This is a genomic window from Nonomuraea sp. NPDC047529 (genome assembly GCF_040642995.1).
Lineage (GTDB): Bacteria > Actinomycetota > Actinomycetes > Streptosporangiales > Streptosporangiaceae > Nonomuraea.
In genome coordinates, this window is record NZ_JBEYTJ010000005.1 from 164,904 (window position 1) to 220,147 (window position 55,244).

The following is a 55,244-nucleotide window of genomic DNA, read 5'->3' on the forward strand; positions in this document are numbered from 1 at the left end:
GCACCACGGGCTGATGGGCGCCGCGCGGACGGACAGTGGCCAGCGCGTCGAGCTCGGCGCAGGGCCAGACGGCTCGGGCGGCGCGCAGCAGTTGCCGTCCGAGCGTGCGCGCGACCTGCCGCAGGGCCGGAGAGGGCGTGCGGGCGTCGGCGGCCTCCTCCAGCAGCAGCGGGTCCAGCCCGGCGGCGGCCGCGGCCGCGAGCCCCGCCGCGGTCAGCCCGCTGGTGTGCAGCCGCCCCCGGCAGAACGCCTCCAGGCCGGCCGCGTCACGCACACGCCCGGCCGCGACGGCCGCCTCGGCGCCGCCGGAATGTGCGTGCCCGCCGGCCGGGAACCGGCCGTCGGCCAGGACGAGCAGCGTGGCACGGCTCATCGACGTGACTCACCTTCCTTCAGTGAGATGACGGGTCAGAACAGGAAGTAGAGCTGCGCCATCGGCAGTTCGGTGGGGGGCTCGTGGTAGTCGATGCGCCGGCCGTCGATCCGCACCTCATAGCCGTTGGGATCGACGTCGATGACGGGGGTGGCGTCGTTTCGGAGCATGTCCCGCTTGAAGACCCTGCGGGTGTTGCGGATGGGCGTGAACGACTTGTCCACCTCGACCCGGCCGGGCAGTCCGGCCGCGATCGCCTGTTCGCTGACGAAGTTGACGGAGTTGGCGCCGGGGGCCCGGCCCGTCGCGCCCCACATCGGGCGGGGCAGGATCGGCTGGGGGGTGGTGATGGCGCCGTTGGCGTCGCCGACCTGCGCGTACGCGATCTGGCCGCCCTTGATCACCCGGTGCGGCCTGACGCCGAAGAACTTCGGCTCCCACAGCACCAGGTCGGCCAGCTTGCCCACTTCGACCGAGCCGACCTCGTGGTCGATGCCGTGCGCGACGGCCGGGTTGATGGTGTATTTGGCGACGTAGCGGCGGGCGCGGAGGTTGTCGGTCTCGTCGGCGCCGCCGCGGTCGCCGTCCAGGGGGCCGCGGCGCTGTTTCATCACGTGCGCGGTCTGCCAGGTCCTTGTGATCATCTCTCCGACGCGTCCCATCGCCTGGGTGTCGGACGACATGATCGAAATGGCGCCCAGGTCGTGCAGGAGGTCTTCGGCGGCCATCGTGGCGGGCCGGATGCGCGACTCGGCGAAGGCCCGGTCCTCGGGCACCTGCGGGTTGAGGTGGTGGGCGATCAGCACCATGTCCAGGTGCTCCGGGACCGTGTTGCGGGTGTAGGGGCGGGTGGGGTTGGTGGAGGCGGGCAGCACGTTGGGCAGGCTCGCCATCCTGATCATGTCGGGGGCGTGGCCGCCGCCGGCGCCCTCGATGTGGAAGACGTGGAGAGGTTCGTCGCCGATGGCCGCGATGGTGTCCTCGACGGTGCCGGCCTCGTTCAGGGTGTCGGCGTGCAGGGCCAGCTGTACGCCGGTCGCCCGGCACACCTCCAGGCAGCGGCGCAGGACCGCCGGGGTGGCACCCCAGTCTTCGTGGATCTTGAAGCCGAGGATGCCGGCGTTGACCTGGTTGTGGAGGGATTCGGTGGACATCGTGCTGCCCTTGCCGAGCAGCCCGATGTTGACCGGGAAGGCGTCCAGGGCCTTGAACAGCCGGTCGAGGTGCCAGGCGCCGGGCGTGACGGTGGTGGCGGTCGTGCCGTCGGCGGGTCCGGTCCCGCCGCCGATCAGGGTGGTGACGCCGGAGGCGAGCGCCTCGCGGATCTGCTCGGGGCAGATGAAGTGCACGTGGGTGTCGACGCCGCCCGCGGTGAGGATCTTGCCGTTTCCCGAGATGATCTCGGTCTCGGGGCCGATCAGGAAGTCGGTCGCGACGGGATGGCCGTCGTGCAGCCGGTTCATGGTCTCGTCGTTGTAGGCCTTGCCGAGCGCGGCGATGCGGCCGTCGCGAAGGGCGACGTCGGCCTTGACCACGCCCCAGTGGTCCAGGATGAGAGCGCCGGTGATGACGGTGTCGGGCGGTCTCGGGGCGCCAGGGGTCGCGCCGTCGCGTGGCGCGAGTGACTGCCCCATCGACTCCCGGACCACCTTGCCGCCGCCGAAGACGATCTCGTTGCCGCTGCGGCCGGGGCCGCCGGCCCAGTCCTCGGTGATCTCGATCCACAGGTTGGTGTCGGCCAGGCGGACACAGTCCCCCGTCGTCGGGCCGAACCGGTCGGCGTACTGTTCGCGCGTGAGGGGTTCGGCCATCAGAGGTCGCCTCCGACCTTGCCGTTCAGGCCCGCGACGTGGCGCCGGCCCTCGATGGGCACCAGTTCCACGTCCTGGGGCATGTTGGGGGCGAAGCGCACAGAGCCGCCTGCGGGGATGTTCAGCCGTTTGCCGTAGGCGGCGTCACGGTCGGGGTGGATGTCGAGGCGGGAGTTGGCCTCGTAGAAGTGGTAGTGGGAGCCGACCTGGATGTGACGGTCGTCGGTGTTGGTGACCCGTACGGTCGTGGTCGGGCGGCCGTCGTTGAAGCTCACCCGCCCCTGGGAGGAGTAGTCGATCGCGCCGGGAGGACCCTGCCTCCCCGGCCCGGCCACGCAGGACGGCGGGGGTTCCGGGTCGGGCGGGCACGGCGCGGGCTCCGGGACGGGCGGACACGGCGGCTCCGGCTCAGGCCGGCCTTCGCACGACGGCGGCTCCGGGCACGGCAGGGTGGTCGCCAGCGGGATCGGCTCGCGGAGGGTGACCATTTTGGTGCCGTCGGGGAAGGTGGCCTCGATCTGGAGGTCGGCGATCATCTCCGCGACGCCTGGCATGACCTCGTGCGGCATGAGCACCGGCGGTTGCTGCTTCGCCATGAGGTCCGCCACGGTCCTGCCGGCGCGCGCCTCTTCCAGAACCCAGGAGGTCAGGATGGCGACCGCCTCCGGGTAGTTGAGCTTCACTCGCCCTCTGCGCTTGTGGGCCACGTCCGCGGCCACGTGGATCATCAGCCGTTCTTGTTCATGCAGGGTCAGGTGCACCCTGTCACCTCGGTTTCGCTTCTGGCCCCAGGGCCTCGCCCTCGGGGCCGACGGTGCGGATCTACCGGTATGACCGATGTCGGGGTCAGGTCGCCGCCCGGTTGCCTGCTCACCGGGCGGCGCTCAGTGGCTCAGCAGCCTCGCCCGCAACCGCACCCGCCGCCGCCGTGGGGCGGGCAGGGGGCCGGTGGGCGGGCGCAGACGACGACTTCGTCGGTGACGGGGCCGTCGGTCTCGTTGGCGGTGGCGGTGGCGGTGTTGGTCAGCGGGCCGGGCTTGGTGACCTTGGCCAGCAGGGTGAGGGTCTGGGTGGTGCCGACGTCCATCGCGCCGACGTCCCACAGGCCGGTGGCCGGGTCGTAGCCGCCGGCGCTGGGAGTGGCGGAGATGAAGGCCAGCCCTTCGGGGAGCTGGTCGACGACCGTGACGCCGGTGGCGTCGTTGGGCCCCTTGTTGGTGACGGCCACGTGGTAGGTGACCGCCTCGCCGACGGCGGCCTCGGTACGGTCGGCGGCCTTGACGACGGCGAGCTCGACGACCCGCTTCACCGGCGTGGTGGTGGCGTTGGAGGTGGAGGTGAGGTGCTCGGGCGCGTTGCCCAGGGTGTTGTCGTAGGAGGCGCCGGCCTGGTTCTCGATCTGGCGGCCGGCCCCGGCGCGTTCGACGCGGACACGGAACTCCACCGTGGTTCCGTCGGGCGCGTCCGCGGTCGAGGGCAGGCGGCCGCCCTGCTGGGCGGTGGCCCCCTGGCCCAGGTGGAAGACGACGCGGCCGGCGTCGGCGTACGCCTGGTCGTCGCCGGCCGCGTCGCTCTTGCCGCCACTGTCGGGGCCGTCGATGACGCGCAGGGAGCCGGGGACGTAGCTGGTGCCGGCCGGGATGTCGTCGGTCAGGACGAGGTTGTCGGCCGGGGCGCCGCCTTCGTTCCTGGCGTTCACCCGGTAGGTGATGACGTCGCCGACCTCGACCTCGCCCTCGGGGATGGCGGCCTTGGTGAGCACGACGCAGGGTGCGGTGCCGAAGACGATGCCGTCCAGGAAGTTGCCGATCGCCGGGTTGCCACCGGCGGCGGAGATGGACTTGAAGGCGAACCGGGTGGTGGTCTGGCCGGGCGGGACGACGTATTCGCCGGTGTAGTGGCCCCAGGCGGTGTTGCCGTCGGTCATCCGGGCCTGTTCCACCGGGGCGTTCGGGGGGCCGATCTGCAGTGCCATGGTGTCGGCGCCCTGGCGGCCGCGGTGGGAGAGTCTCCAGTACAGCTTGGTGCCGGGTGTGGTGGGGAGGTCCTGGTACAGGGTGGAGACCATGTTGGCGTTGAGCTCGGCGAACTGCCGGCCGTCGTCGGAGGGCACGCTCAGGAAGCCGGTGTGCCAGAGTTCGATCTGGCCGTCGGAGGCGGTGGTGCGCCAGCCGGGCACCGCGCGGGGGTCGTTGTGGGAGGCGTCGGGCCGTATCTCGTAGTTGGTGACGACGGGGGCTTCGAAGCTGCCGTTGATCAGGGCGATGCGTGGCCCGCATCCGCCTGGTGAGGGGTTCTGGGGTACGGCCACGAGGTGTCCTTCCGTCGAGGTGGTGGGAAAGCGGCCGGCGTCGCCGGCGTTCGTGGGCGCCGGCCGGGTCCCGCGCGGCGAGCTGCCACGGGTGCGGGGGCGCAGGGCGGACCACAGGCGGGCGGCCCGGGATGGTTTGTCGGCGTGCACGGGTGAATGGCCTCGTGTGGTGGGCGGGCGGAGTCGGTGCGGTCGTCGGGTCGTGTGCGTGGTGTGCGCGGCGGGATCGATCCGGTTGGACGCAGTCGTTGCCTTCCGATGCCACATGCCGTGAGTAGCCGACTACCTACTGAAAGTAGTCGAAGCCGGTCAGGGCGCTGAACTAACCGCACAGTGAGAGCCGCATGGCCGGAGGGCGCTGCTCTTCTGTGGAACGCCGGCCGGCGACTGGTCGCCCGTCCGGCCGGACCCGCCTGTCGGCCGGTCGGAGCGGCGGCTTACCGTGGAGGTAGGTGTCGGATCGGCGCTAGGGGGACGCATGAAGCGACGCTCTGTGCAGACCGCGATGGCCACCGGGGCATTCCTGGCCGTCGTGACCGCGAGTACGGGGGCCACCGCGGCGGCCATGGGATCACCGCCGACACCCTCCCCAAGCCCGCAGCCGACGTGCATGGGCATGGGGGAAATGCACCCCGTCACCAGCGAGTACGACTACCTGTCGCAGATGGTGCCGCACCACCAGGACGCCATCACCGCGGCCCGGCAGCTCCAGCGGTCCGACCGGCCCGAGATGCGGCAGCTCGGGCAGTCGATCGTCGCGACGCAGACCGCCGAGGTCGCCCGGATGAAGGGCTGGCTGGAACAGTGGTACCCGCAGAGCCCGTCGCCGAGCCCGAGCTCGACCACGATGCCCGACCTGTCAGGGCTTTCCGGGGATCAGCTCGACAAGGCGTTCCTGCAGCACATGATCCCGCACCACATGATGGCGATCATGATGTCGCAGCAGCTGCTCAACCACGGCGAGGCTCAGCACGCCGAGGTCGCCGCCTTCGCCCGCAAGGTGCGCGACGACCAGTGGGCGGAGGTCCGCACGATGCGGCAGTACCTGACCCAGTGGTACGGGGAACAGAGCATGCCCTGCATGCCGCACATGCCGGGCATGACACCCGGGCCCCACACGGGAACACCCGGCCGGCCGACGCCCACGGAGCCCTCTCCGGCAGGCACGTGACGCAAGGCCCTCTGCCCACAGGAAGACCACCTGCGGCGGAGCACCGGATTTTCTGCGGAGGCCGCCTCCGCGACCGGCTCGACCATGCCCTGACGGAACCCACCTGGTCGGCACGCGCGGGGTGGTAGTCTCCTCGCCCGAGTTGCCGGAGCCCTTGCGCGTGCGACTCGGCGGTCAGGGGGAGGCTCCCCAGCACGGCATGTCCGGTTGACGACGGGTCGTGGCCCTCACGCACGCTGACCAGCGTCGTCGCAGCGTACTTGTTGACATTCGCCGCATAGGCGACAGAATACACATATGAACAGTTCTTCAGGCGAGAATGTGTTGGTGGTGGACGGCTGCACCGTCAAGGTGGTCGACGCCGACCGCGTCGCGGCCGTGCACGAGCGCATGCCCGCCGCCGAGGACCTGACCGACACCGCAGACGTCTTCGGCCTGCTGTCCGACCCCAACCGCCTGAAGCTGCTGGTCGCCCTGCTGGACGGCGAGCTGTGCGTGTGCGACCTGGCGGCGGTGACCGGGCAGAGCGAGTCGGCGGTCTCCCACGCGTTGCGCCTGCTGCGCGCCCACCGCATCGTGGCCGCCCGCCGCTCGGGCCGGATGGCCTACTACCGCCTTGAGGACCCCCACGTACGGATGCTGCTGGACCTGGCGCTGGCCCACACCGAGCACACCGAGGCCATCCACCCCGAACGGGAGGGCGGGCACTGATGGGCACGGGTCACGGGCACGGGCACGCCGGCGCCCGCCACCGCTGGCGGCTGGCGGTCTCCTTCGTCCTGATCGGCGGGTTCTTCCTGGTCGAGCTGGCCTACGGCCTGATCTCCGGGTCGCTGGCCCTGATGTCGGACGCCGGGCACATGGCCGCCGACGTCGTCACCCTCGGCGCGGCCCTGGTCGCCACCAGGATCGCCGGCCGCCCCGACACCACCGGCCGGCGCAGCTACGGCTCCTACCGGGCCGAGGTGTTCGCCTCCCTGCTGGCCGTCGTGCTGATGCTGGGCGTCGCCGTCTACGTGGTCGCCGAGGCGATCGGCAGGATCGGCGGCCCGGCCGAGGTCTCCTCCGGGCCGATGCTCGTGGTGGGCGCGCTCGGTCTGGTGGTCAACCTGATCGCCCTTTTCCTGCTGCGGTCGGGCGCGAGCGAGAGCCTCAACGTCAAGGGCGCCTACCTGGAGGTGGTGGCCGACACCGCCGGCTCGGTCAGCGTCATCGCGGCGGGCTGGCTGATCACGGCGACCGGCCAGGTGTTCTGGGACACGGTCATCGCACTGGCCATCGGCGTGTTCGTCGCCGTACGCGCGATCTCGCTCGGACGGCAGGTCTTCGCGGTGCTCGGCCAGCACGTGCCCGAGGGCATAGACGCCGCCACCGTGGCGGCCGACCTGGCGGCCATCGAGGGCGTGCGCGACGTGCACGACCTGCATCTGTGGACGCTCACCTCCGGCATGAACGTCGCCACCGCCCACCTCGTCACGGGCGACCAGAGCGACAACCACTCCGTCCTCGATCAGGCCCGCGACCTGCTGCGCACCCGTCATGGCGTCGCACACGCGACCCTTCAAGTGGAGCCGGACGGCCACATCGGCTGCGACGAGGTCGGCTGGTAGCCGGGGTCTCCTTCGACGGCCGCCGGCAGAGCCAGGTCAGGCGGGGTTCGAGCACCCACTTGAAGAGGTCGCGGGTCTGCGGCAGGCACAGCACGATGGTCAGGGCGAAGCTGCTCGACAGGATGGCCAGAGCTCTGAGCGGCCCGAAAAGCCAGGGGTAGGACAGCCAGCAGCGGCGGCGTTGCGCTCGAAGGCCAGGGCCTGAGCCTTGTCGTCCTTGATGTTCACACCGAGGAAGCGCAGGTTCGTCGACATGCTTCAGCCGGCAGCCGGAGGCGACGTCTCGGCCGCGCCGCGGGCGGCGAGCATGCCGCGCATCAGCTCGATCTCCGCCTGCTGGGCGGCCAGGATCGAGCTCGCCATCCGCTTCACCTGCGGCTGGCCGCTCCCCTGCGCCGCCTGGGCCATCTGCACGCCGCCCTGGTGATGCGGGATCATCAGGCGCAGGAAGAGGGTCTCCGCCTCCTTGCCGCTCGCCTGTTCCAGCTGCTTGAGCTGCTCCCGCGTGGCCATGCCGGGCATCTGGGCGGGCATCTGGGCGGTCCGCTGTCCCATGCCGGGCATGTTCTGGTGGCCCTGCCGCATCCAGGCCATGCGGGGCTCCAGCGATGCCTGCGGCAGGCCCCACATGTCCAGCCAGGCGTACATCTGCCCGATCTGCTGCTGCTGGGTGGTCGCGATGTCGTAGGCGAGCGTCCTGACCTGGCGGTCTGTGGTCCGGTCGCGGATGATCAGTGCCATCTGCACCGCCTGGGCGTGATGGGCCTGCATGTCCCGGGCGAAGCCGGCCTCCAGCGACGCGTCCCCGGGCGGGCCCGCGTACCAGAGGCGGAACCCGAGCCCGGACAGCGCGAGCGTCAGCACGACGGTCACCGCCACCAGGACCCCGCGCCGCCGCAGGAGGGGCGGGAACCTCATACCGACGGCTCCCCGACCCCGCCGCTGCAGGACGCGCCCGGCTCGGGCGTCCCGGGGCCGTTGATGTTGGCGCGCAGGAACGCCGTCAGCCGCGGGTCGTCGGCGCTGTCGAGCTTGAGCTGCTTGCCCCAGGAGCTGAGCACGACCGGCGCCGACAGGCCCGTGTACGGCGACAGCACGACGAAGTCACGTCCCTGGGCCTGCTTGAGCAGGATGTCCAGTTGCTCCTTGGACAGCCCCGGCCGGAAGGCGACCCAGACGGCTCCGTGCTCCTGGCTGTGGACGACGTTCTCGTTGCGCAGCGGCTTGGTGTAGATGCCGCAGTTCTGCCACTCCGGCGCGTGGTCGCCGCCGACCGGCGGGGCCTGCGGATAGCTGACGGCCTTGTCGGTGTGGTTCCGGGCGCTCACGTTGATCGTCTGGACCGCGTCCAGCGACCGGCCGGCCCGGTCGGCCTGGACGAAGGCCGTGGCCGCCACGGCCAGCCCGCCGGCGACGACCACCGAGACACTGATCATGACGACCCGGCGCCGGCGCTCCGCGCGCCGCTGCTCGGCCTGCAGCGCGGAAAGCCGCCCCTTAAGCGTGCCTTCGGCGTTCTTGCCCATCCGCCTACCTCCGACGACGTTCTTCTACCATACGTAGAACTTCTACAGTACGTAGAATATGAATGCCGTAAGCCGACGTCCCCGTGCGGTGATCGTGGCAATGAGCTTCTCGGCCTTGCGCCGCTCCTCGCACAGCCAGGTGTCCTGCTTCTACGGAACGTAGAAACTAATGGGAGTGTACGGCGTCGCCGCCCGCCGGGCATCCGGTCAGACCGTGACGCACACCAAGGGGGCGATCAGCACGGCCAGGGGCCCGCCCAGTTGCAGGACGGCCGCCGCGTAGGCCACCACCGGGACCCAGCCCGGTTCGCCGCGCCCATGGAGCAGGCGCTGCAACCGCTCCACCACACCGGCGTCGGCCAGCGCGAACGTGGCGGCCGTGCCCGGCTCCTGCCCGACGGCCGCCATACGCACCAGGGCCCGCGCCAGCGGCAGCTCGCCGTGCGCGCGACAGGCGTGATCGTCGGCGATCATCTCCAGCAGCACGGTCACCGCCCGCTGCCCGGTCCGCACGGCGGGCAGCCACGAGAACGCGTGCGACAACGCCACGAAAGGCAGCAGGGCGAGGTCATGGCGGCCGCGGGCGTGCGCCTGCTCGTGCCGCAGGACGGCCTCCAGCTCCACCGGCGTCAGCGCGTCCAAGGCCCCCTGGCTCAGCACGATCCGCCGGCGCCTGCCAGGTACGCAGTAGGCCACGCGCCCGGCCACCGGCAGCACATAGGCGTCGTAGGCCGGCAGATGCTCGGCCACGACGTCGACCAGCAGGCGCTGCCGCCGCTGCTGCCGGATCGTCCCGGCCAGGACGCGCGCCGTGTGGACGGACAGCCAGCCCAGCAGCCCCGCCGACCAGGCCAGGGCCAGGACGTGCACGGGCCCGAGGCCGTCGAGCCCGTGCCCGCCGAGGATCTGGCGGGCCAGCGTGTGCATCCCGTGCGGGAACACGGCCGCCAGCGGCGCGACCGCGGCCACCAGCCCGAGGGCGACCGCGCCGAGCCCCGCCCCGACCCCGAGTGCCTGCCACAGCGCGAGCGCCGCACGGGGGCAGCGCACGGCCCAGGCCGCCCGGGCAAGGGCGCGGGCGGCGCGATCGCCCAGCGTCACCGGGAGCAACGCCACCCCGGCGGCGGCGAGCCAGCCGATCACCGAGCCGTTCCGATCTCCTCGTCCAGCGCCTCGCGCAGCGCCGCGGCCACCTCGGGCGTCACCGTGCCGACGAACCGCTGCACCGCCGCCACCACGTCGCCGGCCTCCTCCAGCGCCGCGCGCATGGCCTCGGCGACGAAGGCGTCCTTGCCCGCGGTCGCCTTGTAGAGATGGGCCCGCCCGACGCGCTCGCGGGCCACCATGCCCTTGTTCGCCAGGCGCATCAGCACGGTCAGCACCGTCGTGACGGCGGGACCGGAGGGCAGACCGGCCGCGAGGTCGTGGGCGAACATGCCCTCAGGATGCCGCCACAGGGCTTCCATGATCGAGCGTTCAAGGTTGCCGAGCTGCATCCTGACCCTCCTTGCGGGCTCCAACCGGAAAGAGGCTACCGTGACCCCCGCCACACGGGGCGTCGGCAGGACGGTGACGTGCAGGCAGGGCGCGCCGCGGCTCATCCGAAGGGCCGCGCGTAGAGGGAGAAGGACTTGTCCCCTGTGGGGCCTTGGGTCAGGCCCATGCACAGCAGCGGCCCGGCGCCGGACGACGCGAGGACGGCGAGCCCTTCGGGTTCGCGGGGGACGAGGTTCCTGGCCGTGCGGTCCAGGATCTGCTGCTCCACCTTCCCGCTGGGCAGGTGGATGCGGTAGAGGCGGATGTTCCCCGGCGAGGAGACGGGGTTGGCGGGGCCGTAGGCGCTGCCGAGCAGCTGGTAGGCGTGGTCGGCGCGCAGGGCCATGCCCTGGAACGGCAGCCCGAGGGCGGCGCCGGGCTGCGGGAGGTCGGCGAGCGGGCGGAGGTCGCCGGAGGCCAGGCGGCGCAGGTCCAGGAGCCGGAGGCGCGGCTCGCCGGCGAGCTTGTAGCGCAGCAGCAACCGGCCGGAGTCGGGATCGAGGGTGGGGGCGTTGCTGGTCGAGCCGGGCAGCGGCCGGCAGGTGGTCAGGAACCGGCTGCCGGGGGTCAGCACGGCGCCGTCGACGAAGGAGAAGCGGCAGATGCCGCGGCCGTAGCCGGAGGCCGGGCTGGCGTCCCATTCGGTCCACACCACAGTGTCGGGGCCCGCGGTCCGTTGAACGCCCAGGGCGCCGCCGTGGCCGAAACCCAGCAGGTACATCGCGCCGGTGAGGGTGCCGTCCAGGGACAGGCGGTTGAGGCACAGGTCGCCGCGCCGGGCGCGTTCGGCGTGGGTGCGGGGGCGGCGTTCTCCGTCCAGGCGGACGCCGCCCTGCATGAGCTGGAGGGCGTACAGGTGACCGTTGCGTTCGTCGAAGGCGAAGGACTGCAGGACGGTGCCGTGCAGCAGCCGCCCGTCCCGCAGCAGGATCCGGCCGGTCGAGGCGAGGCTACGCGAGTCGGCCGCCGACGGGAGCGCCAGGGCGGCGGGCGTCCTGGCCGGTGCGAGATTCATCGCGGCGACCAGCGTGGCGATCGCCCCCGAACGCAGCGCCTCGCGACGGGACGGCCGAGGAGTCATCGGATCGCCCCGCCCACGGGTACGGGCGGACGCCGGCAGGTTCCGCGAGGGACCCCATCGCCGGTGGCGAGCCGCGCGCGACAGATCACGCGCCCTGGTCGCCGTCGTGGCAGGTGGCGGCCCAGTTCGCGGCCGGCTCGTCGGCAGCGGCGCGGACGGGGGCGGCGGTGGGCGCGGAGGCGGTGGCCGCGACCGTGGCGGCGTCGGGCCGCGGGGCGTGATGGGTGGGGCCGTGCGGGTCGGGACAGTGCGGCGTCAGGCGTCGCAGGCCGCCGTCCTCGTCGAAGGCGTGGCCGCCGGGCATGGCGTGGTCGACCTGAAGCGTGGTGTGCTCGATGTCGTGGCGTTCGCGCAGCAGCCGTTCGACGGCCAGGCGGGCGGCGTGGCAGTCGGCCCCGGGAACGACCAGCACGTGTGCCGACAGCGCGGGATAGCCGGACGTGACCTCCCAGATGTGCAGGTCATGCACCTCGACCACGGTGTCGATCGCGGCGATCTGGCGGCCCACCTCGGCCGGGTCCAGCCGCGCGGGGGCGGCCTCCATGAACACCCTTCCCGCGTCGCGGACCAGGCCCCAGCCGGCCTTCAGCATCAGGGCGGCGACCACGAGGGCGGCGATGGCGTCGGCGCGGTACCAGCCGGTCAGCCAGACGACCAGGCCGGCGAGGGTGGTGGCGATGAAGGCGTACAGGTCGTTGAGGATGTGCTGGAAGGCGCCTTCGACGTTGAGGCTGGAGCGGTTGGCCTTCGACAGCAGCCAGGTGGCGGCCACGTTCACGGCGATGCCGGCCAGCCCGGTCACCACCACGAACAGGCCCTCGACCTCGGGCGGCACGATCAGGCGGCGGACGCCCTCGAAGGTGAAGTACGCCGCGAGCAGCAGCAGGGTGATGCCGTTGACCTGGGCGGAGATGATCTCGGCGCGCTTCAGGCCGTAGGTGAAGCCGCCGCGCGGCGGCCGGGCCGCGATCCGCATCGCGACCAGCGCCAGCACGATCGCCATGGCGTCGGTGAGCATGTGCCCGGCGTCGGAGATCAGCGCCAGCGAACCGGCGATCACGCCGACCACCACCTCCACGGCCATGAAGCCGGCGATCAGCGCGAGCGCCCCGCGCAGGTAGCGCCGGTCGGCGTCCGCGCTCACCGCATGCCCGTGCCCATGACCGTGCCCGTGATCGTGCCCGTGCTCAGACATGCCTGGAGCTCCTCGGAGGGTGGGGGACGTGGGTGATGGCCAGACGCAGGCGGCTGTGCACGTCGGCGGCCGACGGCCGGGAGCAGGCCGGGCGTACCCGCGCGACCTGATGATCCGCTACATCTGACTGGGTGTTCATATGTACAGATGCTTGCCGCTGTAGCCCCGGAGGTCAAGAGCCCGCGACGGATGATCGCCGAAAACAGGCTTTACTCATGAACATCTGATCAGATGTTTAAACTTTCGGTAATGCGTCAACTACACACCGTAGAAGTTCGCCGGTCCGGAGCCCGAGGACCTGGTCGCGCTCTACAGGTTCCCCCGCACCGGTGCAGCCACACGCACAGGAAGGGCTCGCCACATGAGAACCGTCCACACCCCCGCCGCCGCGATCCTGATGATCACCAGCGGCTGGCTGCAGGTCGCCACGCCGACCGGGGCCTGGGGCTGGGCATCGGCGCGGCCTCGGTCACCGCCCGATCGCCGTGCTGCGCCCCAACGGCCGTGCCGTCACCGGGGCGTGCGCCGGCAGGCGCGGCTGGCTCCAGGTCACCACGTCCACCGGCGCACACGGCTGGGCCTGGAACGGTTACCTGCGCAAGACCACCTCCACCAGGTGACACCCCCCGCCTCCGTGTCCCGCCGCCCTGCCCTGGCCTCCCGCGTCAGACGTGGAACCACCGAGCGAAAGGAACACCGGTGACCGAGCCCCACGACCACCCGCACCACCACCATCACCACGAGAGCGGCCACGACCACGCCTCCGGCGGCGAGACCGGCTGCGCCGACGACCACACCGCGGCGACCGGGCAGGACCCGGACTGCGGCGCCGGACACTGCCACGACGATCACGACCCGACCGCGCCCTAGCCCGACACGGCGGCCCGCACCTCGGCGGTCAGGCCGTCACCCCCCGCTCGCGCGGCCGATCCCGCTCCGGCTCGTCCATGGGCGACGCCGGAGCGCCCCGCGCCCCGCCGAGTCACGACATCGAGACGACGGTGAAAGGCTGGATCAGTTCCTCATGCACGCCGAGCACGAAGACCACGACCACGAGAGCGGCCACGACCATGGCCCCCACCTCCCGCACAGCCACGCCGCCCAGGACGGCGCCACCTCTCCCCCGTTCCAAACAGGCCCGGCCGGGCGGCTCGCCCTGCTGACCTCCTCCGCGGTGCACCACCAGGTCTTCACCGTCGTCCGCCTGCGCTCCGGCTACGACCTGGCCGAGGTGGACGCCTTCCTGGCCCAGGTGGAGACCACACTCAGCCTGCTCTGGCAGGACAACGCCCAACTGCGCGAACGCCTCGGCGCCGCCCCTCCCGCGAACACGCCCACCGAGGCCGGCGTGCTCGCGGCGGCACACCGCAGCGCCCAGGAAGCCCTTGAGTCCGCCCAGCAGGAAGCCCGCCGGATCCTCGCCGAGGCCCACGCCGACGCCGAACGGCTGCGCCGCGAGGCCGCGTCGGCCGCCGACGCGCTGACCCACGCCACCCGCCAGGCTCTCGACGACCAGCTCGGCCGGCTCGAACGCGCCATCACCGAGCAGGGCCGGAACCTCCAGCACAACCTGCACACCCAGCTCGGTCACCTGCGCGCCGCGCTGGCCGACCTGGACACGCACGGCCCTCCGCCCAGCCACGGCGCCCACGAGGCCGCATCGCCGCGGCCGTTCCCCGAACGCCTGCTCCCCTCCCCCCGCGACCCGGCCGCCGGTCACTGACGAACGGCCTGTCCCGTCCGTCGTCGCGGTGTCACCACGCGACGACCGCTCACCAGTCCCGCACCCACGCCGGAAAGGCCGTGTCATGTCCGTGCCGCTCGGGGGATCGACGCCGCTGTCACCGCCCCCGCACGTCCTGACCCTGTTCGAGCTGAATGTGGCAGACACCCCCATCGACACCGCCCTGCCGGCCTGGACGACGTGGGCCGCCGTGGTCCTGGTGACGCTGTCCACGCTGGTCGGCGCCTCCCTGGCGCGCCGCAAGAACGCCACGATCAGCGTCTGGCTGGCCGTCGCGTCGGCGCTGATGCTCATCACCGCCCTGGTCGACCTGCTGCCCGACGCCTGGCACGAGGCCGACGCCACCGGTGTGCCGCTGTGGGTGGTGGGGCTGGCCGGCGCGTTCGGCTTCCTGGTCATCACCTTCTTCACCCGTAAGGGCTGCGGGCACGGTCACGGCGACAAGGCCGGTGGCGGGCGGCACGCGCCCGGCCTGCACCGCCGGGTCAAGCAGGCGGTCAGCGCCGCCGTCTACGGCGGCGTGGGCACCGCCGCCGCGCTGTCCCTGCACCGCATGATCGAGGGCGCCACCCTGGCGCTGGCCGCCTCGGCCGTCGTGGTGGCCGCCCTGGTGATCCACTCGGCCAGCGAGGGGCTCGCCCTGACCGCCATGCTCGACCTGGCACGCAGACCGGCCGCGCCCTGGCTGGCCCTGTCCTGCCTGGCCCCGGCCGCCGGCGTCGTGCTGGCGACGGTGGCGCCGCTGCCCGCCCAGAGCGTGCCGATCCTGCTCGGCATGGTCACCGGCGTGCTGCTGCGCACCGGCGTCATCGGGCTCACCATCGCCCGTGACAGCCGCCGCCTGACCCGCCGTCACCTCGTCGTCGCCGCCTCCGCCGTGGCCGCCATCGGCGGCCTGCTGGTCGCCACCCAAACGCTGCTGGCCGACGGTCCGCCGCACTCCTCCTCGCCGGTCGCCACCGGTCGCGGCGCCGGCCCGGCATCCTCGTCCGCCGCGGCGCCTCGGCAGCTGTCCGAGGCCCAGCTACGCGCCGCCGTCACCGCCAGGCAACTCACCCTCGAACAACTCCTGGCGCGCAGGGACGCCATCACCATCGCCGCCGACGCCACCACCCTGCTGCGCGCCCTGCCCGAGCACACGTCCGACCAGATCACCCGGACCCTGCGGCAGGCCGGGATCGATCCCGGCACCAGCGTCGGCGAGCTCACCCTGCTCCAGCGCCACCTCCTGCTCACGTCCCTCAGCGACGCGCTGCCCACCCCGAGGTCATGAGCTGAAGAGCCGGTCCAGGTGCAGGTCGATCGCGGTGAGGGCGTCCTGGGGCTCGATCACGTCCAGTTCGATCAGGGGGGTGAGGCCGGTGAGGGCGAGGAGCAGGTTGGTCTCGGTCGCCGGGTCGCGGTCGGAGTGGATGTGCCCGTCGGCGATCGCTCGGCGGACCAGTTGCTCGACGAGGGCCCGTCCGCGGACGAGGCCACGGCGCGCCTGCTCGTGGACGGCCTCGTCGTGCAGCGCCTCCAGGACGTAGGCGGCGCTCATCCGGCTGGTCGCACGGGCGTCGGCGTGCAGGGGGAGCATCTCGGCGAGCGTCAGCCGGAGCACGTCGCGGGGGTGCGGACGGTCGCCGAGCTCTCGCAGGCCCTGCTCGACGCGCAGCGAGGTCTGTTCGGCGGCGAAGTCCACGGCGAAGGCGAGCATGGCGGCCCGGGTGGCGAAGTAGTGCTGCAACTGCCCGAGGGACATGCCCGCCTCCTGCGCCACCACCCGCGTCGTCAGGTGCGTGACGCCGCGCCGCTCCACCACCCGCCACAACGCACGGGCGATCGCTTCGCGGCGTTCGCGGTGATCCACCTGTTTCGGCATCTGCGGACCTCTCCCTCGACATCTTTCCCATACGATTGACATAATACAGTTGACTTACAACTGTCCGAGAAGGGAGGCGTCGTGCGTGAAGAGCCGAAGGTGCGGACCGCGGAAGGTGTGGTGCAGGGACGCCGGCGGCGGGGGCACGCGGTGTTCCGCGGCATCCCCTATGCCCTGCCCCCGGTCGGAGCGCTGCGCTTCGCCGCGCCCGCCCCGCCGCCGCGCTGGGACGGAACGAGGCAGGCGACAGAGTTCGGCCCGGCGGTACCGCTGTCCCTGCCGGTCGACGTGGGCCCGCCGCAGGGCACGGACTGGCTGACGCTCAACGTCGGCACCCCGGATCCGGGGGCGGCCGGACTGCCGGTGCTGGTGTGGCTGCCCGTGGGCGGCTACGTCTCGGCGGCGTCGAGCGACCCGATGTACGACCCGGCGGTGCCGGCCGAGGCGGGGCTCGTCGTGGTGACCGTCAACTGCCGCGTGGGCGCCGAGGGTTTCGCGTTCCTCGACGACGCGCCACCCAACCGCGGCTTCCTCGACCAGATCGCGGCGCTGGAGTGGGTGCGGCGGAACATCGCCGCGTTCGGCGGCGATCCCGGCCAGGTCACCGTGGCCGGGCAGTCCGCCGGGGCGGGGTCGGTCGCCGCCCTCCTGACGATGAAGTCGGCGCGCGACCTGTTCCGGCGGGCCATCACCCACTCGGTGCCGGGGCTGCACAGCACCCCCGCGCTGGCCCGGCAGGTCACCGCCGCGCTCGCGGACCGGCTCGGCGCGACGGCACCCACCGCCGCGGCCCTGCGCGACATCGACCCCTGGCGGCTGGCCGCCGAGCTCACCTCCTTCAACGCCGGCCTCCACGCGCACCGGGAGAGCTGGGGACGGCTCACGGCGACCGGCACCGCCCTGTGTCCCGTCGTCGACGGCGAGGTGCTGCCCGAGACGCCCTGGTCCGCGCTGACCGGCGGACGCGCGAGCGGGATCGAGCTGCTCGTCGGCCACACCAGGGACGAGTTCCGGCTGTTCAGCGTCATGAGCGGACGCCGGGGCACCTTCACCGACCACGACGCCCGCACGGCCCTGGAACTGCTCGCTCCCCGTCCGCGCGGGGCGGAGGCGTACCGGGCCGCGTTCCCGCAGGCCGGGCCGGAGGAGCTGGTGGAGACGGTGTACTCCGACGCCCTGTTCCGCATGCCGTCGCAGAAGCTGGCCGAGGCGAACGCCGCGGCCGGGGGCACTTCGTACCTGTTCGAACTGCGCTGGCCCGCCCCGGCCCTCGGCGGCACCCTGGGCGCCTGCCACAGCCTCGACGTGCCCCTGGCGTTCGGCACATTGGACAGTCCCGTCGGTGCGCAGCTCATCGGCGACGAGCCCGGCCCCGAGGCCGTCGCGCTCGCCCACGAGCTCAGGGAGGCCTGGGTCCGTTTCGTCACCACCGGCGACGCGGGATGGGCCGTCTACCGGCCCGACCGGCGGCTCACCCGCGTCCTGGACGCCGAGTCGGAGACCGTGCCCTACCCCGAACATGCCTCACTCCGGATCTGGGACGGCCACTCCCCCGCGCCCTTCGACCTCCCGTAGGGCGTGCGGGGCGAAAATCGTTTGCCCGGCAGGGTGGCGCTCCGAGATCGTGAGCTCCATGAGGCTCTGACGACAGCACCCCGCCGCTTCGAGATGCCGCCCGCCCATACCCTTTTTCAGCGAAGAGAGCGTCCTTGTCTCAGCGACACACTTCGGCCACCGTCACCGTGTTCGCCTCCCCCACCAGCTGGATCGAGTCCGACGCCGTCGCGCAGTGCCACCAGGTGGCCGCCCTCGACGGCATGACGCACGTCGCCGCCATGCCGGACCTGCACCCCGGCAAGGGCGCGCCCATCGGCGCCGCCATGACGTCGGCCGTCCTGTACCCGTTCCTGGTGGGCTCCGACATCGGCTGCGGGATCGCCGTGTTCCCCGTCAGGCTCAAGCGCGCCGTACCCGAGAAGCTCGCCGCCCGGTTCCCCGACCTCGACCGGCCGCTGGACCCTGAGCGAGATGCCGACGATCCCGCCTGGGCCGTCATGAAGGACGACATCCCCGCCGGTCACGCCGAGGGGCTCGGCACGGTCGGCCGGGGCAACCACTTCGTCGAGCTGGCCAGGGTCGGAACCGTCCTCGCGCCCGACCACGCCGCCCGCCTCGGCGTCGACGCCGGCGACCTGGTCCTCGTCGTCCACAGCGGCTCCCGAGGGCTGGGCGAACGCATCCTGCGCGAGCACACCGCCGTCCACGGCGCGGGCCCCGCCCCCGATCCCGACGCCTACCTGGCCATGCACGACGAGGCCGTACGGTGGGGCGCGCTCAACCGGCGGCTGCTGGCCGCCCGGGTCGCCCACGCGCTGGGGTTCGAGGCCGCCGAGCCGATCCTCGACCAGTGCCACAACCTGGTCGAGCGCCGCGACGGGAGCTACCTGCACCGCAAGGGAGCGGCGCCGGGCGACGGCCGCGACGTGCTCATCGCCGGCACCCGCGGCACCCCGTCCTACCTCGTGGCCGCCCACGCCGGGCCGGACGCCGGCCACTCCGTCGCCCACGGCGCGGGCCGCAAGATGTCCCGCGCGGACGCCCTTCGCCGCGGCCGGGCCAAGCACACGGTCGAAGAGCTGCGCCGCACCCCGGTCGGGTCGCTGGTGGTGTGCGGCGACCGCCAGCTCCTCTTCGAGGAGGCGCCGACGGCCTACAAGCGCATCGAGCAGGTGATCGCCGACCTCGTCGCCCACGACCTGGCCACGCCCGTGGCCACCACGATCCCCCTGGTCACCTACAAGACGGCCGACCTCGGGCCGGCGGCCCAGAGGAACCGGCGGCGCGGGAGGGGCCGGACGTGAGCGTCCACCTGCTCCTGTCGGCCGGGCGCGGCCCGCAGGAGTGCGCCTGGGCGCTGGCCCAGCTGCTGCACCGCCTGGAACGCGACGCCGCCCGGCAGGGCCTGGAAACCCGCCGGGCGCACACCGTCCCCGGCGACCGGCCCGGCACCTACCGGTCGGTCCTCGTCCAGATCGACGGTGACGACTCCGAGACGTTCGCCGCCTCCTGGACCGGAACCCTGTGCTGGCAGGCCCCCAGCCCCTACCGGACCGCCACCGGCCGGAAGAACTGGTACGTCATCGCCCATCCGTGCCAGGTCGACACCCCCCGGACGACGTTCGCCGAAGCCGATGTCGACGTCGTCGCCTGCCGCACCGGCGGCCCCGGCGGCCAGCACCGCAACAAGGCCAGCACCGCCGTACGGGCGACCCACCGGCCCACCGGGACCGTCGTCGTGGTCGACACCGAACGGCAGTTCAGCCTGAACCGCCGCATCGCCATGCGGCTGCTGCGGGAACGTCTGGAACACGGCGACCAGGCGGCCGAGCGCGCCGTCACCACTGCCCGCTGGCGCGTCCACGACGAGCTCGTACGCGGCGACCCCACCCGCACCGAACGCCCGGAACCACCGAACCAGCCGCGCTGACCCGGGGTCCCGGCTTCCCTCAGGCGTGCGCCCGGTGCATCTCCCACGGCGCCTGAGGAAGGACCTCGCCGGTTTCGAGCAGCGACTTGAGGTTGGCCAGGACGGCCGGCCATCCCTGCGCGATCCCGTCGCGCGTCGCCTGGTTGGGCAGGTTCTCGTGGGTCACGGTGAGCCGGACGATGCGGTGCTCCCAGGTCGAGCCCGGCTGCCAGTCCGAGACGTTGGCGTGCGCCCAGTAGCGCGCCGTCAGGTCCGCGTCCGTCAGGGCCCGCCAGACCTGCTCGGCGCTCGCGCGGATGTAGGTGACGGAGACGTAGGTCGGCACCTATTGTCAAAACCGGCTGGTGGAAGCCAGGAGGCTGGACCGGCATCGCCGTCAGGCGAGCACCCGATCCCTGCCGGCGCCCACCGTGACCACGACCAGGTCGGACCGCATCGAGCGCAGGTCGATCCGGTCGTCGAAGCCGCGCCGGTCGATGACCGCCCGGTCCGGGCGTCGAGTGCGAGCACGGTCCGCTCGTCGGCCGCGGCGTAGACGACCCGCCCGTCCGTCAGCACGTCCTGCGACGTCCCGGCCGGACGTTCCAGCGGCCGGCGCCAGGCGAGGCCGCCGTCGGCGACGCGGTAGGCGTGCAGGATCACCAGCATGCCGGGCCGGGCGACGGACAGCGTCCACATCGACCGCCACTCGCCGTCGAGGGTCCGGCCGGCCGCGGCGAACGGCCCGGCGGGCAGGTCCGCCCGCCAGACGACGCGGCCGGTCGGCACGTCGACGAGGGTGACCCGGCCGTCGCGCCAGACGGCCGCCCCGCGCCGGTCGTCGACCCGGACCCAGTCCACGAGGTCGTCGCCCCACAACCGCTGGTACGTCCACCGCCCACCGCCGCCGACCCGTACGGCGGCCACCCCCCGGCGGCTCACGCTCACCGCGACGTCACCGAACAACTCGGCGCCGGACGGGACGTCACCCAGGACGTCGATGGACGGCGTGCCACGCCCCGGCGGCCTCCAGGGCCCCGCCACAGGACCGGCCGTCACCGTGACGACCTCCCCCGGCCATCCCACGGCGGACAGGACGGCGACGCCGACCAGCACCACGACCGCCGCGCGCACCCCCCGCGAACGCTCGGCCATGGCCCCGCATCCTCTCGCACCCCCGGCCCACAAAAGAACTGTAAGCCGAAAAAGCGCCCGTAACCCATAAAACCGTATTCGCGGCGAAATGAACGGGGTGAATGTTGAAGTTCCTCCAGAAATGGCCGCGCTGATGGCGAAACCCGAAGTTCCCGTAAAGAGGGAAGGTCTCATTCGTGGGAGATCGTTTGCTATGTCAATCGGGCTGTTCACAAGTGCGCATGGCTACCTTCGGTATTCGTGAAGATACGATCTGGCCCTACGGGGCCGGTAACCAGCTCATCTGGCCCAAGACGTGCGGCCGTTTCCACAATGCTCCTTCTGAGCGCGGTATCGGTCGCGCTCCAGCCCGCCCAGCCCGCGGCCGCGCAACCGGTGCCGCTGGTCGAGGAGGACTTCACCGGAGCCACCGCGATTCCCGAGTTCATCGGTGTGGGATCGGCCTGTCTGACGGGCGCGCCGGCGGCCCCGCCCGCCGGGCCGGGCGACCATCCGCTCGGAGGTTGTCCCGCCAACGCGGCGGGTCCCGTCCCGCCGACCGGGGGAGCGCCGTTCGGCTACCTCCAGCTCACCAGCGCCGATCTCGACCAGACGGCGGCCGCCCTCTACAACTCGCCGATCCCGGCCGAAGAGGGCCTGGACGTGACGTTCGAGCAGTGGCAGTACGGCAACACCACGGCGGTGCCGGCCGACGGCATCTCCTTCTTCCTGATCAACGGGGAGGCCACGCTGGACCGCCCCGGCGCGTTCGGCGGCAGCCTCGGCTACGCCCAGAAGCTGCCCGACGACGACCCGGCGAACCCGTTCGAGCCCGGGGTCAACCAGGGCTACGTCGGCGTCGGGCTGGACGTCCTCGGCAACTACTTCGGGGACTGGGAGCAGCGCGGCCGCACCTGCGCCGAGCGCTCACCGGCCGGCACGGGGTTCCGCGTCCCGGCTCCGGGCCCGAACATGGTCACGGTGCGCGGCCCGGGGAACGGCACCGCCGGGTACTGCTTCCTGACCGCCACCACCAGCAACTTCACCACCACGGGACCGTGGCCGTCGACGCTGCCGGGCACCCTGCAGGGGCCCACGCGGTCCGTGCCCAGCGACCCGCGGGCGGCACAGGAGGCGCTTGAGGAGTCCAAGCGCACGGTCAACGTCCGGATCACCCCGGCGCCGAACCCTGAGATCACCGTTTCGATCGACTTCAACGACGGCAACGGGATGCAGGAAGTGCTGTCCCTGCCCGCGCCGCAGCCGGTCCCGGAGACGTACAAGTTCGGTTTCGCCGCTTCCACCGGCCTGTTCACCGATGTGCACCTGGTCCGGAACGTGGTCGTGCGTCCGGTGGCCGAGCGTCCGGAGCTGACGCTCACCAAGCGCATCGACGACGACGCCGAGCTGCCCGATCCGGTGCCGGTCGGCACCGAGGTGCCCTACGAGTACGTGGTCACCAACACCGGCAACATGAACATCACCGACCTGGTGGTGGACGACGACGTCGTCGATGAGGTCGTCTGCCCGCGGACCACCTTGAACGTGGGCGAGCGGGTCATCTGCCGCGGCTTCTACACGGTCACGGAGGAGGACGCCGAGCGCGGCTCGGTCACCAACACCGCCGTCGCGACGGGCCGGGCGGACGGGACGGAGGTCACCTCACCGCCGTCCGAGGTGACCATCGGCGTCACGGACGAGCGCGGGATGCTGGAGCTGGAGAAGACCGTCGACGACTCCCGCACCTACCGTCCCGGGGACCGCGTCACCTACCGCTACCTCGTGCGGAACACCTTCGACGAGACCGTGACCGACCTGCGGATCGACGACGACCGGGTGACGGACATCACCTGCGAGACCACCACCCTGGACCCGGGCGACGCCACGACCTGCACGGGCACGTACACGGTCACCGAGGAGGACGCGGCTCGCGGCTCGGTCACCAACACCGCCACCGCGGTGGGCATGGTGGAGGACGTCGAGGTGTCCTCGCCGCCGTCCGAGGCCACGATCGAGGTCGTGGGCGAGCGCGGGAAGCTGCTGCTGGACAAGAGCGTCGACGACACGCGCACGTACCGGCCCGGGGACCGCGTCACCTACCGCTACGTCGTCAGGAACACCTCCGACGAGACCGTGCGGAACCTCAGGATCGACGACAACCGGGTGACGAACATCGTCTGCCGGGCCACCACTCTGGCGCCGGGCGAGAGCACGACCTGCACGGGTATCTTCGTCGTGCCGGGCCGTCCCGGCGGCGGCAAGGACTGCCGCAAGGGCTGCAACTTCACCATCACCAACACGGCCGTGGCCAGGGCGGACGGCCTGACCTCCGCACCGGCGACGGCCAGGATCCGGGTGACGCAGAAGCAGCAGCCGCCGCACCGCCCGTGCCGGCCCTGGAAGAAGAACGACCACTGCCGGCCCGGGAAGAAGCCGCACCACCCCGGCCATGACCACAGGTTCGACCACAAGGTCGACCACAGGTACGACCACGGTCGCCAGTGCCCGCCCGGGATGACGCAGACCTCGAAGTGGGGATGCGCTCCCATCCACGAGGAGAGGACCGAGCAGGACATGGGCCGTCCGATGGACGAGTTCTCCGAGCCTCAGCGCGAGGACGAGATGGAGAACATGGACACGGACAACCCGTACGCGGAGGTGGATGACATGGCGATGCCTTGGGAGACCTCCTACTAGGTCCTCCCGCCTTCCATCCGTGTCGACCTGATGGTCCCTCCCTGCGGGGAGGGACCATCGTGCTGTCCGGCCTCAGGCGGTCAGCCCCAGCCGCCGACCTTCTTGAGGAAGACGACGCCGTCGATCGCGCCGAGCTGGGACGGGTCCAGCGGGAAGTAGGCGAAGTCGTGCGAGACGCGCTTCGCGGGGTCCGTGACGAGGTCGGCCAGGCGGCGGGCGTCGATCACCGAGTGGTCCCCCGGGAGCGCGGACAGGATGCCCTCGACGGTGTCCGGCGGCGGGGTGACGTCGCCGGTGGTGCCGAAGGCCGAGGCCAGGTAGGCGTACCGGTCGCCCAGCCGGGTGGCGGCGATGGCCCCCGCGCTCCACCACTCCAGCCGCTGGTCGCCGAACTGCATGGACGTCCGGTCGCGCTGGAGGTGGAGGTTGGAGGAGAAGACCAGGGCCGGGCCGCGCCGGGCGACGGCCCGCAGGTTGGCCGCCATCATCGCGTCCCGCAGGGCCGACAGCCGGGTCCACCGTTCCGGGGAGGCGTCGGCCATCCAGTGGTGGTAGCGCAGCAGGCCGGTGGCGGTGCGCGCGTACAGCTCCGCCCGTTCCCTGTCCCGCGCGCCGAGCTGCGGGGACTGCGTGTCGAGCAGGGCCGCCAGATCGTCGGCGATCACCCGGAGCCGCTGGGCGTCGGCGGACTGGCCGATCGACTTCGACGGATCCATGGCCGTGGCCTCGTCCGACCATCGCTCGTCCGGGCCCAGCAGCGTGTCGAGGGTCTCCCTGGTGACCACGCTCGTGAGCAGCGGGCCGTCGAGGAGGTCGTACAGGCCGGTGAGCGCCTCGCGCGGGCTCGCCGCCCAGTACTCCAGAGGGCCGTCGACCCCGAAGAAGCGCAGTTTCTCGTCATGCTCCTCGTTGTAGGCGCGCATCCAGCGGACGAGCTCCCGGTTGGCCGCCGAGGCGCCGAAATCGTGGCTGAAGCCGCGTTCCATGACGTCGTCGAGCGTGCCGGCGCCGGTCGTGACGTGGTCGTCCACCAGCAGGCCCTTGAGACAGTCGCTCTCGATGGCGAACGACCGGTACCCCTCGTTCTCGACCAGGTGCCGGAAGATCTCGTTCCGCACCTCGCCCAGTTCCCCCACGAAGTGCCGCGCCTCGCCGAGACCGAGCAGCAGCGGCTCGGCGGGAAGCGACCGCAGGAACGCCGAAACACCCGCGCCGTCCACCGGCCAGGCGATGTCCTTGATGTCCATGCCTTCAACGCTATCGTTGAACTTTCTGTGTAACCTTTGCGCTTCAAAGACGGTTTCCACCGTCTGAAACCCTCAACCGGCCGATTCACTTTGAACAAGTCGTTCAAAACAAACTGTTGACATCAGATTGCATCAGACGGCATTGTTACCTCCATGTCGAGCACTGACCACCCCTTCTCCCCGCCGGACGCCGAGCAGGCGCGCCTTCAGCGGGTGCACGCCTCCCTGTTCCGGATCGCCGAGCGGCATGCCGCCACCGACGAGCAGCGGAGCCGGCAGGCGCACCCGTCGGTCATCGGTCCGCACGAGGCCGTCCGGCTGGTGTCGTTCCTGCTCAGCGGGGCCGCGAAGTTGGACGACGGCGAGCCGGAGGTGGACCAGGCCGACATCACCGCCGCGTTGAGCCTCGTCCCGCTGGTCCGCGGGGAGCTGGACGCGCTGGAGGCCGCGCTGCTGGGCATGGCCCGGGGGCGCGGGATGACCTGGCAGGAGATCGCCTTCGGGCTCGGGCTGGGCACCGCGCAGGCCGCGCGGCAGCGCCACGAACGCCTCACCGAACGGACGGAGACCGCGTCCGACTAGCCGGGCGCTCAGGTGCGGCGCGGGCGGTTCCACCAGAGGGAGAGCGACAGCGCCGCGACGACGAGCAGGGCGCCGGCCCCGGCGAACACGGCGGCCGCGTCCACCCGTTCCCGGACGACGGTGAAGGCGCCGGGAAGGGCGTCGAGGGCGGTTTCGAGCTGGTCGGCGTTCTCGGCGCGGTGGTAGGAGCCGCCGGTCGTCCGGGCGATCTCGCGGAGTGCGGGCTCGTCGATGACCTGGGGGTTGCGACCCCGGTCGAAGCCCCCACCGCCGCCGAACCCGCTTCCCCATCCGCGGAAGCCACGACCGTCGAACTGCGAGTTGTCGCACACCATCGGCGCCGGGTTCGTGGTGCCGAAGCCGATGGTGAACACCCGTACGCGGCGCAGCGCCGCCTCCTGGGCGGCCCGCTGCGGCTCGACGCCCTGGGTGTTGGCGCCGTCGGTGAGCACGACGATGGCGGCGCCCGCGTACCCCGAGCCGGCGGCGGGAGGGGTGGCCGAGGTGGCCGCGACCGACGGGTCCACCTCGGCGATCGCGTCGATCGAGGTGAGCATGGCCTGCCCGATCGCGGTGCCGCGGGCGACGGTGAGCCCGTCCAGCGCCTCGATCAGGGTGTCGGTGTCGTCGGTGGGCGGGACGAGCAGGCCCGCGGTGCCGGCGAAGGTGACCAGGCCGATGCGCGGTCCGCCGCGCTGCGACTCGATGAAGCCGGCGGCGGCCTTCCTGGCGGCGGTGATGCGGTTGGGGTCGACGTCCGTGGAGCACATGGAGCCGGAGGTGTCGAGCGCGAGCAGGATCGTCGTCGACCGCGTCGGCACCGGCACCGACGCCTGCGGCCGCGCCGCCCCGACCGCGAGCAGCGCGAGCCCGGCGACGAAGAGCGCCACCGGGATCCGCCGCGTCCAGCGCGTACGCCCGGGAAGAGCGGCCCGTACGAGCGCGATCGAGGTGACGCGCACGGCGGCCCGCCGCCGGCGGCGGAGCGCCCACCAGCGGATCGCGAAGATCAACGGGATGACCAGCGCGGACAGCAGCGCCCAGGGCCATGACATCGACATTCAGATCACCCGTCCGGACCGCAGCACGGTGAGCGCCGCGCCCGCGGCGAGCAGCACGAGGGCGAGCCCGATCAGCCCGCCGGCGAGGGGCAGCGGCTCGTCGGAGACGGTGAGCCGCAGGTCGATCGTGTCGGCGACGCCGTCGAGCCGCGTGGCGTCGGCGGCCGGATGGTAGCCGCCGCCGGTGGTCCGCGCGATCGTGGTGAGGGTGTCCTCGTCGAGCGCGGTCTGCAGGTGGTAGCCGTCGACCCGCACCGCCGTCCCGGCCGTGGTGCCGATCCCGACGGTGTGGATGCGCACGCCCGCCTTCTGCGCCGCGGCGGCGGCCCGTTCGACGTCGCCGCCCTGGTTCTGGCCGTCGGAGAACATCACGATCGTCGCCGACGGCCAGTAGCCGACGTCGGGCGGCGCGCCGTCGTGGCCGACGACCACCTGCCTGCCGGTGATGGCCGTCAGCGAGGCGGTGATGGCCGCCCCGAGCGAGGTGCCGCCGGTGACCTTCAGCCGGTCGATGGCCTTGAGCGCGACGGAGTGGTCGGCGGCGGGCCGCGCGGTGGTGAGCGCACCCCGTTCGAACGCGACGACCCCGATGTCCACGCTGTCGGGCTGCGCCGACACGAACGCGCGGGCCGCCCGCTGCGCGGCCGCCAGCCTGGTCGGCGCGACGTCGTCGGCGCCCATGCTGTTGGAGACGTCCACGGCGAGGATGACGGTGCCCGCCGTCCGCGGCACCGGCACCATCGCCGCCGGCCCCGCGGTGGCCAGCGCGAGCACGCCGACGCCGGCGACCGTCAGGCCGGTCCCGAGGTACGCCCCGCGCCCGCCCGCCCCGGCGAACCCGGCCGCGGCGAGCGCCGACCTGCGGCGGCGGGCCGAGACGACGGCCGCCCAGGCCAGCGCCGCCGTCACGAGCAACCCGGCGGCCAGCAGCAGCGGGGACGACAGGGTCAGGCGATCACCGATGGTCCCGGTCACGGCGACCGGTCCCCGGTCCGGGCGACGACCTCGACCAGCGCCTCGACCAGGTCACGGTCGGTGCCGACGCGGTGGACCGGCACCCCGGCCCGGCGCATGCCCGCCGCGAGCCGGGCGTCGCGGGCGTCCACGGCCTCGCGGAAGCGGATGCGCAGCAGCGGGTCGGCGGAGTCGACGACGAGTTGCTCGCCGGTCTCGGCGTCCTCGACCACGATCAGCCCGGCCTCGGGCAGCACGTCGTCGGCCGTGTCCACGATCCGCAGGGCGACGACCTCGTGCCGCCGGGCCAGGCGCCGGAGCGAATGTTCCCAGTCGCCGTCGCCGATGAAGTCCGACAGGACGACGACGAGCGAGCGGCGGCGCGCCAGCCGTCCGGCCGCGTCGAGCATCCGGGCCAGGTCGGTGGTGGCGCCGGCGCGCGCGCCGGCGGTGCGGTCCAGCTCGGCGCCGATCCGCAGCGTGTGCCGCCGGGAGGCGCCCGGCGGCACGACGCGCGACATCCCGTTGTCGAACAGCAGCGCGCCGACGCGGTTGCCGCCCCGCCCGAACAGCCGGGCGAGGACGAGCGCCAGCTCGGCCAGCACGTCGTGCTTGCCGCGTCCCGGCCGTCCGGCCGCCATCGAGGCCGAACGGTCGAGCACCAGCCACACGGTCAGCTCGCGGTCCTCGGTGAACACGCGCAGGTGGGGTTCGTCCAGGCGGGCGGTGACGTTCCAGTCGATGTGCCGGGCGTCGTCGCCGCCGGTGTAGGGACGCAGGCCGGTGAAGTCGACGCCGGAGCCGCGGTGGGCGGTGCGGTGGGCGCCCTGGAGGCGGCCGTCCAGCCTGCGGACGACCTTCCACTCCAGGCGGAGCAGCAGTTTCTCGGGGGCGGTGGCCATGACGGCTCAGCGGTTCCGCAGGACGACGTCGGGCGCGCGGACGGCCCCGAGCACCCGGGTGATGATCGTGTCGGCGTCCACGTCGTCGGCCAGGGCCTCGTACGACAGCACCAGACGGTGACGCAGCACGTCGAGGGCCAGTTCGGACAGGTCGTCCGGCAGGACGTAGTCGCGGCCGCGCAGGAAGGCCAGCGCGCGGGCCCCCGTCACGAGCGCGATGGACGCGCGCGGGCTGGCCCCGTACGTGACGTACCGTTCCAGCTCGCCCAGCCCGGCCGTGCCCGGCGAACGGGTCACGGCGACCAGGCGTACGGCGTAGTCGACGATCGACGGATCGACGTACACCTGCCGGGCGCGGGCCCGCATCTCCATCAGCTCGGCGGTCGTGACCGTCGGCTGCGGCGGGTCCGGTGGGCGCAGCGCGCGTTCGACGATCGCCTGTTCCTCGTTCTGGGCGGGGTAGCCGACGACCACCTTCATCATGAACCGGTCGACCTGCGCCTCCGGGAGCGGGTAGGTGCCCTCCGACTCGATCGGGTTCTCCGTGGCCATGACCAGGAACGGCTCCGGCACCTGGAACGTCTCCCGGCCGATCGTCACCTGGTGCTCCTGCATCACCTCCAGCAGGGCGCTCTGCACCTTGGCGGGGGCGCGGTTGATCTCGTCGGCGAGCAGGAGGTTGGTGAACACCGGGCCGAGCTCCGTCCTGAACTCGCCGGAGTGCTGGTGGTAGACCCGCGTGCCCACGAGGTCGGCGGGGACCAGGTCGGGGGTGAACTGGACGCGCTGGAAACCGCCGGTGATCGCCGCCGCCAGGGACCGGACCGCCAAGGTCTTGGCCAGGCCCGGTACGCCTTCCACCAGCAGGTGACCGTCGGCGATCAGGGCCACGGCCATGCGTTCGAGCAGGACGTCCTGGCCGACGATGGTGCGCTTGACCTCGAACAGGACCTGTTCGAGCGGATGAGACGGGGGTGGGGTCATGGTGTCCCTTCTCTCGACGCTACGCGCAAGGTGGGTCAGATCTGTGGTCCGTCGCCCGGCGGTCCGTCGCCTTCGTCACCGCCCAGGGCCACGCCGATCGGCACCGCGAACGCGATGCCCGCGAACGCGTCGTCGCCCCCGGGGTCGGCGATCGAGACGACGATCCCGACGACCAGTCCGCGGGCGTCCAGAAGCGGCCCGCCGGAGCTCCCCGGGTTGACGGAGGCGTCGAACTGGATCAGCCCGTCCAGGCCGCCGTCCTCGGCGGTCCCGCCGGTGGTCCGGTCGAGGCCCGACACCACGCCGGTGGAGACGCTGTAGGTCAGGCCGAGCGGATTGCCGATCGCCACGACCGGCGCCCCGACGTCCACGGCGCCGCCGAGCGTCGCCGGCACGACGATCTCCGGCAGCTTCGCCGGCTTGAGCACGGCGACGTCCCGCTTGGGGTTCGCCGCGGCCACGACGGCCTTGGCCCTGGTCCCGTCGGCGAACGTGAGATCGACGTTCTTCGTGCCCTTGACCACGTGATGCGCCGTCAGGACCGTCCCGTCCTCGGCCGCGATCACCCCCGTGCCGAACGACTTCCCCGCCCGGACGACCACCACCGACGGCCCGACCTTCCGGAAGACGTCCGGCACCGCGGGCGTCGCGCTGGGCGTCGGCGTCACGCCGGGCCTTCCTCCGGCGTTCTCCCTGCCACCACCGCCGCCGCCCAGCCAGTACGCCAGCACCGCCACGACCAGCACCCCGCCCCCGACGACGACCCGCCGAGCGGCCACGGCTCTCCCGGTTCCCCGAGCCTCGGCCGCACCGCCCTCCTGCGGCACGCACTCCATGCCCCCCATACTCATGAATCGCACCGAAAACCGCTATAAAGAAGGACTCGTAAATGACCAACACATTTGCCCGGCCCCGCCGCGGTCTCATCACGGCGATCGTCTCCACCGTGGCGGTGGCGGCCATTTCGGCTGCCACAATTCATGTTCTGTCCGGGCCGAAAAGCGGCGGAAAGCCGGGGGCATCCGTCATCTCGGCTCCGGAACCCGTGGAGAAGGTGTGGCCCGGAGCAGTGCACGTGTTACCGGCCGAATTACCCGACGGCAGAAAGGTCCGGCCACGCCTGATGCTGGACGCCACCAGGCTCCTCCTGACCGCCGCGGCGGGATCGGGAAAGCCCGGCGGCCTCTACGCCTACGACGTGAACACCGCCAAGGCGACCAGGCTCGCCGCCCTCCCCCGCCCCTCCGGCACCACCCTCTTCCCCGACGGCTTCACCGCCGGCCAGGGCCGGATCGCCTGGTGGACGGCGCGCGGGGACGGCGACAGGAGAACCGCCGACCTGTGGACCGTCCCGGCGGACGGCGGCGAACCGCGCCGGCTCACCTCGGCTCCGCTGCCCCCGGCCTCCCCCGCCGGGCGCGTCACGGGCATCGCCATGGGCATCGCCACGGGCATCGTCACGGGCATCGCCGTCACCCCGGACCGCCTCGCCTGGTCGACCGGCGACGACGGCGTCTTCACCGTGGGCCTCGAAGGCGGCCGGCCGCGGCGCGTCGAAGGCACGCGCGGGCAGCACATCCTGAGCTGGCCCTGGATCGGCTCACCCGGGACGTTCGGCGACACCGAGACCCCCTTCCGGTCCGTCACGAACGTCGAGACCGGCGAGAAGCACACCCGGAACGACGTCATGGCCTGCGGCGTCACGATCTGCGTGACCCGTCCGGACCGGACGTCCATCGCCCACGTCCAGGACCGGGACGGGCGAGGACGACGCGACGTGGACGTGTCAGGGGTCGGGCCGCAACCATTACAGCAGGACCGATTTCTCACCGCCCAGCTGCCCGACCGCGCACTGGTCCACGACCTGCGATCAGGCGTCACCGCCGAGCTGCGGGACATCGACCCGCAGGTCCGCTTCAGGGCGCCGGCGGGCAGCGGCCTCGCGGTCTTCCGCCGCGGCGGCGACTTCGTGGTCGTCGACCTCACCGCCGTCCGATGACGGGTGCCCGGCATCGACCGCTTGCGGACACCGCAGGACCGGTCGGTCCCGGTCGGGCCCGTCGCGCCGGCCGCCGCCACGGACGCCTCCTGCACGTGCACCAGCGGCTCCCGCATCCACATCTCCGACCTGATCGACTACGTCAACGGTCAGCGCTGCTGACCTCCCCGCCCGCGCCGGAGGCGGTCACGAGCGTGCGGAGGGTCATCGGCTCGGCCAGGACGAGGGCCAGCACCTGTGCCGCATGGCGGTGATGCGGGGTGGCGAGGTGTTCCAGCCGCGCCCGCGCACTGGCCCACTCCTCGATCACCACCATGCTCGCCGGATGGTTGGGGTCGGCGTAGGCGCGGTAGGCCAGGCAGCCGGGCTCGTCCAGGGACGGTTCGATCATCGCTTCGAGGGCGGTCCGCAGCCGGTCCTCCTGTCCGGGCGCGGCCAGGCACTGGGCCACGACGACGAGCGACATCTCCCGTGCCCTCCTCACGCCTGGGGACGGGCCGGGCCGGCGCCGGCGCCGGAGACGATGATCGCGGCGGCGATCTCCTCCAGGTCCGACGGCGTCAGGTCCACCGCGCCGGCGCCGATCCAGCCGTCCACCTGCTCCGGCTTGCGGGCGCCGACGATGGCCCCGGTGACGCCGGGCCAGGCCAGGACCCAGGCGATGGCCACCTCGGCGACACCGGCGCCGTGCCGCGCGGCGATCGGGCGCAGCGCCTCCGCCAGCCGCAGGTTGGCCGGCAGACCGGTGGTGAAGTCCTCGTGGGCGGCACGCCAGTCGTCGGCGGGCAGGTTCGCGACGCGCTCGGCGGAGAAGGTCCCGGTGAGCAGTCCCGACTGCAGCGGCGAGTACGCGATCACACCCGTGTCGTGGGCGTGCGCCCACGCGATCTCGGCCGCCGCCGACCGGTTGATCGCCGAGAACGGCGGCTGGACGACGTCCACGTGCGCGATCCGCTCCGCGGCCGCCAACTGCTCGGGCGAGTGGTTGGACAGGCCGATCGCGCGTACCTTGCCCTCGGCCTTCAGATCGGCCATGACCTGCCAGTACTCCTCCAGCGGCGTGGCGTTGGGCGAGACCGCGCCGAAGCCGCCGCCGGCGTACTCCAGCGACTCGCCGGTGTCGGGGTAGTGCACCTGGTACAGGTCGATGCGGTCGACGTTCAGGCGGCGCAGCGAGTCCTCAAGCTCGCGGCGGACGCCGGCGGGCTTCATGATCCGGCGCGGGGCCGCCTGCGGGTTCTCGGGGTCCCAGACCAGGCCGGCCTTGGTGAAGACGTACGGGCGGTCGGCGTCGGGCAGGTCGGCGATGGCCTTGCCGACCAGTTCCTCGGAGTGGCCGAGCCCGTACACGGCGGCGGTGTCGATCCAGTTGACGCCGCGGGCGACGGCGTGCCGGATCGCGGCGATCGACTCGGCGTCGTCGGTCGTGCCCCAGCTGAACTTCCAGCCCGGCCCCGACACCGCCCAGGAGCCGAAGCCCAGGCGGGTGACGTCCATGCCGGTGGTGCCCAAAGGCCGGGTCGGCAGGTGGGTGGTGCTCATGTCGTGGTGCTCCCTGTGAGATCGAGGTGACCGGGTCGTCCCGTACGGACGTCCGGTGCACCCCACTTTGCTGCGCCGCCCCCGGCCCACCCAGTGCCCGCCGGTGCCTGGGCACGGCATGACCAGGCTCACGAACGCGCCGGGCGGCCATACTGCTCTCATGGCACTGGACAGACGTGCAGAACTGGGCGAATTCCTTCGATCGCGTCGCGCCCGGCTGCGTCCCGAGGAGCTCGGCCTCCCCGAGTACGGCAGCCGCAGGCGCGTTCCCGGCCTGCGCAGGGAGGAGCTGGCCCAGCTCGCCGGGGTGAGCGTGGACCATTACGTCCGGCTGGAGCAGGGCCGTACCCTGCACTTCTCCGAGGCGGTCCTGGACGCCGTCGCCCGCGCCCTGCGCCTGGACGACGTCGAGCGCGAGCACCTTCACCGCCTGGCCCGCCCCTGGAACGAGACCGATCACGCCACGCCCCCGCTGCAACGCGTCCGGCCCGGCCTCCAGCGCCTGCTGGACTCGTCGGCCGACGTGCCCGCCTACGTCGTCGGCCGCGACACCGACGTGCTGGCCTGGAACCACCTCGCGGCGGCGCTGATCACCGACTTCGGCGCGCTGCCGCCCCGGCAGCGCAACCTGGCCCGCCTGGTGTTCCTGGACGAGGGCATGCGCGACCTGTACGCCGACTGGCCCGCCAAGGCCGCCGACGTGGTCGCCTACCTGCGCCTCGACGCGGGCCGCCACCCCGGGGACCCGCGGACGGCGGCCCTGGTGGAGGAGCTGTCCGCGGCCTGCCCGGAGTTCCGCGAGCTCTGGGCCGAACACCGGCTCAAGGACAAGACCCACGGACGTTACGTCTACCAGCACCCGGTGGTCGGCAGGCTCGACCTCGGCTTCGAGACCCTCCGCCTTCCCGACGACCCCGACCAGGCGTTGATCGCCCACACCGCCGAGGAAGGCTCCCCCACCCAGACCGCCCTCCGCCTCCTGTCCACCTGGACCCGCCCCGCCTTCCTCGACGTCGCCAGGCCGGGAACCTCCGGGGAGGACGGGGCGTTGGCCGGGTAACCCTGAAGTGACGTCTTCTGCGAGGTCACTGCGATGCCGAACATCACCGGGAATCCACCTCTTCGTCTCGCCGCGTCCGAGCGGCCGCCGTCCGAGCTGCCCGGCGGGCCCACGATCGTGTTGTTGCACGGGCTGGGGTGCGAGCGGGGGCAGTTCGTCCGGCAGTGGCAGGGGCTCAGGCCGGAGCTGGGGTTGCTGGGGCTCGATCTTCCTGGGCACGGCGGGTCGCCCGGGCTGGCGGGCGGCGCGTACTCGGTCGGGGCCATGGCGGAGGCCGTCGCGGGTGAGCTGCGCGCGCGGGGGCTGAGCGGGGTCGTCCTGGCCGGTCACAGCGCCGGGGGCCTGATCGCGGCGATGATCGCCGCGACCCGGCCCGAGCTCGTCTCCGGCGTCGTGGTGCTGGACAGCAACTTCGCGGTCACCGCCGCCGGCAGGCGGGCGAACGCGGCCCGGGCGCGCGAGTCCGAGGCGGGCGACTGGCGCGGCCACTACCTGGCCACCATGAGCGACGCCTGGGGGCCCGACGGCGGCCACGACGGGCGCGCGGAGGTCTTCCGGGCGCTGGAACGCACCCCCGAGCAGGTCGTACGGCCCCTGTGGCACGACATCCTGCGGTACGACCCCACGGACCTGTGCAGACGCTGCCCGGTGCCGATGCTCTACGTACGCAGCCGCCGGGACACCGACCTCGCGGTCCTGCGCTCGCTGAACCCGCTGATCTCCGTGGTGGACCTGCGACCGCGCTGCCTGGGGCACTGGCCGCAGCTCCAGTGTCCGGACGTGGTCAACGACGTGATCCACGCTTTCGTGGCCGAGCTGACCGAGGAGGCCTGATGGACGTCTCAGTGCTGATCAATGTCGGGGCCGTGATCGTCTCCATCTCGGCGGTGGTGGCCTCCTCGCGCATCGCGCGCAACCAGTTCAGGGCGCAGCGGCACGGCAACCACGTCGAACCGCTGATCGACCTGCTCAAGGAGTTCCGGTCGCTGGAGTTCCACCGCAGCTACGCCTTCATCCGCGACGAGCTGCCCAAACTCCCCAGCGACAAGGGCATCTCGGGCCTGGACGACGACGTGCAGCGCAAGATCTACGACATCGGCTACTTCTTCCAGCTCTACGCGATCCTGGCCCACCTCGACATCATCGACAAGCAGTTCGTGAGCTCCCTGCTGCACCGCCGGTACGTCGAGATGTGGCACGCGCTCGGGCCGTTCGTGCGCCGGGAACGCGAGCTCCAGAGCCTGCCCGAGGGGACGATACTCAACATCTTCGAGCACTTCGCCGCCGACCTCGCCGCGCGCCCGCCGGCGACCATGCGGACCCTGCTCACCCAGGGACGGGCCCGCGCACGCTAGGAGTCGCCCCTCTCCAGCAGGCGGTCGAGCCTGATGGCCAGGTCGAGGGTCTCGCAGCGCAGGAGGTCGAGCCGGCGGCGGATCTTCGACCGGACCGCCTGGAAGTGTTCGTCGGTCTGCCCGTGGAGGCCGAGCAGCTCGTCGGTCAGGGCCGTCACGTCCTGGCCCACCTCGCTCCGGGTCTCGGCGAGGTCGGCCCTCATCTCGGCGAAGGCGAGCACCGCCTCCGAACAGTCGGCCTCGGCGCACAGCGTCGCCTCCAGCGCCTGGACGCGAAGCTTGATGTCCAGGATCTCCGCCTCTACATCCACTTACTCCTACCTTCACCGGTAGTAGGTAGGGAACCGGCCCGGTGGAGGAGGGCGGCCGGGTCCCACTTGCTGTAAGCACATGGTGGCAACCCGTGTATACCCGACACGACGGCCGGCAAGCAACGGGTGCGGGGTCCCGGAGGGGCTCAGCCTGGCGCCGCGACGGCCTCAGGCTGAGCCTGGAGCGGAGCCGGTCAGGATCCGATCGGGCCTGCGTCGAACGCCGACGCGCCCTGCGGGCAGCCGGGAACCGGGCCCTTGCAGCAGCGCGACCGGTCGGCGGTGAAATGGTCGTTCATGTGGCGTCGGAGGGCTGCCAGCTCGTCGCCGAGGGCGGCGAAGTCCTGTCGCATCTCCGTCCGGATGTCGGCGATGTCGGCCTGCATCCGCGTGATGCCGGTCGTGGTCGCCGTGAGGTCGCCGGTGGGCCTGCCTGCCTTGAGCTTCCGCAGGCGCAACAGCAACCTGAGGATCTGTGTTTCTAGGTCCACACATTCCTGCCTTTGCGCAGCTTGGAAGGGGCCCACACCGGACGGGCGGGCGGGAGCCCCAGGGATGAGAAAACGGTGACACACTGCTCGGCCACGTGGGGATGATCACGATTTCGCCGGGTGGAGTTCCATTACACCGGCGCCCAAGTTTCTTTTCTGCCAGCGGATATTGGCCACCGAAAGTGACAGACCGAAACAGGTCCAGCCCGGAGGAACGCGGCTAGAGACGGCGCACCGCCCTCACGAACACACCGCCCCGCCCGCACGGGCGCACCGCCACCAGCCCGCATGGGCGCACCGCCACCAGCCCGCATGGGCGCACCGCCACCAGCCCGCATGGGCACACCGCCCTGCCCGCACGGGCGCACCGTCCCGCCCTCACGGGTGCGCCCGCCGGCCTCTCCCGTATGCCTACCAGGAGCCGACATATCCCTATAAAACGCGACTCCTCCGCTCAGCGGCCTCCCACCAGCCCATCCTCCGGAAAAATCTTCTGGCGCATTTCACGGCAAATCCCCAGATCAGGGACCGACAACAATGCGAATTTCCCTACACGCCCACCCTGGATCAAGCATCCTGAGCATGTCATCACGCTCCCCCACACCCCCCGTTTTAAGGAGCCTCCGTGACCCGGTTCGCCGTCGACCACACCCGCCACGCGCTCATCGCCACATGGGGTACGGGGATCGGCGACATCGCCACCACCGTGGCGGAAGAAGTGCCATCGAGCCCGGACACCCTCCGCCTGGCCACCAGCCTCACGGAGCTGTCCCACGCCTGCTGGCGCTGCTACACCCATCCGTCCAGCGCCGCCGACCAGCACGGCCCGAACAGCGTCGGCTGGCAGCGCCAGGCCGAGCGCGACGCGTTCGCCTCGGTCATCCCGGCCCTGCTGGCGCCCGTCCGGCCGGCCAACGGCGCGCTGACGCTCTACTCCACGCGGGTGGAGGAGGTCGCCCATCGCGTCGGCCGTACGCTGGCCACGATCAACCTCGCCCGGCTGTCCGGCCGTGTCGCCACCGACGTCACCGCGGAGCTGGCCGCCATCGAGAACGCCGAGCTCGGCGACCTGACCGCGCGCGCCCAGCAGGCCGTCATGCTCAGCCGGGAGGACGCCTCGCCCCTTCAGGTGGCCCAGGCCGACAGCCTGCTGCACCAGCATCCGTTCGGCACGGAGGCGCTGTTCACGAAGATCGACCCGACGGCGGCCGCGATCGCGGCGGCCCACTGGCTCTACGCCGCCGCGACCGTCAGCGCCCGCCACACCGGCCTGCACCCGATGCAGACGATCTCCGAGGTCGACAACATCAAGGCCCCCGCCCAGGAGAGCCTCACCGAGGTCATCTCCGCGATGAGCGGCGGCGGCTCGCCCCGGCACGCGGTCATGCCCATGATCCGCAACGCCCTGCACGTCGCCGAGGGCCACCTCTACGGCGTCACCGAGGCCAAGCACCGCATCGGCGTGGCCGAGGAGCTGATCGCCCAGGCCCGCACCGACCATCCCGAGCTCGGCCTCGGCCCCAGCACGGTCTATCTGCCCATCACCCCGCTCAACCCCGGCCGCCCGGCCCTCGACCTGCTGGAGAACCTCCTCTACGGCATCCGCAGCTGCTGGCTGACCTTCTCCCAGCACGCGGACACCGCGCCCGGCCGGGAGCCCAGCCGTACGCGACGCCACCACCGCCACACGGAGGTGTTCTTCACCGAGGTGCGCAAGAGGGCGGCCTCGAACCGTTCGCGCCTGCTGTAGGCGGCGCGGCATTCGCGGCTGTGACCACTGGAGGTGGCGGGCGCCCGTTCTTCTGTGACGGGTCTTCATGGTCGGCGCGCTGCTGGCGCTCTCCGTCGTCGTGGGCGTGGGCGTGGCCTGGCTGGCGCTGACGGTCACCGCGCCGGCCGCCATGATCGTGGCGGTGACGAAGGCGTACCAGGACGTGGCGTGGCGGCGGGCGCGCGCGGAAGAACAGGCGGACGGCTGAGGGACCTCCGGCCCGGACCGTGCGGATGTGTCAGCGACGGCCGTCGGGGCAGAAACGGGCCACTTGAAATTGGGTAGGTTCCCGGACGGACCTCAGGGAGGGGGGCCGATGCGGCGCAGTGGCGGAGAGCTGATGCTGGGCGGCATGCTGTCCGCCAACCATCTGACCGCGATGGAGGACCTGCCGCACATGGTCGCCCGGCACGCCGCGATGGCGGGCTTCTCCGACACCGTGGTCTACGTCACCGACCTGCAACAACAGCAGCTCATCCCGATCCCGCATCCGCAGGACGTGTCCGGCGAGCCGCCGGCGGTCCTGCGGATCGACGGCACGCTCGCCGGTGTCGCCTTCCGCAACGCCGAGGTCGTCCGGGTGCCCGGCGGTGCGACCAGGCTGTGGCTGCCGCTCCTCGACGGCACCGAACGCATGGGCGTGCTCGGGGTGACGGTGCAGGAGGACGATGAGGTGGCCGAGTGGCGGGCCAAGCAGCTCGCGTCGCTGGTCGCGCTGCTGGTGATCAGCAAGCGCCCGCACAGCGACTCCTACTCGCGGCTGGTCCGCGCCCAGCCGATGACCCTGTCGGCCGAGGTGCTGCTGCCCCTGCTGCCGCCCGGGACGTTCGCCAACGACGAGGTGGTCGTCAGCGCCGTGCTGGAACCCGCGTACGAGGTGGGCGGCGACGCCTTCGACTACGCCATCGCCGGCGACACGCTGCACGTGTCGATCTTCGACTCGATGGGCCACGACACCTCCGCCGGGCTGACGGCCACCATCGCCGTCGGGGCGAGCCGGAACAGCCGGCGGCAGGGCGCCGATCTCGTCGGCACGGCCCAGGCGATCGACGCCGCCATCGCCGAGCAGTTCACCGGCCGCTTCACCACCGGCATCCTGGCCGAGCTCAACCTGCGCACCGGCTGGCTGACCTGGGTGAACCGGGGGCATCATCCGCCGCTCGTGGTCCGCGAGGGCCAGCAGGTCGCCACGCTGTCCGGCGAGCCCGACCCGCCGATGGGCTTCTCGCTGCAGCCGTGCACCGGGGAGCTTCAGTACCAGATCCAGCCCGGCGACCGGCTGCTGTTCTACACCGACGGGATCATCGAGGCGCAGAGCCCGGACGGCGAGCTGTTCGGGCTGGAGCGCTTCATCGACTTCATCCTCCGGCAGGAGGCCGACGGCCTGTCGGCCCCCGAGACGCTGCGCCGGCTGGTGCAGGCCATTCTGGAGCACCAGCACGGGCGGCTCCAGGACGACGCGACCGTGCTCATGGTGGAGTGGCGCAGCAGCAGGCACCAGCGGCTCATCATGTGAGGCCGTCAGGTGTCGCCGACGGCGACGAACCCGCTGTCGGGGCGGTAGTTGGGCGACTGGTGGCGGAAGTAGGTGTTGTAGACCTGGCAGTAGCGGCCGCCACGGGCCAGCAGTTCGGCGTGGCCGCCTTCCTCCACGATCTGCCCGTGGTCGAGCACGATGATCCGGTCGACGTGCTCGATCGTGGACAGCCGATGGGCGATGACGATCGAGGTGCGGCCGGCCAGCACCACGTCGAGCCCCTCCTGGATCTGGGCCTCGGTCAGCGGGTCGACGCTGGCGGTGGCCTCGTCGAGGACGACGATCGCCGGGTCCTGGATGAGCAGGCGGGCCAGCGCGACGAGCTGCCGCTGGCCCATGGACAGGGCCCGGCCGTGCTCGCCCACGTCGGTGAGCAGGCCGTCGGGCAGGGCCTCGATCCAGTCGCCGCCGCCGACCGCGGCCGCCGCGGCCAGCACCTCGTCGTCGCCCGCCGTGGGCCGCGGGTAGCGGATGTTGTCGGCGACCGTGCCGCTGAACAGGAACGGCGCCTGCGGCACCGCGCCGATCTGCCGCCGGTAGGCGCCGAGGTCGAGTGAGCGGATGTCGTGGCCGTCGATCTGCAGGCGGCCTTCCTGGAACTCGTAGAACCTCGTGATCAGCTTGCTCAGCGTGGACTTCCCGGCGCCGGTGTGGCCGACCAGCGCGACGGTCTCGCCCGCCTCGATGACCAGGTCGAAGTTCCGCAGGACGGGGTGGGCCGCGTCGTAGCCGAAGGTGACGTCGTCGAACTCGATGCGCCCGGCCAGCCTGCCGGGGTCGGCCGAGCCCGTCTGCACGACCCGGGGCGGGGCGTCGATCAGGGCGAAGACCCGCTCGGAGGCCGACAGGCCCTGCTGGAACTGCGACCAGAAGGCGGCGATCGAGGTCAGCGGCATCCAGAAGAGCGAGACGCCCTGCAGGAACAGGTACCAGTCGCCCGCCGACAGGCCGTGGCCCAGCACCGACGTGCCGCCGAGCTGGACCAGCGCGACCGTCGCGAGCCCGGCCACGAGGAACAGCAGGGGGAAGATGGCCGAGAAGACGAAGCCCTGCCGCAGCGTCACCCGGTAGCTCTGCTCGTTGATGGGCCGGAACTCGTCGTAGACCTGCCGCTCCTGGCGGAAGTTCTTGGCGACGGCGATGCCGCCCATGGTCTCCTGGAGGTTGGCGTTGACCCGGCCCAGCGAGCGCTGGGCGCGGCGCGTGCTGGACCTGGCCAGCCGCCGGAACACCAGCGCGAGGCCCATCACGATCGGCGCCACCAGCAGGGTCAGCAACGCCAGCTCGACACTGCGCAGGAACAGCAGGACGGTGACGAAGCCCACCATCAGCACCTGGCTGATCAGGTCCATCGTCAGGGTGGAGACCGTGGCGAAGTCGTCGGTGTCGGAGGTGACGCGGCTGACGATGCGGCCCGAGGGGGTCTCGTCGTAGAACGACAGGTCGCGCTGGAGCACGGCGTCGAAGGCGTCCTCGCGCAGGCGGAGCACGACGTCGCCGGTCACCCGCGCGCTGTACCACTGGCGGACGAAGTTGAAGGCCCAGCTCAGCGCTCCGGCGAGCAGGATGCCGACGACGAGGAACGGGCCGACGTGGCCGATCGTGCCGTCCTGGATGGCGTCGACGCCTTGGCTGGCCAGCAGCGGCAGGACCGCCTGCGCCGCCGAGACCAGCACGATCATGGTCGCCACCAGGAGCATCGCGCCCAGCTTGGGGCGGAAGTAGGCGAGGATCCGGCGCATCAGGTCGCGGTCGTCGTAGCTGCGGTCGTAGTCTTCGGCGTCGAGGCCGTCCATGATGAAGCCCATCAGTGGACCCTTTCCTGCTCGTCGAGCGCGCCCTCACCGACCGGGACCTCGTCGTAGTGGGAGAAGATGCGGCGGTAGAGGGGGCTGCCGGCGATCAGCTCGTCGTGGGTGCCGAAGCCGGCCACCTCGCCGCGCCGCAGCAGCAGGATCTTGTCGGCCCAGCGGATCTGGGAGAGCCGGTGGGTGATCAGCAGGGTCGTGCGCCCTTCCTGGATGCGGCCGATGGCCTGCTGGATCCGGTCTTCCGTGGCGGAGTCGATGGCGCTGGTGGAGTCGTCGAGGACGAGGATCGCCGGGTCGGTCAGCAGCGCCCGCGCGATGGCCAGCCGCTGGCGCTGGCCGCCGGACAGCGTGAGGCCGCGCTCGCCGATGACGGTGTCGTAGCCGTCGTCGAGCTCGGCCACGAACTCGGCGGCCTGCGCGTCCTCCGCCGCCCTGACCACGGCCGCGCGGTCGGCCCGCTGGCCGAGGCCGAAGGCGATGTTCTCGGCCACGGACCGCGAGAACAGCACGATGTCCTGCTCGATGGTGGAGATCTGGGAGCGCAGCGAGTCGAGGTCCCACTCGCGGACGTCGACGCCGTCGACCAGGATGCGGCCCGAGGTGACGTCGTAGATGCGGGGCACCAGCTTCGTCAGCGTGCTCTTGCCCGCCCCGGTCTCGCCGACGATCGCCACCGTCTCGCCCGGCCGCACGGTGAACGACACCCCCCGCAGGACGGGCTCGCCCGAGCCGTAGCCGAACGTGACGTCGTCGAAGACGATCTCACCCTCGACGGACGCGGCGTGGCCGGCGGACGGCTGCGCCAGCTCGGTCTCGGCGTTGACGATGTCGAGGATGCGGCGGGAGGACACGATGCCGATCTGCACCAGCGAGAACGTGAAGATCGAGATCTGGGTCGGGAAGCCGAGCATGCCCATCAGCCCCATGAAGGCCACCAGGTCGCCGATCGTGATCGCGCCGGCGGCCTGGAGCTGGAGCCCGTGCCACAGCGCCCCGGCCATGGCGGCCGCGAACAGCAACGTGGGCAGGTAACGGGCCTGGACGAGGCCGTTGCGCACGAAGGAGTCGCGGTAGCGCCGGGCGTGGGCGCGGAAGCGCAGCCGCTCCTGCTCCTCCTGCGCGGTGACCTTGATCACCTCGATGCCGCGCACCGCCTGGCTCAGCCCGGCGTTGAGGTCGCCGAACTCGTCGCGCATGCGGGTGGCGACCGGGTTGAGCTGCCCCATGTAGTGGCGCAGCGCGAACGCGAACGTGACCGCGAACACCACGGGCACCAGCAGCAGCCTGGGGTCGATCGCGGCGATGAAGAACAGGGGCACCAGGCCGGTGAGCCCGGAGTCGACGATCAGGTCGACCCCCGGGCTGATCATGATGGAGAGCTGGCGGATGTCGTTGGCCGCCCGCGCCATCAGGTCGCCCACCCGCTGCCGGTTGTGGAAGGTCTGGCTCTTGCCGAGCAGGCCGACGTAGAGCTCGTCGCGGGCGTCGCGCTCAAGCCGCTTGGCCAGGGTCTCGCTGCTCAGCCTGGCGACGAGGTCGAGCAGGCCGCGGGCCGACACCACCGCCAGCAGCGACAGGGCGACCAGGCCCAGCGCGGCGGCGGGCTCGCCCCGGCCGCCCAGCACCGCGTCGAAGGCCGCGCCGGTGAGCTGCGGAACCAGCGCGTTGAGCACCACCATCACCAGCGAACCGCCGAGGAAGCCGGTCAGGGGGAGCGGGTGGTGGCGCAGGTGGGACCAGAGCCAGCGGACCGGCCCCCGCCGGTTGTAGCGGGGGCCGCCTTCGACGGAGAACTCCGAACTGCCGGTGGTCACGGTGAAACCCCTTGGCCGAGGGCGGGTGGACGTCGGACCCGTTTGTATCACCGGCCACCGACAGAATCCCACGCGTTTTCCGGCCACCCGATGCAGGCAAAGAGCAGGCAACGTCACGCAATGAAACAGTAGCCTTACGCACCGTGGACTCTTTCCTCCATCAGGCGGACCTGCTGCCGCCAGTGACCCTCCAGCCACCGGTGCGCCTCCTCCCGGCCGACGACCTCGCGGCCGTGGTGCGGGCTACGCCGATCGTCCACGACCTGCTCCGACTCGCCTCCGCCGCCGGTGATCCCGGGGCGGCGCGGCCGGAGTCCGGGCGGTTGTGGAGCGTGGCGGAGGACAGCAGGCTCATCGACGTGCGCGACGGGGCCGCCACGGCCGGCCCGGCGGTCGAGACCCTGACCTCGGGGCCCGCCGACGACGTGCTGGACACGTGGGGCGACATCCTCTACTCGCTGTTCTCCCCCGAGGCCGACGCGGCGGCGCTCGACGCCGGCACGAGCACCCTGCTGATGCTGCTCAGCCACCGCGACGCCCTGCTGCTGACGGAGATCCCCGAACTGACCGACGAGGCGGCCGACGAGCTGGCCTGGCTGCGGCTGATCCGGCGCGAGGGCTCGTCGGTGTCGCTGACCCCGCTCGGCACGTGGAGCGCGCTCGACCTGTTCAAGACCCTCATCGGCCAGGACATCCCGGTCCACGGCGGCACGGCCGGCGTCGACGCCCCCACGCTGCTGCGGGCGCTGCGCACGTACGACGACGAGGAGCGCGCCGAGGAGGTGCGCGTCTGGCTGGGCGGCCGGGATCCGGCGCGGGCCGCCGAGGAGATCGCCGGCGTCCTGCTCGACGTCAGCCCGCTGAGCCGGGCCGTCGGCCTGACCGTGCTGCTGGAGGACCTCGGCGGGCCGGGCCTGGAGATCGCCGCCGCGCTGCGCGAGGTGCCCCGGCTGGGGGCGCTCATCCGGGCACGCGAGAAGGAGGACCACGGCCTCCCGCCCGCCCCTGTGGACGTGGCCTGGGTGTACGCCGACATGACCGTGGCCGCCATGGAGATCGGCGGGCCGGCCGAGTCGGTGCTCCAGCTCTCCGGCAACCTCGACGTCGAGGACGTGCTGAGCATGCTCGGCATGATGACGTGCAGCGACCATCCCTACACCACCCCGATGCTGCGCTTCCTCATCGAGCACCATCCGGCGCCCCGGGTCGCCTCGGCCGCGCGCCTGACGTTGCAGCGCTGGCGCGGGGTGCACGTACGGCCGCCGGGTGAGCGCGGGCGTCTGCCCAGGAAGCCCCGCAAGCCGCGCAAGCAGGCGGGCGCACAGAAACGACGGCGGCGCTGACACGCCGGATGGGACGGGCAGACAGGTGCGGGGTCAGAGTTTGAGTGCGGCGCCGATGCGTTCGGCCCACTGCCATGGGGCGTCCGTGCCGCCGGGCAGGGCGTTGTAGTACTCCCAGCCGCTCACCCCGCCCATCCCCGGATGCCGGTACAGCAGCTCGGCGACGGTGGCGGCCAGGCGGTCGACCTCGACGTAGCCGCAGCCCGCGTTGTCGGGGCTGGTGACCGCGCCGGCCACCAGCTTGGCCGCCGGCACCTGCCCCTCGGCGAGCACGGCGTCGTAGTCGCACGGGTCGGCCAGGCTCCTCGGGCCGCCGTACATCGGCAGGTTGAGCCAGGCGAGGTCAGCGCCCCGGTCGCGGAAGACCTGGTCGTGGTCGACGCCGGTGGACGGGGTGAGCGCGAGGAGGAAGGCGGGGCCGAAGTCGGCGCGCAGCCGGTCGAGGAGGCGTGCGAGGCCGGACGGTGACACGGGCTCGGTCAGATGGAGGTCCGCGCCGTCGAGGCGGCGGCGGGCGAGAAGGCGGCGCAGGGGCGGGTAGCAGGTCTCGAAGGCGTCGTCGAGCCGGGCGAGATCGTCGATCATGGCCAGGGCGCGTACGCCGTACACCTGGGCGACCTGCACGTCGTCCCACATCTGGGCCAGGTCCGGGGAGTCGGGCGAGGCGCCGTTGAGCCGGACGACGCCGTCCTCGCCGGTCCGCACGGTGGCGACGACCAGGTGGGTGAGGCCGGTACGCCGTTCGATCAGGGGCAGCGGGGAGACGTAGAGGCCGCAGTCGCAGTGGGTCCGGTAGTACATCACCAGGCGGGGTGTGTGCTGGGGCAATGCACGTCCTCCGTGAAGAATGAGGTGATACTTCACCATGTTCCGCACGATGGGTAAGATTAAAACTACGATCAGTTAATTTTACCCGGCCCCGGGCCGGAGGCGGGTGATCAGCGGCCCGCCCGCGGCAGGCGCACCGGTTCCTTCGCGGCCGTGCCCAAGGGCAGCATGACCTCGACCCGCGTCCCGGCGTCCGGCCCGCTGTTGACGACGCAGATGCCGCCGAGCTCGGCCGCCCGTTCCCGCATCGAGCCGAGCCCCACCCCCGCGCTGTACGACGCGGGCAGCCCCCGGCCGTCGTCGGAGACCATCACGCGGAGCACCGAGTCCCGCTGGAGCACGATGCGGGCGCGGGAGGCCCTGGCGTGCCGCCGGATGTTGGTCAGCGCCTCCTGGACGATCCGGTAGACGGCCACCTCGACGGCGGCGGGCAGGTCGGCCATGCTCCCCTCGACCTCCACCTCGATCTCGGTGTCCGGGGACGACTGCCCGGCCAGCTCGCGGACCGCCCTGGCCAGGCCGAGGTCGTCGAGCGCGGGCGGGCGCAGGCCGTACACCAGCTCGCGGATGTCGTCGGTGACCGCGCCCATGCCGGTGTGCAGCTCGCGCAGCAGCTCGTCGGCGGCGTCGGGGGACTTCTTCAGGCTCATCCTGGCCATGTTGATGGTCATGGCCATGGCCGAGAGGGTCTGGCCGAGCCCGTCGTGCAGGTCGCGGCGCAGGCGGCGGCGCTCCTCCTCCCTGGCGGTCAGGATGCGTTCCCTGGACCGCTGGAGGTCGGCGGCCATGCGCACGGCGTGCGCCACGTCGGCGGCGTACGGGGTGAGCGTGGCGAGCACGCGCTCGTTGTGCGCCGCCGGGAATCGGCGCGGGCCGGGCGGCCCGACGAACAGGCGGCCGACGCGTTCGCCGTGCCACACCAGCGGCACCTGGCGGGGCTCGGAGCCGACCCGGCCGCTCTCGACGTACCGCGGCTCGCCGTCGGCGACCTCCACGGCCACGCCCTCGACCGCCAGCCCGTCGCGCAGCACGCTCACCACGGACGTCAGCGCCTTGGCCGGGTCGCCGCGCCGGACGGCCTGGGTCAGGCGTTCGGCCAGCACGGCGGGGTCGCCGACGCTGCCGTACAGCAGGCGGTCGACGGCGCGTTGCAGCACCCGCCGCAGCGGCTGGAAGAACGCGCCCGCGAACAGGGCGGCGGCGACGCCGGCGATCTCGTCGTAACCGGAGACCACGAGGCTGGACAGCGCGCCCGCGCCGAAGTAGACCGCGCTCACCACGGCCACCAGCCCGGCCGCGACGAAGGCCCGGCTGATCACCGTGTCGATGCCGTAGAGCCGGTAGCGGGTCACCGAGAACGCGACGGCGACCGGGATGAGCGCCGCCCACCCGACGCTCGTCCACAGGAACGCCGGCTCGAACGCGGCCGCGATCAGGAACACGACATAGCCCGCGAACGCGAACAGCGGCCACCCGATCTGCCGCCTGCCCACCGGGTCGGCCCGGCGCAGCCGGAGCGCCAGAGAGAGCGCCGTCAGCGCCATCGCGACATAGATGCCGGTCCAGGCGACCGTGGAGACGGCCTCCAGGTACGGCCCGAGCGCGCGGATCTGGACCGGATTGGGGATGACGGCCGGGTACGGATAGCTCCCGGCCGGCGGGTCGGGCCGGAACACCGCGCGGGTCAGGTCGAGCCCGAGCGAGAACGCGCCCAGCAGCAGCACCCAGCGCCAGCGCGGCGAGGGCAGCCGTCCGTCGGGCGAGTAGAGCGGCAGCAGCATGGTGAGCGTCAGCCCGCACACCGCCCAGCCCACCTGCGCGGGGAAGCGCAGGAACCCGGCCGTGACCAGGTCGCCGTCGGCGGCCAGCCGGAACATCAGCGCGCTGGACAGGTCGCTGACGGCGGCGGCGAGCCCGCCCGCGACCATCAGCCAGGCCATGTTCAGCCGGGGCCGGTGGAAGATCAGGAACGCGCCGACCGCCGGGAAGGTCAGGGCGGCGGCCGTCTGGGGCGTGGCGGTCCGCAGCGGGATCCACGCCTCCGGCAGGTGGGCGAAGACGAGCAGCGCGGCGACCGTGAGGACCGGGGACGCCACCCCCATGACGACCGCCGCGATCCGCGCGAGCCTGGCGCCCCGACCTGCGGAGCCACGCCCGCGCTCGGTTCCGGGGCCGTCGGCAGGCCCGACCTCTTCGGCGATCTCGGTGAACCCGGTCATCTCATCACCGCCTTCCCCAACACTTGAACAGGATTATGGCCCCTTTTACTGGGATAATCCGCCCGTTGTGTCCGGGCCGTTACCGTGCGACGCCCGCCCTGTACCTCACGGGGCCAGGACAGGCCTCAACCTACTCGACGTCGCCGCATGGTTTCCTGGACGCATGCCCGAACCTGATCTCCTGATCGACGGCGGCGACAAGATGTGCGTCCAACTGCTCATCGAGCTGCGCGGGCACGTGCTGCGCGCCGGTCCCGGCGCCGTGATCCACCTGATCGCCACCGACCCCGCCGCGCCCTACGACCTGCCCGCCTGGTGCCACCTGACCGGCCACGCCTACCTCGGGCCGGTGCCCGGCGCCGAGCGCCCGACGTACGCGCTGCGGGTCGCGGACGCCGCCAGGCAGACCGAGCCCACCCGTCCCTGGCACGCGGCCTAGCGACGGCGGCGGCGAGCGGACCCGTCAGCGGAAGGAGCGGCGGTAGGCGGCCGGGGTGGTGCGCAGGGCGGTGTGGAAGCGGCGCCGGAGGTTGACGGCCGAGGAGAGGCCGACGCGGGTGGCGATGGTCTCGACCGGCAGGTCGGTCTCCTCCAGCAGGGCCCGGGTGGCGGCCAGCCGGCGTTCCAGCAGCCAGCGGGCGGGCGGCACGCCGAGCTGGTCGGCGAACTGGCGGGTCAGCGTACGGGTCGAGACCCCCGAGTAGGCGGCCATGTCCTCCACGCTGACCTGGTCGGGCAGCCGGCCGAGGAGCCATTCGAGCAGCGGGGCCAGGGAGTCCGGCATGGGCCCCGCCGTGGGCAGCGGCGGGTACTGGCGCTGGCAGCCCTCGCGGTGCGGACCGGCGGCGAGCTGGCGGCCGATGCGCATGGCGTGGGCCGCGCCGTGGTCCTGGAGGACCTGGTGCAGGCAGAGGTCGAGGGTGGCGGCCGAGGCCCCGGCGGTGGCGACGTCGCCGTGGTCGACGTAGATGACGGTGTCGTCGGGGATGACGAGGGGGTGGCGGGCGGCCAGCTCGCCGGACAGCTCCCAGTGGACTGACGCGCGGCGGCCGTCCAGGAGGCCCAGGGCGGCGGGGATGAAGATCCCGGCGCAGACGGCGACGATCCGGGCGCCCCGGGCATGGGCTCGGGACACCGCGTCGAGCACGGCCGGCGAAGGGACGAGGGTCCAGCCCGCGACGATCACGGTGTCGGCGTCGTCGATGGCTTCGAGGCCGCTGTCCACCTGTATGGGGACGCCGAGCGTGGTGGGCAGCGAGCCGGGATGCTCGGCGCACAGACGGAAGCTGTAGTGCTGGGGGATGTCGGAGCCCTGGTAGCCGAAGACCGCCGAGGCGGAGGTGACGGGATAGAGCTCCTGGTGCGGCGCGACCAGGGCGACCACGCGATGCGGGCTCGGCGGGGCCGGGGGCGTCTCCGGGCAGTCCAGGACCATGGCGCAAATGTACCCAATGATGTCATTTGGGACACCAGTGCTTTGAACTGGAAAAATCCAGAATTGGGCCTCATGTGGACGAGGAGTTTCGCCCTGTACTTCGGAGCCCGCACGATCTCGCTGCTCGGCGACGCGATGATGCCCGTGGCCTCGGCGCTGGCGATCGGCAAAGTCTACGGGATCGCCGGCGTCGGCTTCGTGCTCGCGCTGTGGACCGCGTCGGCCGTGCTGGTCATGTTGTTCGGCGGGGTGGTCGCCGACCGGATCGGGCCCCGGCGCCTGATGATCGGCGCGGACGTGGTCAGGATCGTCACCCAGGGCGTCGTGGCCGTCGCCTTCCTCGACGGCGCTCCGCCGTTCGTCCTGCTGCTGGCGATGGCGTGCCTGTCGGGCATGGCCGCCGGGGTGTTCGAGCCGTGCGTCAACGGCATGGTCCCGCTGGTCGCCGAGGATCCGCAGCGGGCCAACGCGACGCTGAAGATCGCCGAAGCGGTCACCCAGCTCGCCGGGCCCGCGCTGGCCGGGATCCTCATCGTGGTCACCGGGCCGGTCTTCGTCTACACCGTGGACGCCGCGACGTTCCTGGTCAGCGCGGTGTGCCTGCTGCTGGTCCGGGTCGCCGTGCCGAAGCCGGAGCCGTCCGACGTGCTGAGCGACCTGCGCCGGGGCTGGGAGGAGTTCAAGGCCAGGAACTGGATGTGGTCGGTCATCCTGGTCTGGGTGTTCTGGGGCGTCCTGGTGGTGGGGCCGTACGTGCCGCTGTCGTCCCAGGTCATCGGGGCCGACTACGGGTGGGTGATGGCGGCGCTCGGCCTCGGGACCGTGCTCGGCGGGCTGGTGGCGATCAGGCTGAGGCCGCGCAGGCCGCTGGCGGCGGGAGCGGTGGCGCTGATCGGGTACGTCCCCGTGCCGCTGTCGGTCGCGCTCGGACTGCCGCTGCCGCTGCTGATGGCCGGGCACCTGATCGGGGGGTGCGCGATGGCGTTCTGGTCGGTGATGTGGTCGACCACCGTGCAGACGCAGGTCGCCCCGGACGTGATGAACCGGGTCAACGCCTACCAGGTGGCGGGGTCGGTCGCGGGCATGGCGGTCGGGCAGGCGCTGGCCGGCCCGGTCACCGCGCTGGTCGAGCCGCGTGACTTCATGCTGGTGTCGGCCGTGGTGACGGTCGGCGTGGTGACGGCGCTGCTGGTGATCGGGCCGGTCCGGCGGCTGGGCCGGAGGTCGCCGCTCTCCGAGGGCGGGCCGGTCACGGTCGCGGCGTAGTTCGTCCGCATGCGGGCGGCGGGCAGGTTCGAGGTCCGCGGCGTCGGCGGCCGGTGCGAGCGCCCACGGCACGTGCCGCGGGCCGGGGCGTGCGGCTGGCAGACCGCCCGCCCCCCGTCCGCGGCACGTGCCGTCCCCTCCTGTTCGCGGCACGCGACGTGGGAGCCGCCCCAGCGTCCCCAGCGCTCAGGACGACTCCACCGGGTAAGAGCACAAAGGAGTCCGCATCAGTACATCCCCACCCGAAGTTCTTCTTGACAAATATTTTTGTCGGTGACTATCGTGGGCCTCACGAAACGGAGGAACACCATGAGCAGCATGATCAACTCCGCGGACGGCACCCCCATCGCGTACGAACGCGCAGGTCAGGGCCCGGCGGTCATCCTCGTGGACGGCGCACTCAGCTTCCGCGGCTCCAGCATCAACGGCGGCCTCGCCGAGGCGCTCGCCCCCGACTTCACGGTCTACACCTACGACCGGCGCGGCCGGGGCGAGAGCGGCGACACCACCCCGACCACCCCGCAGCGGGAATTCGAGGACCTGGCCGCGCTCGCCGAGGCGGCCGGCGGCCCGATCCGCCTGTACGGCACCTCGTCCGGCGCCGCGCTCGCCCTGGCCGCGGTCGCGAACGGCCTGCCCGTCGAGCGCCTGGCCCTGTACGAGCCGCCGTTCATCGTCGACGGCACCCGGCCCTCGCTCGGCGACGACTACGTACGGCGGCTGGAGGCGCTGGTGGCCGCCGACCGACGGGCCGAGGCGGTCAAGCTGTTCATGCGCGAGGGCGTCGGCCTGCCGGGGTTCGTGGTGGCGATGATGCGGTTCATGCCCGCGTGGGCCAAGCTCAAGGCCGTGGCCCACACCCTGCCGTACGACACCGCGCTCGTCGCCCCCTACCAGCGGGGAGAGTCGTTGCCCGAGGAGGCGTGGGCGTCGGTGACCGTACCGACGCTCGTCGCCGACGGCGGGAAGAGCCCGCAGTGGATGCGCAACTCCGTCGGCGCGCTGGCGAAGGCGCTGCCCGCGGCCGACTACCGCACGCTCGACGGGCAGACCCACATCGTCAAGCCGGAGGCGCTGGCGCCGGTGCTCAAGGAGTTCTTCGCCTGAGGTCCACCGCCACGGGGGCCCGTCCGGGCTGGTTCGAGGGCTCGGTCAGGCGAAGGCGGCGGCGAGCCAGCGGGTCCAGGCGGCCTCCAGGGCCGCGCCGTCCACCGGCGTGTACGCGTGGTGCTCCACCACCGCCATGCCCCGCCCCTGGACGAACATGTACAGACCGTCGTCCGTACGGACCGCCACGAAGGTGCCGGGGGCGGTCACCCACTCCACGACGCCCTGCTCCGGCGCCCGCCCCTCGATCGCGACCGTCACCTTCTCCCCCGCCGCCGGACGTCCGGCGAGGCCGAGGGCGGTCTCCAGCGCGGCCCAGAACTCCTCCTCGGACGCGCGCGGGGCGACCAGGAACAGGTTGTGGGTGGAGATCCTGCCGGGGAAGTGCCTGAGGTAGACGGCCAGCTTGTACAGGTACTGGAGGTCGCCGCGCTCAAGGTCGTCGTACTCGGACTCCCAGTCGTCGCCGAGGAAGCCGCTGTGGACGAAACGGAGCACCGTGCCGGCCGAACCGCGGCCTTCCAGCAGGTACTCGAAGGCCATGAACGTGCCGTCGGGGTTCTCCACGCCCCGGTAGGCCAGGCGTTCGCCAGGCTCCCAGGCGGTCACCACGGTCTCGGTGGGGACGTCGGCGCCGAAGGTCTGCGTGCCCCTGCCGCCCTCACGGGGTTCGAGCTCGGTACGGCCCATGAACCACGAGTCGATGCCGGGTCCCTCCGCGATGGCCCGCCAGACGACGTCCGGGGCTGCGTCCAGGGGGATCTCGTGGCGGATCTCGAACTCGTGCGGCATGACTGTCTCCCTGTCACGGCCTCGGGCAGTGCGGCCGAGGATCGCACCGACAATATCGCTTGTCAAGCCGACTCGTCTTGTCGGTAGTGCGTCTCGGGGAAAGCTGGTCGTCCGGCGGGGGACGCCCTTGCGAGTGAGGGGCCTCCCTCTTGAGAGCGAGGCGCGGGATCGCCCGTCCCGGTGATCACATTCGGAGCGGAAAACCGCAGGATAAGTGCATCGCCCCACCCGCTGAGGAGAACCCGATGAACACCCGGATCGCCTTCGTCGCCGCCCCGCTGCTCGTCCTGGCGTACGGCCTCATCCGAATCGCCGACGGCTTCGACGGAACCCGAGGGCCCGGACTGGCCTGGACAACCGGCCATCTCGCGTTTCTTGCCGCTCTCGTCCTGTTCATCGTGATATTTCGGGAAATGTGGCGGATGCTGGACCGCAACCGCATCGCCACCACCAGCCTCGTGGTCGGTCTGGTGGGCATCGCGTGCGCGTCCGCGCAGTTCGTGATCGACATCGCCGTCGGGTTCATGTCCGCCGACCACGACGCGATGTCCCCGCTGTTCGACCAGGTCCAGGCGATCCCGGGAGTGTCGCTCGCGGTCTACCAGGTCGGGCCGATGTTGTTCTACATCGCCCAGCTCGCCCTGGTCATCCAGCTCGCCGCGCGCCGTCAGCTCAAGCTCTGGACGCCCGTCCTCGTCATGCTCGACTTCGCCATCCCGATCATCGAGAAGGACCTCATCCCGCTCGGCGCCCTGTGCATGCTGGTGTCGTTCTGGCCGCTGGCCCGGCGCCAGGTCCAGCCCGCCGCCCGGCGCACGCTCGTCCATGCGTGAGGAACAATGGGATCCTGTGTCCGATTTGACGCTGGTCGACGTCCTTCGCCGTAGGCTTCGAGCGCTCCCCCACCTCTGGGTGGACGGGGCGCTCGCCCTGTTGATCGCCGTCGTCCAGGCATGGCCGCTGATCTCCAGTCATGACCCGTACGGCGGCAGGTGGGACGCGTGGGGGTACGTGGTCGCGATCGGCGCCTCGCTCCCCGTCGTCTGGCGGCGCAGGTGGCCGGTGACCATGCTGATCGTCAGCCTGCTCGTGGGCGCGCTCTACGACTTCTCCGACAACGTCGCCCGCCAGCCCATCTGGTACGGCGCCCTCGTCATCTTCTACACGGTCGCCGCCTACTCCCCCCGCCTGCCCCGGGTCGTCATGCTCGTCGTGACCCTCGTCGGCGGCCTGTCCTCCGTCGGCTCGTGGGAGACCGCGATGCGCGGGGTCGCCCTGTTCTCCGCCGCGTACGCCATCGGCCGGGCGGCGGCCACGTCCCGCGCCCATGCCGCCGAGCTGGCCGAGCGCGCGGCCCGGCTCGAAAGGGAGCGTCAGTTGGAAGCCGAGCGCGCGGCCGAACGCGAGCGGGCCAGGATCGCCCGCGACATGCACGACATCCTGGCCCATGCGGTCAGCCTCATGGTGGTCCAGGCCGAGGCGGGGCCCGTGGTGGTGCGCAGCAACCCGGCCAGGGCCGAGGCCGCCTTCGACGCCATCGCCGCGGCGGGCCGGGACGCGATGGTGCAGCTCCGCCGTATGCTCGGCGTACTGAAGGAGGACGAGCCCGAGGCGCCGAGGGCGCCGCAGCCGACCCTCGCGGACCTGCCCACGCTGGCCGGCCAGGTGGCGGGGACCGGCCTGGAGGTGAACTTCGCCGAGGTCGGCGAGCCGCGCCCGATCGGGCCCGACAGCGCGCTGGCCGCCTACCGGATCACGCAGGAAGCGCTCACCAACATCGTCAAGCACTCCGGCGCCGACCGCGCCGAGATCCGGCTCACCTGGGAGGACGACCACCTCATGATCGACGTCACGGACAACGGGCGCGGCGGCGGCCCCGCGCTGCCCTCGGGTGGCAACGGGCTGATCGGCATGCGCGAGCGGGCGGCGGCCTGCGGCGGCAGCGTGACCGCCGGCCCGCGCGCCGACGGCCCCGGCTTCGCCGTGTCGGCGCGGCTGCCGCTGGAGGCCGGCCGATGAGCGTGCGCGTCGTGGTGGCCGACGACCAGGAGCTGGTCAGGGGCGGGTTCGCGATGATCCTCGACGCCCAGCCCGACATCTCGGTGGTGGCCGAGGCGAGCGACGGGATCGAGGCCGTGGCCGCCGTACGGGCCCACGAGCCCGATGTCCTGCTGCTCGACATCCGCATGCCCAGGATGGACGGCATCGAGGCGGCCAGGATCGTGTGCGCCGAGACCGGCTGCCGGGTGCTGATCCTGACCACGTTCGACCTGGACGACTACGTGTTCGACGCGCTGCGGGCGGGCGCCAGCGGCTTCCTGCTGAAGGACGTGCGGCGCGACGACCTGGTGACCGCGGTCCGCGTCGTGGCGGCGGGCGAGTCGCTGCTCGCGCCCACGGTGACCCGGAGACTGATCGCCGAGTTCACCTCCCGCCCCGCGGCCGCGGCCACCCCCGCCCGGACGCTGGAGTCGCTGACCGCCCGCGAGCGCGAGACGTTGCAGCTGATCGCGCGCGGGCTGTCCAACGCGGAGATCGCCGAGAGCATGGTGGTCAGCGAGCACACCGTGAAGACGCACGTCAGCAACGTGCTGAGCAAACTGGGCCTGCGGGACCGCGTGCAGGCCGTGATCGCCGCCTACGAGTCGGGGCTGACCGTTCCCGGGGCGTAACGGGAGGATCAGGCGGGTAAGCGGCCCATATGACTGAGGGTTTCGACACGGACACGCTCTGGCAGGAGTTCCATCGGGTGGTCAACATGAACTCCGAGGAGCTGCGCGGCTACCTGCTCGCCGACGCCTCGGACGAGGAGGGCTTCCCTCCCGACCCCGACATGGGCATCGACGAGCTGGGCCGGGGCGTGCTGCACGTCCTGAGCAAGCGGAAGGGCGACCTGACCAAGACCGACCTGGACGTGATGCGCCAGGTGGTCGAGCTGGTCGAGACCATGGGCGACCGGACGGACGACGACTCGCGGCGCGAGCTCATGTCCGTCGGGCACGACCCGCTCAGGGCATAACCTCCGAATTCAACAAATGGTGGATGTGGGGCGACGCAAAGTGATGAAATGTGCGAAGCAGACTTCGTCCGAGGAGATCCGTTGAGAGACAACCTCGACCTCGCCGCGAGCGCCCAGCAGCTGGCCGACGCCGCCCCGACGGGATCGATCGATCGCGCCGCGGCGTCGTCCGTGGCCATCACGCTGGCCACGACGCGTGACATCACCGACGCGCGGCAGGCCCTCGACGGGTTGTCCCCGGCGGAGGTGCGCCAGGCCGCGCTCGACCTCTTCGACCAGCTCGCGGCCGGCTGAG

Annotated in this window: 58 protein-coding genes (1 of these 58 only partly in view); 29 read left to right on the forward strand and 29 right to left on the reverse strand. The window is 72.1% G+C overall.

Going from position 1 to position 55,244, the window contains the following annotated elements; translation table 11 throughout:
* The 4 genes from ABZ815_RS10930 to ABZ815_RS10945 all read right to left on the reverse strand — a co-directional run.
* Positions 1-373, reverse strand: partial view of an urease accessory UreF family protein gene (locus tag ABZ815_RS10930; RefSeq protein ID WP_357696364.1) — the 5' portion only. 302 nt of this gene lie to the left of the window's left edge; 373 of the gene's 675 nt are visible here — the first part of the coding sequence; the start codon lies at positions 371-373; the stop codon falls past the left edge of the window.
* A 35-nt stretch (positions 374-408) separates the two neighbouring features.
* On the reverse strand, positions 409-2,184 hold the full coding sequence (locus tag ABZ815_RS10935; RefSeq protein ID WP_357696366.1) for an urease subunit alpha: 1,776 nt from the start codon (positions 2,182-2,184) through the stop codon (positions 409-411).
* Positions 2,184-2,945 carry an urease subunit gamma gene (locus tag ABZ815_RS10940; RefSeq protein WP_357696368.1) on the reverse strand — a complete coding sequence of 254 codons (762 nt, stop codon included), beginning with the start codon at positions 2,943-2,945 and terminating at the stop codon, positions 2,184-2,186. The genes ABZ815_RS10935 and ABZ815_RS10940 overlap by 1 nt, the downstream gene beginning before the upstream one ends.
* 131 nt (positions 2,946-3,076) lie before the next feature.
* Positions 3,077-4,495, reverse strand: a complete 1,419-nt coding sequence (locus ABZ815_RS10945) for a hypothetical protein (protein ID WP_357696370.1) — start codon at positions 4,493-4,495, stop codon at positions 3,077-3,079.
* A 478-nt stretch (positions 4,496-4,973) separates the two neighbouring features.
* Between ABZ815_RS10945 and ABZ815_RS10950 the strand changes: the two genes are divergently transcribed.
* From ABZ815_RS10950 to ABZ815_RS10960, 3 genes are all read left to right on the forward strand, one after another.
* On the forward strand, positions 4,974-5,666 hold the full coding sequence (locus ABZ815_RS10950) for a DUF305 domain-containing protein (RefSeq protein ID WP_357696372.1): 693 nt from the start codon (positions 4,974-4,976) through the stop codon (positions 5,664-5,666).
* Positions 5,667-5,963: 297 nt separating this feature from the next.
* On the forward strand, positions 5,964-6,377 hold the full coding sequence (locus ABZ815_RS10955; RefSeq protein WP_357696374.1) for a metalloregulator ArsR/SmtB family transcription factor: 414 nt from the start codon (positions 5,964-5,966) through the stop codon (positions 6,375-6,377).
* Positions 6,377-7,276, forward strand: a complete 900-nt coding sequence (locus ABZ815_RS10960; RefSeq protein WP_357696376.1) for a cation diffusion facilitator family transporter — start codon at positions 6,377-6,379, stop codon at positions 7,274-7,276. Before ABZ815_RS10955 ends, ABZ815_RS10960 begins: the two co-directional genes overlap by 1 nt.
* Positions 7,277-7,534: 258 nt before the next feature.
* Here ABZ815_RS10960 and ABZ815_RS10965 read toward each other — a convergent pair whose 3' ends face one another.
* The 6 genes from ABZ815_RS10965 to ABZ815_RS10990 form a co-directional block, all read right to left on the reverse strand.
* A complete protein-coding gene (locus tag ABZ815_RS10965) occupies positions 7,535-8,194 on the reverse strand; it encodes a DUF305 domain-containing protein (RefSeq protein ID WP_357696378.1) in 660 nt (219 codons plus the stop codon).
* The gene (locus ABZ815_RS10970) at positions 8,191-8,802 is read right to left on the reverse strand and encodes a DUF3105 domain-containing protein (RefSeq protein ID WP_357696380.1); all 612 of its coding nucleotides are present in this window, start codon (positions 8,800-8,802) and stop codon (positions 8,191-8,193) included. The genes ABZ815_RS10965 and ABZ815_RS10970 overlap by 4 nt, the downstream gene beginning before the upstream one ends.
* A 207-nt stretch (positions 8,803-9,009) precedes the next feature.
* Positions 9,010-9,945, reverse strand: a complete 936-nt coding sequence (locus tag ABZ815_RS10975) for a M56 family metallopeptidase (RefSeq protein ID WP_357696382.1) — start codon at positions 9,943-9,945, stop codon at positions 9,010-9,012.
* Positions 9,942-10,298 (reverse strand): BlaI/MecI/CopY family transcriptional regulator, encoded by a 357-nt coding sequence (locus ABZ815_RS10980; RefSeq protein WP_357696384.1) that lies wholly within the window; start codon positions 10,296-10,298, stop codon positions 9,942-9,944. Before ABZ815_RS10980 ends, ABZ815_RS10975 begins: the two co-directional genes overlap by 4 nt.
* A 101-nt stretch (positions 10,299-10,399) precedes the next feature.
* Complete coding sequence (locus ABZ815_RS10985; RefSeq protein ID WP_357696386.1) at positions 10,400-11,419, reverse strand: hypothetical protein; 1,020 nt, start codon at positions 11,417-11,419, stop codon at positions 10,400-10,402.
* Between the two features lie 85 nt (positions 11,420-11,504).
* Entirely contained in the window at positions 11,505-12,614 is a 1,110-nt protein-coding gene (locus tag ABZ815_RS10990; RefSeq protein WP_357696388.1) for a cation diffusion facilitator family transporter, read from the reverse strand.
* 485 nt (positions 12,615-13,099) lie between these two features.
* On the opposite strand from ABZ815_RS10990, the gene ABZ815_RS10995 reads away from it, so the two are divergent.
* The 4 genes from ABZ815_RS10995 to ABZ815_RS11010 all read left to right on the forward strand — a co-directional run bounded on the left by ABZ815_RS10995 (position 13,100) and on the right by ABZ815_RS11010 (position 15,631).
* A complete protein-coding gene (locus ABZ815_RS10995) occupies positions 13,100-13,234 on the forward strand; it encodes a hypothetical protein (RefSeq protein WP_357696390.1) in 135 nt (44 codons plus the stop codon).
* A 79-nt stretch (positions 13,235-13,313) separates the two neighbouring features.
* Positions 13,314-13,484, forward strand: coding sequence for a hypothetical protein (locus tag ABZ815_RS11000; protein ID WP_357696392.1), 171 nt, complete (start codon positions 13,314-13,316; stop codon positions 13,482-13,484).
* A gap of 154 nt (positions 13,485-13,638) precedes the next feature.
* A complete protein-coding gene (locus tag ABZ815_RS11005; RefSeq protein ID WP_357696394.1) occupies positions 13,639-14,337 on the forward strand; it encodes a DivIVA domain-containing protein in 699 nt (232 codons plus the stop codon).
* An 85-nt stretch (positions 14,338-14,422) separates the two neighbouring features.
* Entirely contained in the window at positions 14,423-15,631 is a 1,209-nt protein-coding gene (locus tag ABZ815_RS11010; RefSeq protein WP_357696396.1) for a hypothetical protein, read from the forward strand.
* On the opposite strand, the gene ABZ815_RS11015 is transcribed toward ABZ815_RS11010, so the two are convergent.
* Positions 15,626-16,222, reverse strand: coding sequence for a TetR family transcriptional regulator C-terminal domain-containing protein (locus tag ABZ815_RS11015; protein ID WP_357696398.1), 597 nt, complete (start codon positions 16,220-16,222; stop codon positions 15,626-15,628). The genes ABZ815_RS11010 and ABZ815_RS11015 overlap by 6 nt on opposite strands.
* Before the next feature lie 81 nt (positions 16,223-16,303).
* On the opposite strand from ABZ815_RS11015, the gene ABZ815_RS11020 reads away from it, so the two are divergent.
* The 3 genes from ABZ815_RS11020 (at position 16,304) to prfH (ending at position 19,709) form a co-directional block, all read left to right on the forward strand.
* Positions 16,304-17,797: a carboxylesterase family protein gene (locus tag ABZ815_RS11020; protein ID WP_357696399.1), complete on the forward strand. Its 1,494-nt coding sequence runs from the start codon at positions 16,304-16,306 to the stop codon at positions 17,795-17,797.
* A 134-nt stretch (positions 17,798-17,931) separates the two neighbouring features.
* A complete protein-coding gene (locus ABZ815_RS11025; RefSeq protein WP_357696400.1) occupies positions 17,932-19,083 on the forward strand; it encodes an RNA ligase RtcB family protein in 1,152 nt (383 codons plus the stop codon).
* Positions 19,080-19,709, forward strand: a complete 630-nt coding sequence (gene prfH / locus ABZ815_RS11030) for a peptide chain release factor H (RefSeq protein ID WP_357696403.1) — start codon at positions 19,080-19,082, stop codon at positions 19,707-19,709. Before ABZ815_RS11025 ends, prfH begins: the two co-directional genes overlap by 4 nt.
* Before the next feature lie 19 nt (positions 19,710-19,728).
* On the opposite strand, the gene ABZ815_RS11035 is transcribed toward prfH, so the two are convergent.
* Complete coding sequence (locus tag ABZ815_RS11035; protein WP_357696405.1) at positions 19,729-20,034, reverse strand: SRPBCC domain-containing protein; 306 nt, start codon at positions 20,032-20,034, stop codon at positions 19,729-19,731.
* Positions 19,971-20,843 carry a PQQ-binding-like beta-propeller repeat protein gene (locus ABZ815_RS11040; protein WP_357696407.1) on the reverse strand — a complete coding sequence of 291 codons (873 nt, stop codon included), beginning with the start codon at positions 20,841-20,843 and terminating at the stop codon, positions 19,971-19,973. Before ABZ815_RS11040 ends, ABZ815_RS11035 begins: the two co-directional genes overlap by 64 nt.
* A 312-nt stretch (positions 20,844-21,155) precedes the next feature.
* Between ABZ815_RS11040 and ABZ815_RS11045 the strand changes: the two genes are divergently transcribed.
* Positions 21,156-23,519: a hypothetical protein gene (locus ABZ815_RS11045; RefSeq protein WP_357696409.1), complete on the forward strand. Its 2,364-nt coding sequence runs from the start codon at positions 21,156-21,158 to the stop codon at positions 23,517-23,519.
* A gap of 80 nt (positions 23,520-23,599) precedes the next feature.
* Here ABZ815_RS11045 and ABZ815_RS11050 read toward each other — a convergent pair whose 3' ends face one another.
* Entirely contained in the window at positions 23,600-24,766 is a 1,167-nt protein-coding gene (locus tag ABZ815_RS11050) for an erythromycin esterase family protein (protein WP_357696411.1), read from the reverse strand.
* A 153-nt stretch (positions 24,767-24,919) separates the two neighbouring features.
* Between ABZ815_RS11050 and ABZ815_RS11055 the strand changes: the two genes are divergently transcribed.
* Complete coding sequence (locus ABZ815_RS11055) at positions 24,920-25,348, forward strand: DNA-binding protein (RefSeq protein ID WP_357696413.1); 429 nt, start codon at positions 24,920-24,922, stop codon at positions 25,346-25,348.
* A gap of 8 nt (positions 25,349-25,356) precedes the next feature.
* Here ABZ815_RS11055 and ABZ815_RS11060 read toward each other — a convergent pair whose 3' ends face one another.
* Genes ABZ815_RS11060 through ABZ815_RS11080 form a run of 5 tightly spaced genes read right to left on the reverse strand, consistent with a single transcriptional unit; the run spans position 25,357 to position 30,028 of the window.
* Positions 25,357-26,409 carry a VWA domain-containing protein gene (locus tag ABZ815_RS11060; RefSeq protein WP_357696415.1) on the reverse strand — a complete coding sequence of 351 codons (1,053 nt, stop codon included), beginning with the start codon at positions 26,407-26,409 and terminating at the stop codon, positions 25,357-25,359.
* The gene (locus ABZ815_RS11065) at positions 26,410-27,384 is read right to left on the reverse strand and encodes a VWA domain-containing protein (protein WP_357696417.1); all 975 of its coding nucleotides are present in this window, start codon (positions 27,382-27,384) and stop codon (positions 26,410-26,412) included.
* Positions 27,381-28,265 (reverse strand): DUF58 domain-containing protein, encoded by an 885-nt coding sequence (locus ABZ815_RS11070; protein ID WP_357696419.1) that lies wholly within the window; start codon positions 28,263-28,265, stop codon positions 27,381-27,383. The genes ABZ815_RS11065 and ABZ815_RS11070 overlap by 4 nt, the downstream gene beginning before the upstream one ends.
* A 6-nt stretch (positions 28,266-28,271) precedes the next feature.
* Positions 28,272-29,249, reverse strand: coding sequence for a MoxR family ATPase (locus ABZ815_RS11075; RefSeq protein WP_357696421.1), 978 nt, complete (start codon positions 29,247-29,249; stop codon positions 28,272-28,274).
* Between the two features lie 35 nt (positions 29,250-29,284).
* Positions 29,285-30,028 carry a trypsin-like peptidase domain-containing protein gene (locus ABZ815_RS11080; RefSeq protein WP_357696423.1) on the reverse strand — a complete coding sequence of 248 codons (744 nt, stop codon included), beginning with the start codon at positions 30,026-30,028 and terminating at the stop codon, positions 29,285-29,287.
* 290 nt (positions 30,029-30,318) lie between these two features.
* Here ABZ815_RS11080 and ABZ815_RS11085 point away from each other — a divergent pair, with 290 nt between their 5' ends.
* A complete protein-coding gene (locus ABZ815_RS11085; RefSeq protein ID WP_357696425.1) occupies positions 30,319-31,248 on the forward strand; it encodes a hypothetical protein in 930 nt (309 codons plus the stop codon).
* A gap of 21 nt (positions 31,249-31,269) precedes the next feature.
* The gene (locus ABZ815_RS11090; protein ID WP_357696427.1) at positions 31,270-31,410 is read left to right on the forward strand and encodes a hypothetical protein; all 141 of its coding nucleotides are present in this window, start codon (positions 31,270-31,272) and stop codon (positions 31,408-31,410) included.
* Here the strand turns inward: ABZ815_RS11090 and ABZ815_RS11095 are convergent.
* Complete coding sequence (locus ABZ815_RS11095; protein WP_357696429.1) at positions 31,391-31,714, reverse strand: putative quinol monooxygenase; 324 nt, start codon at positions 31,712-31,714, stop codon at positions 31,391-31,393. The genes ABZ815_RS11090 and ABZ815_RS11095 overlap by 20 nt on opposite strands.
* A gap of 14 nt (positions 31,715-31,728) precedes the next feature.
* Positions 31,729-32,790 (reverse strand): aldo/keto reductase, encoded by a 1,062-nt coding sequence (locus tag ABZ815_RS11100; RefSeq protein WP_357696431.1) that lies wholly within the window; start codon positions 32,788-32,790, stop codon positions 31,729-31,731.
* Positions 32,791-32,950: 160 nt separating this feature from the next.
* Here ABZ815_RS11100 and ABZ815_RS11105 point away from each other — a divergent pair, with 160 nt between their 5' ends.
* The 3 genes from ABZ815_RS11105 to ABZ815_RS11115 are packed head-to-tail and all read left to right on the forward strand — an operon-like array spanning position 32,951 to position 35,205.
* On the forward strand, positions 32,951-33,850 hold the full coding sequence (locus ABZ815_RS11105) for a helix-turn-helix transcriptional regulator (RefSeq protein WP_357696433.1): 900 nt from the start codon (positions 32,951-32,953) through the stop codon (positions 33,848-33,850).
* Between the two features lie 33 nt (positions 33,851-33,883).
* The gene (locus tag ABZ815_RS11110) at positions 33,884-34,684 is read left to right on the forward strand and encodes an alpha/beta hydrolase (RefSeq protein ID WP_357696435.1); all 801 of its coding nucleotides are present in this window, start codon (positions 33,884-33,886) and stop codon (positions 34,682-34,684) included.
* On the forward strand, positions 34,684-35,205 hold the full coding sequence (locus ABZ815_RS11115) for a hypothetical protein (RefSeq protein WP_357696437.1): 522 nt from the start codon (positions 34,684-34,686) through the stop codon (positions 35,203-35,205). Before ABZ815_RS11110 ends, ABZ815_RS11115 begins: the two co-directional genes overlap by 1 nt.
* On the opposite strand, the gene ABZ815_RS11120 is transcribed toward ABZ815_RS11115, so the two are convergent.
* The gene (locus ABZ815_RS11120; protein ID WP_357696438.1) at positions 35,202-35,516 is read right to left on the reverse strand and encodes a hypothetical protein; all 315 of its coding nucleotides are present in this window, start codon (positions 35,514-35,516) and stop codon (positions 35,202-35,204) included. The two genes, ABZ815_RS11115 and ABZ815_RS11120, sit on opposite strands and share 4 nt — an antisense overlap.
* A gap of 194 nt (positions 35,517-35,710) precedes the next feature.
* Positions 35,711-36,007 carry a hypothetical protein gene (locus tag ABZ815_RS11125; RefSeq protein WP_357696440.1) on the reverse strand — a complete coding sequence of 99 codons (297 nt, stop codon included), beginning with the start codon at positions 36,005-36,007 and terminating at the stop codon, positions 35,711-35,713.
* Positions 36,008-36,632: 625 nt separating this feature from the next.
* On the opposite strand from ABZ815_RS11125, the gene ABZ815_RS11130 reads away from it, so the two are divergent.
* From ABZ815_RS11130 to ABZ815_RS11140, 3 genes are all read left to right on the forward strand, one after another.
* Complete coding sequence (locus tag ABZ815_RS11130) at positions 36,633-37,757, forward strand: hypothetical protein (protein WP_357696442.1); 1,125 nt, start codon at positions 36,633-36,635, stop codon at positions 37,755-37,757.
* A 67-nt stretch (positions 37,758-37,824) separates the two neighbouring features.
* The gene (locus ABZ815_RS11135; RefSeq protein ID WP_357696444.1) at positions 37,825-37,986 is read left to right on the forward strand and encodes a hypothetical protein; all 162 of its coding nucleotides are present in this window, start codon (positions 37,825-37,827) and stop codon (positions 37,984-37,986) included.
* Positions 37,987-38,094: 108 nt separating this feature from the next.
* Positions 38,095-39,294 (forward strand): PP2C family protein-serine/threonine phosphatase, encoded by a 1,200-nt coding sequence (locus ABZ815_RS11140; protein WP_357696446.1) that lies wholly within the window; start codon positions 38,095-38,097, stop codon positions 39,292-39,294.
* A 5-nt stretch (positions 39,295-39,299) separates the two neighbouring features.
* Here ABZ815_RS11140 and ABZ815_RS11145 read toward each other — a convergent pair whose 3' ends face one another.
* The gene (locus ABZ815_RS11145) at positions 39,300-41,123 is read right to left on the reverse strand and encodes an ABC transporter ATP-binding protein (protein WP_357696448.1); all 1,824 of its coding nucleotides are present in this window, start codon (positions 41,121-41,123) and stop codon (positions 39,300-39,302) included.
* Positions 41,123-42,940 (reverse strand): ABC transporter ATP-binding protein, encoded by a 1,818-nt coding sequence (locus tag ABZ815_RS11150; RefSeq protein ID WP_357696450.1) that lies wholly within the window; start codon positions 42,938-42,940, stop codon positions 41,123-41,125. The genes ABZ815_RS11145 and ABZ815_RS11150 overlap by 1 nt, the downstream gene beginning before the upstream one ends.
* Before the next feature lie 143 nt (positions 42,941-43,083).
* Between ABZ815_RS11150 and ABZ815_RS11155 the strand changes: the two genes are divergently transcribed.
* A complete protein-coding gene (locus tag ABZ815_RS11155; protein WP_357696452.1) occupies positions 43,084-44,283 on the forward strand; it encodes a hypothetical protein in 1,200 nt (399 codons plus the stop codon).
* A 33-nt stretch (positions 44,284-44,316) separates the two neighbouring features.
* On the opposite strand, the gene ABZ815_RS11160 is transcribed toward ABZ815_RS11155, so the two are convergent.
* Complete coding sequence (locus tag ABZ815_RS11160) at positions 44,317-45,111, reverse strand: hypothetical protein (protein ID WP_357696454.1); 795 nt, start codon at positions 45,109-45,111, stop codon at positions 44,317-44,319.
* A gap of 110 nt (positions 45,112-45,221) precedes the next feature.
* On the reverse strand, positions 45,222-47,330 hold the full coding sequence (locus ABZ815_RS11165) for a histidine kinase (protein ID WP_357696456.1): 2,109 nt from the start codon (positions 47,328-47,330) through the stop codon (positions 45,222-45,224).
* A 163-nt stretch (positions 47,331-47,493) separates the two neighbouring features.
* On the opposite strand from ABZ815_RS11165, the gene ABZ815_RS11170 reads away from it, so the two are divergent.
* Positions 47,494-47,769: a sulfurtransferase TusA family protein gene (locus ABZ815_RS11170; protein ID WP_357696458.1), complete on the forward strand. Its 276-nt coding sequence runs from the start codon at positions 47,494-47,496 to the stop codon at positions 47,767-47,769.
* A gap of 24 nt (positions 47,770-47,793) precedes the next feature.
* Here the strand turns inward: ABZ815_RS11170 and ABZ815_RS11175 are convergent, their stop codons facing one another.
* Positions 47,794-48,765: a helix-turn-helix domain-containing protein gene (locus tag ABZ815_RS11175; RefSeq protein WP_357696460.1), complete on the reverse strand. Its 972-nt coding sequence runs from the start codon at positions 48,763-48,765 to the stop codon at positions 47,794-47,796.
* A 72-nt stretch (positions 48,766-48,837) separates the two neighbouring features.
* Here ABZ815_RS11175 and ABZ815_RS11180 point away from each other — a divergent pair, with 72 nt between their 5' ends.
* Positions 48,838-50,031, forward strand: coding sequence for an MFS transporter (locus tag ABZ815_RS11180; RefSeq protein WP_357696462.1), 1,194 nt, complete (start codon positions 48,838-48,840; stop codon positions 50,029-50,031).
* Between the two features lie 309 nt (positions 50,032-50,340).
* On the forward strand, positions 50,341-51,138 hold the full coding sequence (locus ABZ815_RS11185; RefSeq protein ID WP_357696464.1) for an alpha/beta hydrolase: 798 nt from the start codon (positions 50,341-50,343) through the stop codon (positions 51,136-51,138).
* A 45-nt stretch (positions 51,139-51,183) separates the two neighbouring features.
* Here the strand turns inward: ABZ815_RS11185 and ABZ815_RS11190 are convergent, their stop codons facing one another.
* Positions 51,184-51,930: an SRPBCC domain-containing protein gene (locus ABZ815_RS11190; protein WP_357696466.1), complete on the reverse strand. Its 747-nt coding sequence runs from the start codon at positions 51,928-51,930 to the stop codon at positions 51,184-51,186.
* 245 nt (positions 51,931-52,175) lie between these two features.
* Between ABZ815_RS11190 and ABZ815_RS11195 the strand changes: the two genes are divergently transcribed.
* The 5 genes from ABZ815_RS11195 (at position 52,176) to ABZ815_RS11215 (ending at position 55,243) form a co-directional block, all read left to right on the forward strand.
* On the forward strand, positions 52,176-52,763 hold the full coding sequence (locus ABZ815_RS11195; protein WP_357696468.1) for a hypothetical protein: 588 nt from the start codon (positions 52,176-52,178) through the stop codon (positions 52,761-52,763).
* A 16-nt stretch (positions 52,764-52,779) separates the two neighbouring features.
* The gene (locus ABZ815_RS11200; protein ID WP_357696470.1) at positions 52,780-53,949 is read left to right on the forward strand and encodes a histidine kinase; all 1,170 of its coding nucleotides are present in this window, start codon (positions 52,780-52,782) and stop codon (positions 53,947-53,949) included.
* Positions 53,946-54,602, forward strand: a complete 657-nt coding sequence (locus ABZ815_RS11205) for a response regulator transcription factor (protein ID WP_357696472.1) — start codon at positions 53,946-53,948, stop codon at positions 54,600-54,602. The genes ABZ815_RS11200 and ABZ815_RS11205 overlap by 4 nt, the downstream gene beginning before the upstream one ends.
* Positions 54,603-54,631: 29 nt before the next feature.
* Positions 54,632-54,949 (forward strand): DUF3140 domain-containing protein, encoded by a 318-nt coding sequence (locus ABZ815_RS11210; RefSeq protein WP_357696474.1) that lies wholly within the window; start codon positions 54,632-54,634, stop codon positions 54,947-54,949.
* A gap of 81 nt (positions 54,950-55,030) precedes the next feature.
* Positions 55,031-55,243, forward strand: a complete 213-nt coding sequence (locus ABZ815_RS11215) for a hypothetical protein (protein ID WP_357696476.1) — start codon at positions 55,031-55,033, stop codon at positions 55,241-55,243.
* Position 55,244 lies beyond the last annotated feature (1 nt).

Excerpts from the sequence above, each read along its gene's own strand:
- ABZ815_RS10935 (WP_357696366.1), bottom strand. The coding sequence starts at position 2,184 with ATGGCCGAACCCCTCACGCGCGAACAGTACGCCGACCGGTTCGGCCCG.
- ABZ815_RS10950 (WP_357696372.1), top strand. The coding sequence starts at position 4,974 with ATGAAGCGACGCTCTGTGCAGACCGCGATGGCCACCGGGGCATTCCTG.
- ABZ815_RS10955 (WP_357696374.1), top strand. The coding sequence starts at position 5,964 with ATGAACAGTTCTTCAGGCGAGAATGTGTTGGTGGTGGACGGCTGCACC.
- ABZ815_RS10960 (WP_357696376.1), top strand. The coding sequence starts at position 6,377 with ATGGGCACGGGTCACGGGCACGGGCACGCCGGCGCCCGCCACCGCTGG.
- ABZ815_RS10965 (WP_357696378.1), bottom strand. The coding sequence starts at position 8,194 with ATGAGGTTCCCGCCCCTCCTGCGGCGGCGCGGGGTCCTGGTGGCGGTG.
- ABZ815_RS10970 (WP_357696380.1), bottom strand. The coding sequence starts at position 8,802 with ATGGGCAAGAACGCCGAAGGCACGCTTAAGGGGCGGCTTTCCGCGCTG.
- ABZ815_RS10980 (WP_357696384.1), bottom strand. The coding sequence starts at position 10,298 with ATGCAGCTCGGCAACCTTGAACGCTCGATCATGGAAGCCCTGTGGCGG.
- ABZ815_RS10985 (WP_357696386.1), bottom strand. The coding sequence starts at position 11,419 with ATGACTCCTCGGCCGTCCCGTCGCGAGGCGCTGCGTTCGGGGGCGATC.
- ABZ815_RS10990 (WP_357696388.1), bottom strand. The coding sequence starts at position 12,614 with ATGTCTGAGCACGGGCACGATCACGGGCACGGTCATGGGCACGGGCAT.
- ABZ815_RS11005 (WP_357696394.1), top strand. The coding sequence starts at position 13,639 with ATGCACGCCGAGCACGAAGACCACGACCACGAGAGCGGCCACGACCAT.
- ABZ815_RS11010 (WP_357696396.1), top strand. The coding sequence starts at position 14,423 with ATGTCCGTGCCGCTCGGGGGATCGACGCCGCTGTCACCGCCCCCGCAC.
- ABZ815_RS11015 (WP_357696398.1), bottom strand. The coding sequence starts at position 16,222 with ATGCCGAAACAGGTGGATCACCGCGAACGCCGCGAAGCGATCGCCCGT.
- ABZ815_RS11040 (WP_357696407.1), bottom strand. The coding sequence starts at position 20,843 with ATGGCCGAGCGTTCGCGGGGGGTGCGCGCGGCGGTCGTGGTGCTGGTC.
- ABZ815_RS11045 (WP_357696409.1), top strand. The coding sequence starts at position 21,156 with ATGCTCCTTCTGAGCGCGGTATCGGTCGCGCTCCAGCCCGCCCAGCCC.
- ABZ815_RS11050 (WP_357696411.1), bottom strand. The coding sequence starts at position 24,766 with ATGGACATCAAGGACATCGCCTGGCCGGTGGACGGCGCGGGTGTTTCG.
- ABZ815_RS11055 (WP_357696413.1), top strand. The coding sequence starts at position 24,920 with ATGTCGAGCACTGACCACCCCTTCTCCCCGCCGGACGCCGAGCAGGCG.
- ABZ815_RS11060 (WP_357696415.1), bottom strand. The coding sequence starts at position 26,409 with ATGTCGATGTCATGGCCCTGGGCGCTGCTGTCCGCGCTGGTCATCCCG.
- ABZ815_RS11070 (WP_357696419.1), bottom strand. The coding sequence starts at position 28,265 with ATGGCCACCGCCCCCGAGAAACTGCTGCTCCGCCTGGAGTGGAAGGTC.
- ABZ815_RS11075 (WP_357696421.1), bottom strand. The coding sequence starts at position 29,249 with ATGACCCCACCCCCGTCTCATCCGCTCGAACAGGTCCTGTTCGAGGTC.
- ABZ815_RS11095 (WP_357696429.1), bottom strand. The coding sequence starts at position 31,714 with ATGTCGCTCGTCGTCGTGGCCCAGTGCCTGGCCGCGCCCGGACAGGAG.
- ABZ815_RS11100 (WP_357696431.1), bottom strand. The coding sequence starts at position 32,790 with ATGAGCACCACCCACCTGCCGACCCGGCCTTTGGGCACCACCGGCATG.
- ABZ815_RS11105 (WP_357696433.1), top strand. The coding sequence starts at position 32,951 with ATGGCACTGGACAGACGTGCAGAACTGGGCGAATTCCTTCGATCGCGT.
- ABZ815_RS11110 (WP_357696435.1), top strand. The coding sequence starts at position 33,884 with ATGCCGAACATCACCGGGAATCCACCTCTTCGTCTCGCCGCGTCCGAG.
- ABZ815_RS11115 (WP_357696437.1), top strand. The coding sequence starts at position 34,684 with ATGGACGTCTCAGTGCTGATCAATGTCGGGGCCGTGATCGTCTCCATC.
- ABZ815_RS11135 (WP_357696444.1), top strand. The coding sequence starts at position 37,825 with ATGGTCGGCGCGCTGCTGGCGCTCTCCGTCGTCGTGGGCGTGGGCGTG.
- ABZ815_RS11140 (WP_357696446.1), top strand. The coding sequence starts at position 38,095 with ATGCGGCGCAGTGGCGGAGAGCTGATGCTGGGCGGCATGCTGTCCGCC.
- ABZ815_RS11145 (WP_357696448.1), bottom strand. The coding sequence starts at position 41,123 with ATGGGCTTCATCATGGACGGCCTCGACGCCGAAGACTACGACCGCAGC.
- ABZ815_RS11165 (WP_357696456.1), bottom strand. The coding sequence starts at position 47,330 with ATGACCGGGTTCACCGAGATCGCCGAAGAGGTCGGGCCTGCCGACGGC.
- ABZ815_RS11170 (WP_357696458.1), top strand. The coding sequence starts at position 47,494 with ATGCCCGAACCTGATCTCCTGATCGACGGCGGCGACAAGATGTGCGTC.
- ABZ815_RS11175 (WP_357696460.1), bottom strand. The coding sequence starts at position 48,765 with ATGGTCCTGGACTGCCCGGAGACGCCCCCGGCCCCGCCGAGCCCGCAT.
- ABZ815_RS11180 (WP_357696462.1), top strand. The coding sequence starts at position 48,838 with ATGTGGACGAGGAGTTTCGCCCTGTACTTCGGAGCCCGCACGATCTCG.
- ABZ815_RS11185 (WP_357696464.1), top strand. The coding sequence starts at position 50,341 with ATGAGCAGCATGATCAACTCCGCGGACGGCACCCCCATCGCGTACGAA.
- ABZ815_RS11190 (WP_357696466.1), bottom strand. The coding sequence starts at position 51,930 with ATGCCGCACGAGTTCGAGATCCGCCACGAGATCCCCCTGGACGCAGCC.
- ABZ815_RS11195 (WP_357696468.1), top strand. The coding sequence starts at position 52,176 with ATGAACACCCGGATCGCCTTCGTCGCCGCCCCGCTGCTCGTCCTGGCG.
- ABZ815_RS11205 (WP_357696472.1), top strand. The coding sequence starts at position 53,946 with ATGAGCGTGCGCGTCGTGGTGGCCGACGACCAGGAGCTGGTCAGGGGC.
- ABZ815_RS11210 (WP_357696474.1), top strand. The coding sequence starts at position 54,632 with ATGACTGAGGGTTTCGACACGGACACGCTCTGGCAGGAGTTCCATCGG.